Raw genomic sequence first — 55,639 nt, 5'->3', positions numbered from 1 at the left:
CCGGCCATCCGACGAACCGGTTCACCACCGAGCCGCCGGCGGAGGGCGACTGGACGGTGCCGCCGGTCGTCGCCCGCCACGACTTGCCACCGGAGTGGCGGTTCCTCGTCGTCGTCGTTCCCGACGCCGAACCCGGCCGCAACGGCGACGACGAGGACGCGAGCATGCGCTCGGTCGTCGAACGCGCCGACCCTGCCGTCGCCGACGAACTCGCCGGCGTCGTCACCCGGAAACTGCTGCCGGCCGCCGCCGCGGGCCGCCTCGAGCCCTTCGGCGAGGCGATCGCCGAGATCGGCCGCAAGAACGGGGCGTGGTACGCCGACGCGCAGGGCGGGGTCTTCCGGCCGCCTGCGGGCGAACTCGTCGAAGCGCTCGAGGGCTGTCCGGTCCTCTCCGGTGTCGGCCAGTCGTCGTGGGGCCCGGTCGTCTACGGCGTGACCGATACCGCCCACGCCGCCGAGGCTGAGGCCGCGGCCGACGCCGCGCTCGCGGACCGCGGCCTCGGCGGGCGGGTTATCCTCGCGGAGCCCGCCGAGGCCGGGGCTCGAGTCCGAACGACGGACTGACGCGGCTCAAGTCGACCGAAGTGGTGTGTTTTTGCGTCCCGAGCCCGTAGCGGACCGATATGCAATTCTGCGACGACTGCGGCTCGATGATGAAAGCCGAGGGCGACCGCATGGTCTGTACGAACGACGATTGCGGGGCCTCGAGCGAGCGAGACCGCGAGCAGGAAGACGCCTTCGTCACGACGGAGTCACAGACCGATGACGACGTGATCGAGTCCAGCGAGGAGGCCAACTTCGAGGGCAAACCGAAGGCCACAGACATCATCTGCGACGAGTGCGGTGCCGAGGAGGCGTGGTACACGCTCAAGCAGACCGCCTCGGCCGACGAGCCGCCGACGCGATTTTTCAAGTGTACCGACTGTGGGAACCGCTGGCGGGAGTACAACTGAGCCCGCGACTCGGTTCCGGTTCGTACCAGCCACTGGCCGTCTTCTTTGTGGGATGTCGGCGCGAGCCGGAGAGCGAACGAGTACCGCTCGAGTTCCTGATTCGTCGCGGAGTAGCCGAAGCCGGTGCCAATCGTGACTTCTCAGCTATATTTGTCTGGTGCTATCAATGACCAAGGACTAAGCGGCCGGCCCACGTATCGGGGGTATGGACGCGATTGAACGGCCGACGTTTGCGTCCGACGCCAGCAGACGCATCTACGAATACGTCGAACGACACGGCACCGTCGAGCGCCACAAGGTATTGGACATCCTCTCCCTGCCCGCCGAGGAGTTCCGAACCTGCCTCGAGGGGCTGAAATCGGACGGCTACCTCGAAGAGGACGGCGGGACCCTTCGGATCGCACTCGAGTTCGGGGCGGTCGAGAAACACGAGTTAGACGAGTTTACCGTCACCGTTCGCCCCGCTCGACAGGCGGATTTCGACGGCCTCGTCGACACCATCCGCGACGTCACGGCTGAGGAGACCTACGTCGTCGCCGAGACGATCGCCGAACAACTGCTGTACGAAGACGCCGTCACCAGACACAACGCGGTCCAATCTCGGACGTTCTTCGTCGCGACCGTCGACGGCGAGGTCGTCGGCTGGACCCACCTCGAGTGCGAACAGACCGATCCGGTCCGGGAAGTCGCCCAGCAGACCGTCGGCGTTCGCGAGGCCTATCGTGGGTTCGGAATCGGGAGTACGCTCTTACAGCGCGGCCTCGAGTGGGCCGAAGCGAACGGCTACCGGAAACTCTACAACAGCGTGCCGGTCGTCAACGACACCGCACTCGAATTCCTGACCGTACATGGCTGGGATACCGAGGCGATCCGGCGGGACCACTACACGATCGACGGCGAGTACGTCGACGAAGTGATGATGGCACGCGAACTGTAGCACCGTTGCTGGACGGCGGCGGTTCGCCTATCGGACCGCCGACCGTGACCACACCGCGGGCGCAACGTTCACGTCGGTCCGGCCGAATCGACCGGTAGACGAATGTCCGACGGGCCGCGGCTGCCGGGCGTCGAGCGCGAGGCCGACGAGGACCGGATCGTCTGCCACGTCGACGCCGACTGCTTCTATGCCTCCTGCGAGCGGCTGCGCGAGCCCGAACTCCGCGAGGAGCCCCTCGTCGTCGGCATGGGCTACGAGGAAGGGGAGACGATCGGTGCCGTCGCCACCGCCAGCTACGAGGCCCGCGAGTTCGGCGTCGAGAGCGCCCAGGCCATCTCGACAGCCCTCGAGCGACTCCCCAGACGCGCGGCGTTCGAAGACGGGACGCTCGACGATCCGGATCTCGAGCGCGAGGACACCGGTTACTACCGGCCCGTCGACATGGACTACTACGAGTCCGTCGCGGCCGACGTCCGGGAGATACTCCACGACTGCGCCGGCGTCGTCCGCGAGGTGAGCATCGATGAGGCCTACCTCGACGTGACCGAGCGGACCGCGTGGGAGGTCGCGGACGGCTTCGCCCGCCATATCAGGGACCGCATCCGGCGGGAAGTCGGCGTCACCGTCAGCGTCGGCGTCGCCCCCACGATGAGCGCGGCCAAGATCGCCAGCGACTTCGACAAACCCGACGGGCTCACCGTCGTCGAGCCCGGCAACGTCCGGGAGTTCCTCGCGCCGCTCGAGGTCGACCTGCTCCACGGCGTCGGCCCCGTAACGGCCCGCGAGCTTCGAGAGATGGGCCTCGAGACGGCGGGCGACGTGGCCGCGGCCGACCCGGAGCCGCTGGTCGAGCGGTTCGGCGAGCGCGGCCGTGAACTGTACGACCGCGCACGCGGCGAGGACGACCGCCGGATCGAGCCGAAGGGCGATCCCAAGAGCTTCTCGCGGGAATCCGCCTTTGCCGAACCCGTCGAAGAACCCGACCCGAAGTACGACCTGATCGAGACGCTCGCGGACGCCGTTGCGGACCGCGCCCGCCGCGAGGGCGCGCTGTACCGGACCATCGGCGTCAAAGCCGTCACGCCGCCGTACGACGTGAACACGCGCGAGCGGTCCCTGCCCGGCCCGATCGACGACCGCGACCTCGTCGACCGCATCGCTCGCGACCTGTTCGCCGAGTTCGAGCGCGAACCCGTCCGCAAGCTCGGCGTTCGGGTCGCCAACCTCGAGTTCGCGACGGCGGACCAGACCAGCCTCGCGGGGTGGGAGTCCGCGGTCGAGTCCGACCCAGAACCCGATTCCGAATCTGAACCCGAGACTGGGAGCGAGCGGGAGTCCGGGGCCGAACCCGGGCTCGAGTCAGACCCCGACCCCGATCCGGACTCGGAGCCGGACCCGGCCAGCGGCGACCGCTTGGTCGGGCAAACCTCCCTCGCGGACTTTTCGTAAGTCACGTCCGCGGACCGCGACCGGCCGAACCAGCCACCCTCCTCGAGCCAACAGTATACCGAACTGGAAAGAACACCGAAATTATAACCCCACCCCGATAATCATCGTCACAGACCACATCGGCCTCATGCTCATATGACAGAAGACTTCTACGACCTTCTCGAGATCCCGCCCGACGCCTCCCAAGACGAGATCAAGGACGCCTATCGCGACCAGGTCCGCGTCTACCACCCCGATCTGAACGACGACGACCGCGCACAGGCCCAGTTCACTGCGGTCAAAACGGCCTACGACATCCTCGGCGATCCGGTCGAACGGCAGGCCTACGATCGACTCGGCCACGAGGATTACGTCGCGAAGCGTACCAGCGGCCTCCCCTCCCCAGATGTCTGGAAGAGCGACGACGAAGCCGAGGACGACTCGAGCGGCACGGAACTGAGCTATTCGGAATCGGAAACGGCGTCCGCCGAAGCGTCGACTGCGTCGTCGTCGTCGGCCGGCTCCGCGGCGTCCAGTTCGGCGAGCGCCGGTCGGTCGTCGTCGACCGCCGACTCGAGCGGGACGACATCGACGGCCGGAACGACGTCGGCCTCGGCCGGCACCACAAGCGGTGCCTCGAGTACGGCCAGTACTGGTACCGGGACCGGAACTGGATCCGGAACGGGGTCTGCCGGCAGTAACGGGTCGGGAACCAGGAGCCGAACCGGTGGAACGAGCGGTGGGTCCGCTCGCGGAACCGCCCGATCCGGCCGGACCGCGACCGGTTCCGGGTCCGAAACCGCCGATACTGCCGGCAACCCACTCACCCGCTGGTGGCGGCGACAGAACTTCTCCTTGCCGCTGATCTGGCTTTCCGTCCTCGTCTACGCCGCCGGGATCGGCCACTTCGGTCTCGAGAATCAGGACGCGCTCTCCTCGCTGTGGGCCGAAATCCAGTCAATCGGTGCCAACCCGTCCGGGCTCTCGACGCTGCTCTTGGAGAGCCGCCACGGGCTCGAGACGACGCTGGCGTTCGTTCAGGGCGTCGAATTCGTCGCGCCGCCGCTCGAGACGACGCTGTGGTACGGCGCGCTGGCTGGCGTCGTCGCGCTCGCGCTGGTCGGCCTGCTCGTCGTTCGTGCGGTCACCAGAGCGAACACGTGGGGGCGGCTGACGATCAACGAGACGATCGTCGTCGCGCTCGCGGTGGGGGCGACGACGACGCTGGTCGGCGGCCCCCTGCTCGCTGGCGCGGTGCTCATGCCGCTGCTGTTCGGCGTGATCGTCCGCTGGACAAGACGCGGGCCCGGCTGGAAGCCGTCGTACGGCTACGTCCTCCCGGTCCTCGCGCCGCTGGTTGGGTTCGGCATCGCCGCGGCCGGCGTCGCCTCGCTCCCGACCGATCTCGCCGCGTTCGTGATCCTCCCGCTTGCGGGCGCGCTGGGACTGCCGCTGCGGGCGACCATCAGAAAGCATTTCGATCGCTGATTTTCGGCCGGTCGGCTCGAGGCGAGGGCTCGAGTGGCCGACCGTGCCGTGGTGTGACGGCTCGAGACGCCCGCACTACCGAACAGTTGAAATGCGACAGATGCCAAAGCCTCGCATGGCCAAATACTCGACCGGTTCGTCCGGTGGTGGTGGCGGGACGAACTGTGAACTCTGCGGTGCCGAGAGCGACTCGCTCACGCTCGCATCGGTCGCCGGAGCCGAACTCGAGGTCTGTCCGGACTGTGCGCCCCACGACGATTCCGAGACGCACGGACGGGACAAAAACCGGAATCGGAGCGATCAGGACGCCGGCTCGGACGACGAGACCAGTCGCAAGCGGAAGGCGGCCCAGAACGTCGCGAAGGCGAACCCGGTCTGGGACGGCGACTCCGAACACTGGGAGAGCGAGGGGACGAACTACGACGACGACCCGCTGCCGTATCTCGTCTCGGACTACGGCGACGCGCTCGTCGAGGCCCGGCAAGACGCCGGCCTCCAGCGTGAGGAACTCGCCGAGGAACTCGGCGCACCGGCCAAAGACATCCTCGCGGTCGAACAGGGACGCGCGACCCAAGCCGGCGTCGGCGGCGGGTTGATCGAGGCCCTCGAGGAGCGCCTCGACGTGACTCTCGCGGAGTAAGCGAGGCGATATTCTCGGTTTCACGACTATCTCGGCGAGCAGACTTTTAAGCGCAGACGACAGACTGTGACCGATGACCGGGCAACGGGCGGCAGCGGAGCCGTACGCCACGCGGTTCGAGACCGAGGTGACGTCGATCGACGGCCGACGGGTCTGGCTCGAGCGCAGTCACTTCTACGGTGCCGGCGGCGGCCAGCCGGCCGACCGCGGCACGATCGGCGATATCGCGGTCGCGGACGTGCAGTTCGTCGACGGCGAACAGGTCCACGTGTTAGCCGAGGAACCGTCGTTCAAACCGGGCCACCGCGTCCTCTGTTCGGTCGACTGGTCGTTTCGGATGTACTGCATGCGGGCTCACACCGCCAGTCACGTCCTCGTCGGGGCCGCCCGGCGACTGCTCGAGGGGGCGGCTTACGCCGGCCTCGAAATCGGCCCGGAGACGGTCCGCGTCGACCTCGAGACGGGGACGGCCCTCGACGACGAGACGCTGATCGAACTGGACGAGGCCGTCAACCGCGTCGTCTGGGAGTCGCGGCCGGTGTCGTGGGACGATGTGCCGATTTCGGAAGCCCGCGAGCGCGAGGCGGTCGCGTTCGACGCCGAGAGAGCAGCCGACGCGGGTGCAGTCCGGAAGGGGCGAGTCCGCCTCGTCACGATCGAAGACGAGAACGACAACCGGAGCGGAAACCGTCTCTCCGGGACGGCCGGTCCGACGAACCCGTGGGACATCTCGGCGTGTGGCGGCACCCACGTCCGGAACACCCGCGAGGTCGGGCCCGTCACGGTGCTCGGCGGCTCGAGTCCCGACGCGGGCGTGACCCGAATCGAATTCGCCGTCGGCCCGCAGGCGATCGAGCGCCGAACCGCGGAGAAGCGGGCGGCCTTCGCCGCGACGTCGGCGCTGGATGCCGATCTCGAGGAGGTCGGCGACAAACTCGAGCGCGTGAGATCCGCCAGCGGTCGGCAGTGACCGCGGCTGACGACGAGAAACGACACCCCCGAGCTGGTGACAATACCTTTTGCAAGCAGTGGAGCCATAGGTACGCGTTTCCAGCCCTCGATCGAAGACGGTGTCGAGACCGCTACCGGCAGGTAGAAACTATTACTAACTTACGAGTGAATTAGCACCCATGGGAATCGATTACTCGCAGTTGCACGATCCGAACGCCGAGTACACGATGCGGGACCTCTCGGCAGAAACGATGGGTGTCACGGGCGAGCGCGGCGGTGGCCGAGACGTCGAGATCACCGACATCCAGACGACGATGATCGACGGGAACTTCCCGTGGACGCTGGTCCGGATCTACACCGACGCCGGCATCGTCGGCACCGGCGAGGCCTACTGGGGCGCGGGCGTCCCGGAACTGATCCAGCGGATGACGCCCTTCCTCGTGGGCGAGAACCCGCTCGACATCGACCGACTGACCGAACACCTCGTCCAGAAGATGTCCGGCGAGGGCTCGATCGGCGGCGTCACCGTCACCGCGATCTCGGGCATCGAGGTCGCCCTGCACGATCTCGCCGGGAAGATCCTCGAGGTACCAGCCTATCAGCTGCTGGGCGGCAAGTACCGCGACGAGGTCCGCGTCTACTGTGACTGTCACACCGAGGACGAGGCCGACCCCGACGCCTGCGCCGACGAGGCCGAACGCGTCGTCGAGGAGCTCGGCTACGACGCCCTGAAGTTCGATCTCGACGTGCCCAGCGGGCACGAGAAAGACCGCGCGAACCGCCACCTCCGCGAGCCCGAAATCGAGCACAAGGCCGAAATCGTCGAGAAGGTCACCGAGCGCGTCGGCGACCGCGCCGACGTCGCCTTCGACTGCCACTGGACCTTCTCCGGCGGCAGCGCGAAACGGCTCGCAAAGCGACTCGAGGAGTACGATATCTGGTGGCTCGAGGACCCCGTCCCGCCGGAGAACCACGATGTCCAGCGGGAGGTCACGCAGAACACGTCGACGCCGATCACGGTCGGCGAGAACGTCTACCGCAAGCACGGCCAGCGCCGCCTGATCGAGGAGCAGGCGCTGGACATCGTCGCGCCGGACATGCCCAAGGTCGGCGGCATGCGCGAAACCCGGAAGATCGCCGATCTCGCGGACATGTACTACGTCCCGGTCGCGATGCACAACGTCGCCTCGCCCGTGGCGACGATGGCCGGGTCCCACGTCGGTGCGGCCATTTCGAACTCGCTTGCCGTCGAGTACCACTCCTACGAACTCGACTGGTGGGAGGACCTCGTCGAGGAAGAGGTCATCGAGGACGGCTACATCGAGATCCCCGAGGAGCCGGGGCTGGGCGTCACGCTCGATATGGACGTCGTCGAGGAACACATGGTCGAGGGCGAGGAACTCTTTGACGAGGCGTAAGCCGACGTCAAGCCAGCAAATCTCTGATTTGCGTTGTTCGACGCGGCATAAGCCGCGTCGAGCTCGGAAGGCGAGCATCGCGAGTCTTCCGTTGTTCGACGAAGCGTAAGAGCTTCGTCGGGCTCGCCGAGCTCTGCTCGGCGGTGTTTGACGAGGCGTAAGCCGATAGCCCCGGCCGACTTCGCGCGGATCCGATCGCCGTTCGAGGAGTGAACGGCACCGACCCTGGCCGCTTTTTCGACCGTGAGTAAATTTATTGAAGGCGCGGCACGGACTTCGCCGTGATGGAACGTTACGGTACACGGAGCGAACGGCTCGAGAACGAGCGTCGAACGGCGGTCGCGGGAGGGCGAGCGGAATGACCGAGAAAGCGGCGGTTCGGGAGCGAATCACCGAGGGCGGCGTCGTCGCGGTCCTCCGTGGTATCGACGAGGACCGAATCGTCCCGGTCGCTCGCGCGATTTACGACGCCGGGGTCGACGCGCTCGAGATCACGGCGGATGGAACGCGCGCGGCCGAGCAGATCGCGGCTGTCGACCGCGAACTCGCGGACACCGACGCGGTGGTCGGGGCGGGGACCGTCCTCGACGCGCCGACCGCACAGGCCGCGATCGACGCGGGCGCATCGTTCGTCGTTTCGCCGCATACGAACGCGGACGTGGTGCGGACCTGCAACCGTCACGGCGTCCTCGTCGCGCCCGGCGTCATGACGCCGACGGAGGCCGTGACGGCGATGGAAGCCGGCGCGGACCTCCTCAAGATGTTCCCCGCGTCGACGGTCGGCCCGGGCCACATTGGCGCGCTCGCGGGGCCGCTGGGCGATGTCGACATCATCCCGACGGGCGGTGTCTCCCGGGACAACGTCGCCGACTTCTTCGACGCCGGTGCGGTGGCGGTCGGTGCCGGCGGTGCCATCGTGGACGATTCGGCCGTCGCCGACGGCGACATGGATCGAGTCCGAGAGACGGCGGCGTCGTTCGTCGAGGCCGTCGAGGCAGCCCGAAGCGAGTAGTCGAACGGGACGCGCTGGGCGACCGCGTTGTGAGCGGTCCCGAACCGATCGGCTGTTGCTGGGCTCCGTTTTATATCGCTCGTCGGGGTGGCAATGGGCGTGACTTCAGACCCAGACCACTGCACGCGCAGACGGCTACTGCGTTCGACAGGCGTACTCGGTGCAGCCGGGGCGGCCACGGCGTTCGGGCTCGGCGGCTCCGGGGCCGGTGTGGCCCAAAACGAGTCCGCGGACTCGAACGCCTCGGACGGGGCGGACCAGCCAGCGGAGGCCGAAGCGGGCAGCGAGTACACGGCGGTGTATCGCGACACGATCGACTCCGTCGTTCTCGTTACCGTCACCGGGACGGGCGGGCCCGGTACCGGCGGGGGCGGGCTCGGAACCGGGTTCGTCATCGACGACGAACACGTCCTGACCAACAATCACGTCGTCGAGACCGCAAGCGAGGGCGGCATCGAACTCCAGTTCAGTACCGAAGAGTGGCGAGCCGCCTCGATCGTCGGGACTGACGTCTACAGCGACCTCGCCGTTCTCCGCGTCGAGGACATGCCCGACGTCGCGGCCGGTCTGTCGCTCGCCGAGTCCGATCCGGTCATCGGACAGGAAGTGCTCGCGATCGGCAACCCGTTCGGGTTCGACGCGTCGGTCTCCCAGGGAATCGTCAGCGGGACCGGCCGCTCGCTTCCCAGCCCCACCGGCTTCTCGATCCCGGCCGCGATCCAGACCGATGCGCCGATCAACCCCGGGAACAGCGGCGGGCCGCTCGTGAGCCTCGAGCGAGAGGTACTCGGCGTCGTCTTCGCCGGTGCGGGCCAGACCATCGGCTTCGCCATCTCCGCGGCGCTGGCAAACCGCGTCGTGCCCGCGCTCATCGAGGACGGCTCCTACGACCACGCCTACTTGGGCGTCGGCGTCCAGCCCGTCGGTCCGGAAATCGCCGCCGAAATCGGCCTCGAGGAGGCGACCGGCGTGCTCGTCATGGAGGTCGTCCCTGGTGGCCCCGCCGACGGGGTCCTCCAGCCGGCCAGTACGGCTCGGCCGGGCAGCGGTGACGTGATCGTCGCCATTAACGGCCAGGAAATCCCGAATCAGTCGGCGCTCTCGTCGTATCTCGCGCTCGAGACGTCGCCCGGCGATACGATCGAACTCGAGATCATCCGCGACGGCGAGCGCCAGACCGTCGAGGTAACCCTCGCGGAGCGGCCGGCCGCCGAGCAATCGCGGACCCCGATCGGCGGCGGCCCGCGCGAGCAGCCGCCGACCACGGGCCCCTAATCGACATCGGCTCCCCGCTCGAGCGGGTCGACTCGCCGCGGATCGGTGGCTTCAGTCCGCTTCCTCGTCCGCGTCGGACTCCGCAGCTTCTTCGGCTTCCTCGAGATCGTCCGCGTCCTCGCGGGGCGCGTTCTGCGTGCCGAGGTTGCCGTCGCCCTCGTCGACTTCGTCCGGATCGCGGTCGATCCGCTCGAGTTCGTCTTCGATCTCGGCCTCGCGTTCCGCCTCGTACTCGTTTGCTCTGTCGGAGTCGTCTTCGGCCATGAACCGACGTTCGTCGCCGAGCCGTTTGGACGCGGGGCCGTCGAGTGCAACGTCCGTCGACAGCGCCGGCGAGTGTCCGGGAACGTTCACGGGACACGAAAGACAGATAAAAGACCCTACGCTGTGAATAGACAGATATGGACGTTCCGTACGATCTCACCTCGTACATTCGGGTGTTGAAAATGGCGACGACACCCACGACTAACGAGTTCTTCCAGGTGTCGAAAATCGCCGGTGCAGGGATCCTCCTGGTCGGTCTCGTCGGATTCCTCATCGGTGCGATCATGCTGTTACTGCCGGGTGGCGTCTAATGGGGATCTTTGCTGTCAAAACGACGGCGAGTCAAGAACGCACCGTCGCGGACATGATTATCAACCGCGAGGAGTCGGAGATCCACGCCGCGCTCGCCCCAGACTCGCTGACCTCCTACGTGATGGTCGAAGCCGAAGGCAACGCGGTTCTCAACCGCGTCCTCGAGGACATCCCCCACGCGCGCAGTATCGTCCCCGGCGAGTCGGACATCTCGGAAGTCGAGCACTTCCTCTCGCCGAAGCCGGACGTCGAGGGGATTGCCGAGGGCGACATCGTCGAACTCATCGCCGGCCCGTTCAAGGGCGAGAAGGCGCAGGTCCAGCGGATCGACGAGGGCAAGGATCAGGTCACCGTCGAACTGTACGAGGCGACGGTTCCGATTCCCGTGACGGTTCGGGGCGACCAGATTCGCGTACTCGATTCCGACGAGCGATAGCGAGTCGGTTCACTCGGTGCGAACCCTATGTGAGCACCGAGATCGTTTTCTACGACATTATGGGACGAATGGTAGCCGAGCACGTCGAGAATAGCGGTCGTAGCCCCAACACGGCCAACTCCGAGCCCGCTCGTTACCGCTGTAGTTCCGTGGCGATCGCTTGCATGTCCGCTTCCGATTCGATCTCCTCGAGGAGCTCTTCGCGCTCCCGGACTTCCTCGGAGCTAGCGCCGTAGGCGCGGACGTATTCGGCGCGGCTGTGGTCGGTAAAGGCGTGTCGGATCGCGAGATAGCCGTCGGGGACGACGGTGCCACAGACCTTACACTCGCGGCGCTGGTGTTCCGTCGCCTGATGGACGACGGCCGACTCGACGTCCTCGAAAACTGCGCCACAGCCGTCGATCCCGCATTCCCAGGCCATTCGATACTGCCACTCGAACGGCCGCCCTAATGATCCTTTCGCAGCGATTCCTCTCGACCGGAAGAGGTGTGCCCGACAACCCTTCCACTCTGCGGTACATCTCCTCGGTCATGCCGGCGACTAACAGGTCGACACTGGCCGCGTTCGACGCCGACCGCGTGCGCCATGTCGTCCAGGAAACGGTGTCCGGGCCGTTGTATGCCTTCTGTGAGTACGATACGGAATCGTTTCGGCCGCTCTATATCGACGACCGGACGATCTCGATGTACGACGGCCGCGAGGCGATGCTCGAGCACTTCGATCGAATCCACACCAACGTCCACATGGATTTCATGCAGAGCGAACTCTTCCGGAACACGCTGTTTCCCGAGGCCGAGCGGGTCGAGTACATCACCACGTCGATGGACTTTTTGAAGATCCTCCGGGTCTACGTCGGCGACGACGGACTGTTCATCTCGGTCGACCCGGACGAGCCAGTCGTCCCTATCGTCGACGCGATCAAGGAGGCCCTCGAGTGGCCGCCGAATCAGAATTCATAACTCGGCTGTCCCGGAAGTAGTGGTCGTGACCGATGGAGTGACGTTCCGAATCGACTGTCACGTGAAGGTGCTCTCCGATCGCGTCGTCGAGCGTGCCAAGCAGGCCGGCCTCGATGCGATCGTCTACGCCCCTCACTTTACCCGCCTTCCCGAGATCCGCGAGCGGGCGGCCGCGTACTCGAGCGAGGACCTTCTGGTGATCCCCGCCCGCGAAGTGTTTACCGGGACGTGGCGGAATCGGAGACACGTCCTCGCGCTGGGCCTCGAAGAGCCCGTGCCGGACTTCATCCCGTTCGAGTCGGCGATGGCCGAGTTCGACCGCCAGGATGCCACGGTGCTCGTCCCCCACCCGGACTTTGCGAACGTGAGCCTCGACGAGGACGACCTCCGAACGTACGCGGAGACGATCGACGCGATCGAGATCTTCAATCCGCGTCACTTCCCGCCGGACAATCGCCGGGCGCGGGAACTCGCCGACGACCTGTCGATGCCGCCGTTTACCTCCTCGTACGCCCATCTTCCCCGATCCGTCGGCGTGGCCCATACCGCCTTCGACGCGCCCATCGAGAGCGAAGCCGATCTCCTGACCGCGCTCGAGGACGGCATCGCTCGCCGCGTCGTCTACGACAACGGCTTCGATCGGTGGGCGACGACGGCGGCGGAACTCGGCCACCTCGTCTACGAGAACACGTGGAAGAAGGTCGACCGGCTGTTCCTCTCGGGGACGGAGCCGACACATCCACAGCACATCGCCTACGACGGCCGGTTCGACGACGTCGCCGTCTATTAGAAATCCCTGTCATCCGCGCTCTCCCGTTCGATAGCGGCGACTTCGCGTCTCAGATTTCCGAAAGCGTCGCGACAACTCGATCCCAGTGACTGCCGCGCCAGAAATACTGCCCGCAGTCGCGACAGACCCACGTCTCGACCCCCGAGGGGTCCGGAGCGTACGCCGGCGTAGAAGTCGCCGGATCGACATCCACAAGCGGGCCGTTACAGCGGCCACAGAACGCGGGTTCGGCCGCCGGCGAGAGATCGAGTCCAGCGGCGTCTACCTCCGCGAGTTGGGCGTCGACCTCGCGGGATTCGAGCAGGATCGCCTCGTCGGCATGAGCCGCGAGTTCGACGTCTCGAGTGACGACTGTTCGCCCCTCGTCCCGGGCGACGGCGAGCAGGTCGTCGTCGGCCTCGAGCCCGCGGTCGCCGGCGTAGGCGGTGTCGTAGTTACACATTCGCAGGTAGGAGGTGAGCCCGCCGCACATGACATCGAGGAGGAGTCGCATCGGTTTGGTGCGTTCTCAGGGGAAGGTCCGAATCGATCAGTGGAGGAACTCGCGGAGATCCGCGAGCCCCCACGTGTTAATCACGTCGTCGGGCTCGGCCCATCCGCGGCGTGCCGTGTGGACGCCCCAGCGCATGTACTCGAGCGTCGCGGGCCGGTGGGAGTCGGTGTTGATCGAAATCGGCGCGCCCTTCTCGAGTGCGGCCTGGACGGCGCTGCCCCACAGATCGAGTCGGCGGGGGTTGCTGTTGACCTCGAGTGCGGTGTCGTGTTCGGCGGCGGCTTCCCCGAGCGCGGTCGCGTCGAACTCGAGGCCGGAGCGCTCGTTGAGCAGGCGGCCGCTGGGATGGCCCAGTACGTCGATCGCCGGGTTCTCGAGGGCGTGGACGAGCCGCTCGGTGGCGGTTTCGGCGTCCTGGTCGAGCGCGCTGTGGGTCGAGGCGACGATCACGTCCAGCGTCTCGATCACTTCCTCGGAGAGGTCGATCTCGCCGTCGGCGTCGACGTTCGCTTCGATGCCGGCGAAGACCTCGATCTCGGCCTCCTCGCCGACCGCGCGGACCTCCTCGGCGTACTCGAGGATCTCGGCGTCGGAGAGCCCCATACCGCCGACGATTCCGGGGCCTTCGGCGTGGTCGGCGATCCCGAAGTAGTCGTAGCCCCGCTCGGCGGCGGCCTCGACCATCGCGGCAACGTCGGTGTTGCCGTCGGACCACTCGGTGTGGGTATGCAGGTCGCCGCGGATATCGTCGCGAACGAGCAGCGCCGGCAACTCGCCGCGTTCCGCGGCGGCGATCTCGCCGCGATCCGTTCTGAGTTCCGGCGGGATCCACGGCAGGCCGAGCGCTTCGTACATCCCGTCCTCGGTCTCGCCGGCGACGCGCTCGCCGACGCGCTGCCCGCTCTCCGGGTCCTCGATGTCGTCGTCGGACTCCGTCCGACTGCTCGAGGCGCGTAGCGCCTCGCTGCTCACGTCGAAGGCCCCGTACTCGTTCAACTTCATCTCGCGGTCGATCGCGTAGTTTCGCAGGGCTACGTTGTGATCCTTGCTTCCCGTGAAGTACTGCAGGGCAGCGCCGAACTCTTCGGGAACGACGACCCGCAGATCGACGCGGCTCTCGCCGACGCGGACGCTCGCTTTTTCGGGACCTGATTCGATCTCGTCATCGACCGAATCCCAGCCGACAAACGCCTCGACGACATCCTCGCCGGCGTCGGTCGCCGCGAGCACGTCCACATCGCCGATCGTCTCGCGCCACCGCCGGATCGAGCCCGCCACCTCGCAGCGCTCGACCGCGTCGATCGACTCGAGGAAGGCGAGCACGTCGTCGGCGAGCGGTCGCGCCTCGCCCAGCAACTGGCGCTGGCCGACGGTCCGGGCGAACTCGAGGTTCTCGAGGATGTTCTGTTCGGTCTTCGGACCGAAGCCCTTGACCTCCTGTACCTCGCCGGCCTCGGCGGCCGCCTCGAGGTCGTCTAGCGTCTGTACGCCGAGTTCGCGGTAGAGCTTGCCCGCGGTCTTGGGGCCGACGCCCTCGATGCGGGTGATGTCGGCGATATCGATCGGCAGCTCAGAGCGGAGGTCCTCGAGTTCCTCGATCGTGCCGGTCTCGACGTACTCGATGACCTTCGAGGAAATGGCGTCGCCGACCCCATCGATGTTCTCGACGGCCTCGCGGTCGCCGGCCTCGATTCGGTCGGCGATCGGCGCGGGATGTGCACGGATGTTCTCGGCTGCACGGCGGTACGCGCGGGGTTTGTACTCGACGCCGTCGGCCTCGAGCAGGTCGGCGAACTCCTCGAAGCGGGCGGCGAGTTCGGCGTTGGTCGTCATCGTCCTCCCCGTGAACTGGCGTCGTCGTCCTGTCCCAGCGCCTTCTTGAGAAACGACATCCAGCGCTTGCGGTCCTGGGCTTTCTGGACCTGCTGCTCGCGCTCTAAGTCCGTCGGCCCTAGACTCTCGAGGGCGTTTAACGCCCGATCGATGCCGATGATGCTCTGGGCGAGGTCGTCGCCCACCTCGCGGCTGATATCGCCCTCCTCGATCCGCTCGAGTCGCTCGAGCCGCTCGCGTCGCAGGTTCCGCTTCGCCTGTTCGACGCGGTCGCGTTCGCCGGCCGGGACCGTCTCGCGGCGCTTGATCTCGAAGACGAACGTCCGGAGGTCGATCTCCTCCCCCTGGATCGTGATCGTCTCCGGAATGTCCGCGCCGACGGTCGCGCCCTCGCGCTCGACGCGCTCGAGCAGTTGCTTGCGCTCGTACTCTTGCACGTCCGGAGATGGGGGACGGGGAGGCAAAAATGTACAGTCTACACGGCACTGTCGCCAACGCCAGGGCCCAGAGCCGATCTTCTGGCCGTTTGCGCGCCGATCTTTATCACGTCAAACCCCAAATCCCTTAGCGGCTCCCCACATACCCCCGGTCAATGGCCAAGTGCGACGTGTGTGGGAAAGATGAAAACATGCCGTACAACTGTCGGCACTGCGGTGGCACGTACTGCGGCGATCATCGGCTCCCCGAAAATCACAGTTGCTCGGGGCTCGAGAACTGGAACGACCCGAAGGGCGTCTTCGACAGCGGCTTCGACGATAACGTCAATTCGGGCGGGAGCACGTCTCGGGCCTCGGGCCTCATGGATAAGCTCCCGATCGATACCGGGCCGGGCGGCCCGCTCGCGTACTTCCGCGGGAACGCGACCTACACGTTCCTCGCGTTGATGTGGCTCACATTCTTCTGTCAAATTGTCGTCGGGAGGGTCTTCGGACCCGAACTGATGCAGACCCTCTTCGTCCTCCGTCCCTACTATCCGCAGTACGTCTGGACGTGGGTCACGTCGATCTTCGCACACGGCGGCTTCATGCATATCGTCGGGAACAGCATCGTGATATTCTTCTTCGGACCGCTCGTCGAGCGGTACGTGGGATCGCGAAAGTTCGCGATCCTCTTTCTCGCCAGCGGCGTGCTCGCCGGGCTCGGACAGATCGGCATTCAGATCATCCAGACCCCCACGGTGATGCCGTTCACTCCGGGTGTCGTCGGTGCGAGCGGGGCCGCACTCGCGATTCTGGGCGTCCTAACGGTCCTGAACCCCGGACTCAAGGTGTACCTCTACTTCATCCTCCCGGTGCCGATCTGGCTGTTGACCGCCGGCTACGCGTTCATTAGCGTCGCCTTCCTCTCGACCGGCGGCGGCGGTGGCATCGCCCACATGGCCCACCTCGTCGGGCTCCTGATCGGCCTCGGCTACGGCGAATACGTCAAGCGAAACCGGAACGTCAGCGCGCCGAATCAACTGCAGTTCGGCGGTGGCGGCCCCGGCGGGCCGGGTGGTCCCGGTGGACCGGGCGGTCGCCGTCGGTTCTGATAGCTCGACCCCTCCGCGGGACCGTCATCCCGCTATAACCCCGCAACTGATTTTCACCCGGCGTCTATCCCCTCCCAGATGAGCCAGCCTCGCCCCGATCTCGCCCCCGACGCCGACCTCTCGCGCGAGGAGATGGAAACTCTCCAGCGCGAAATCGCCGATGTCGCCGTCTTCGACGACGCGTTCGCGTTCGACACCGACGCGCTCTCGAACCCCCTCGCGGCGACCTCGAGCGGCGGACAACCCCCGGTCGTCGTCGGCATCGACCAGTCGTTTCTCACGAACGCGGACGGCGATCAGGACCGCGCGCTTTCCGCCGTCGTCGCGATGCGCGGCGGCGAAGTCATCGAACGCGTCTTCGCGGTCACGCCCCTCGAGATCCCCTACATCCCCGGCCTCCTCTCCTTCCGCGAAGGCGCACCGATCCTCGCGGCGCTCGAGGAGTTGTCCGTCACGCCGGATCTGTTCCTGTTCGACGGCAGCGGCCGCATCCATTTCCGGCAGGCCGGCATCGCGACCCACATGGGCGTGGTCAGGGACGTACCGAGTATCGGCGTCGCCAAGAGCCTGCTCTGTGGGTCTCCGCGCGGCAATCTCGAGGACCTTTCCGAAGGGACCACGGTCGGTATCGAATCCAACGCCAGAGTCGACGCGCCCGACGGGACCCTGCTCGGCTACGCCGTCCAGACCCGACAGTACGAGTCGCCAAACCGGTATATCAACCCGCTCTACGTCAGTCCCGGCCACCGCGTCGGCCCCGAGACCGCCGCCGACATCGCGCTCGCGCTTTCGGCGTCGTACAAGCTCCCGGAGCCGGTCCGACTGGCGGACAAGTACGCCGACGACGCGAAGACGAGCCTCGACGACTAGGCCCGCTACTCAGCCACTGGCCACAGCTGCCTGACCAACCGCTCGTTGTGGGTGGGACTTTCGAGGTGTTTGCTGACCGGTATCGATCGTCCGGGTCGTTGTCATCTCAACTATGTCTTGAAATTACGGATAGCGCGACAAACCGTCGATACTTAGGTATCGTCTCTCGAACCCGTCACACATGGCCACCGCTGAGGACGTCGAGAGGACAGCCGATGACGGGCCGGACGGGACCGTCGTCGAGGACGACCGCGGCCGCGAGACCACCGGGACCGACGACGACCGCTACACGCGCAAGAAATCGGTCCTCATCACCGGCTGCTCGTCGGGCATCGGTCGTGCGACCGCACAGGCTTTCCTCGCCCAGAACTGGCAGGTCTTCGCGACGGCGCGCAACGTCGACGATATCGCATCTCTCGAGGAGGCGGGCTGTGAGACCCTCGAGTTAGACGTGACCGATCCGGAGCAGGTCGCGTCGGTTGTCGAGCGGGTCGTCGACATCGCCGGCGCGATCGACTGCGTCGTCAACAACGCCGGCTACGCCCAGATGGGGCCGCTCGAGGACGTCCCGACGGTCGATCTCCACCGACAGTTCGACGTCAACGTCTACGGCCCCCACCGGCTCGCCCGCGCCGCGCTGCCGCACATGCGAGCACAGGGCGAGGGTCGGATCGTCAACGTCTCGAGTGTCATCGGGCGGATCTCGTTCCCCGGCGCGGGTTCCTACGCCGGCTCGAAACACGCGCTCGAGGCGATGAGCGACTCCCTGCGCGCCGAGGTCGACGAGTTCGGAATCGATGTCGTCGTGATCGAACCCGGGCCGGTCGACACGAACTTCACCGACCGCGTCGACGACGAACTGCCCGACGACGAGCGGACGGCGGCATACGAGTCGCTGTACGACCTTTACGACGACGCGCAACTGATCGGCGGCGGTGGCGGTCCGTTCGCGTCCGACCCCGACGACGTCGCGGAAGCGATCGTCGAATCCGCGACCAGCCCCGATCCCCCGGCGCGGTACCCGGTCGGCCCGCTCGCCCAGTACGGACTCTACGCGCGCTACCTGCCGGATCGACTGCGCGATGCGGTCTACGGCATTCTCCGAAAACTCGTCTGAATCGCCGCTCCCCGAACGGACGGTCGCCTATCCGTCGTCACCATCGTATCGCTCGGCCGCCGACTCGAATCCCAGTTCCGACTGTTCGCGGCCGCGACGCTCCTCGAGCGCGGCGATCGCATTTGGTTCGGGCGCGGCGTCGTCGGTGATCCGCGCCCACGAGTTGTGGACTTTTGCGTGACACCACCGACAGAGATAGATCGTGATCTCGTGAGAGAGGGTCTCACCATCGCGCGCATACGAGAGGTGGTGTTCCTCGAGCAACGGACGCTCGTCGTCGTGGGCCATCCGCTTTTCCTCGAGCCCGCAGCGGACGCACTCGCGGTCGCGGTTGCGCGAGCGGAAGTGCGGGCAGTCGGCCCACGACCAGTCGGACTCGGGGTCGACCACGGGGCACGCGTAGTCGTCGGCCGCGCGCTCGCGACCGAATTCCGGGTCGTGGCCGTGGTGCTCGAGGGCGTACCGACACTGCCCTTCGCCGGTGAGGTAGTCACAGAGCCCGGCGAACTCGTAGGGGTCGTCGACGCCGACCGATGTTCCCTGCGGCGTTTTCTCCATCGTGCTCGACCGTCTTTGGGCCACCGACCAGTTGAAGCTGGCGTCCGCCGTTCCGACCGACCCGACGGATCGCCGTCGGCGAGAAGGTTTTTGCTATCGCCGGTCCGACTCGAGGGCGTGCGACTCGTCCACGATCCGGTCTCTGATGACGACCTAGGCGACGATCCCAGCGACGATACTGATCGCGACGCCCGGGTGCTGGCGACGCGGGTCGACCTCGCGGACTCGATCGTGAGCCAGACGCTGGGGCTCATGTTCCGGCGATCGATTCCGGACGACTACGCGCTGGCGTTCGAGTTCGGGTCGGCGAAGACCCGAGACCTCCACATGCTGTTCGTCTTCTTCCCCATCGACGCGGTCTGGATCACTGACGGCGTCGTCCGGCGCGTCGAGACCCTTCGCCCGTGGCGGAGTTTCGCTCGCGCCGAAGCCGACCTGATCGTCGAACTCCCCGCCGGCACCGCGGCCAATGTCGAGCCCGGTGATCGGCTGCGTCTCGAGGACGGGTGAATTGCCGAGGACGACCGAGCCAATCGAAGTCGGCCGAACCCGATCTCACCGAGCCGTGACCGGCGGATTTAAGTCAGCATGATACGTTAGCCCACAGTACAATGGCACGAGATTCCGTCTCACCGCCGCACGACGAGGATAGAGGAAGTCGGGGCGACCCGGCTGGATGCGAAATTCTCCGACGAAACTAAGCCTACTTCATCACCCGTGCCCGTACCTCACTCCGCCGAACAGACGATCGAATCGGACCGTACAGTGCGCCTTCTCGACACGACGCTTCGCGACGGCGAACAAGCGCCGGGCGTCTCGCTTTCTCCCGACGAGAAAGTCGAGATCGCCCGCTCGTTGGAACGCGCCGGCGTCTCCGTCATCGAGGCCGGCAGCGCCTGTACCGGCGCGGGTGAGCGACAGGCGATTTCGCGGGTGACCGACCTCGATCTCGACGCCCGCGTCACCAGTTTCTGCCGCGGGATGAAAGGCGACATCGACCTCGCGCTCGAGTGTGACGTCGACGGCGTCCACATCGTCGTCCCCGCCAGCGACCGCCACGTCGAGGGCAAGGTCGGCACCTCCCGCGAGGACAACCTCGAGAAGACCGCCGAACTCGTCGCCTACGCGAAAGACCACGACCTCTGGGTCGAGGTCATCGGCGAGGACGGCTCCCGCGCGGATCTGGACTACCTCGAGGCGTTAGCCGAAACCTCCCTCGACGCGGGTGCAGAGCGCTTCTGTTTCGCCGACACCGTCGGCCACACGGGGCCCGAACACACCTACGAGGCCGTCTCCCGGCTCGCCGAACTCGGCCCGGTCAGCGCACACACCCACGACGACCTCGGGCTGGGCGTGACCAACGCGCTCGCGGCGATTTCGGCCGGTGCGGACCTCGTTCACTGCACCGTCAACGGGCTGGGCGAGCGCGCGGGCAACGTCGCCCTCGAGGAGGTCGCGATCGCCCTTTCGCACGTCTACGACCTCGAGACGCTCGAACTCGAGGAGCTGTACGATCTCGCACAGATCGTCTCTCGAGCGACGGGCATTCAACTCGCGCCGAACAAGGCCGTCATCGGCGAGAATGCCTTCACCCACGAGAGCGGCATCCACACCGACGGCACGCTCAAAGACGACAAGATGTACGAGCCCTACGCGCCCGAGACCGTCGGCCGCGAACGCCGGCTCGCGCTCGGCAAACACACCGGCCGCGCGGGCGTCAAGGCCACCCTCGAGGAACACGGCGTCGAGGCCGACGACGACGAAATCGCCGAGATCGCGAACCGCGTGACCGAACTCGGCGACCGCGGCCGCCGGGTCACCGACGCCGACCTGCTGGCAATCGCCGAAGACGTCACCGGCGACGACCGCGAGCGCGTCGTCGACCTGCTCGATCTCTCGGCCACCAGCGGCGGTGCCGTCCCCACGGCCAGCGTCCGGCTCTCCGTCGACGGCGAGGAACGCGTCGCCAGCGGCACCGGCTCCGGTCCCGTCGACGCCGCCGTCTCCGCCGTCCGCGAGGCGCTCGGCTCGATGGCCGATGCCGAACTCGAGTCCTATCACGTCGACGCCGTCACCGGGGGCACCGACGCCGTCGTCACCGTCGAGGTGACGATGGTTCGCAACGATCGCTCGGTGACGGTCGCCCGCAGCGAGGCCGACATCACCCGCGCGAGCGTCACGGCGATGGTCGACGCACTCGATCGACTGCTCGCGTCCGATCAGCAGCCGCTCGCGCCGGCCGACGACTGAGCGACTGCCCACCACACGGTTTTCAGTTCCGCCTCGACGGCACCGACCAGCGACTGCTACCGATCAGCCGTTTTCGAGATTCGTTGCCCGCCGTTCGACTCGAGCCGGCCGCTGCCGCCGGTCAGGAGTAATCGAGGCCGATCGTCTGATCGTCGAGGACGTCCTGTCGAACGTCGACCATACCGACGTCCTCGTAGCTGGTCGGCCCTTCGACCTGTTCGGCGTTCGGCCCTGGCTGGTTCCCGAGATAGGTGACGTTCGGGTTCGTCCCGATGTCCGCGAGGAGTTCGAACTGCGATTCGGGACCGTCGGCGAACGCCTCGAAGCGCTCCTGTGCGAGTTCCTCGCTCGGTCCCTGGAACTCCTCGTCGTCGCCGGGTTCTTCCCCGAGTTCGAGCCGAACGAGGATGTCCTGTGTCTCGAGGTCGAGCCCGCTGTCCTCGATCGCGCTGACGACGGAAAGTACTGTTTCCTCCTTCTCCGGCAGGGTATCGCCCGCAGGCGCGTCCTGTTCGTACTCCTCGACCGTCAACTCGACCCCTTTCGCGAGGGCGACCTGCTCCTCGGTGAGGTCGTCGACGGCGTCGAGAACGGCGTCCAGATTGTTGTCGACCCCCTCGAGCGACGATTCGACCGAGTTCGGCGACGGGAGCTCGGAGTTCAGCCGGATGACCGTTCGCGCCCGGCTCGGGTTCTCCTCGTAGCGCTGCGGGTCGCTCGCGGGGTTGTTCTTGTCCCCGAACTGAATCACGTTCGGCGGACAGGCCTGCTCGCAGGCGGTCGTCCCGACGAGTTCCTCGCCGGCGTTGCCGTCTTGGCGAGCCGGATCGAAGACGCACTTCGACATGACACCCCGCGGCGCGCGTCGACTGACCGGCCGTCCGCGCTCGTCGTAGATCCCCTCGGGCTCGAGGTCCTCCCGCTCGACGTCGGGCTCGTCCCACTGGAAGTAGTTGACGCCGTAGGGGCAGGCGACCTGACAGTACCGACAGCCGATACAGACCTCGTAGTCGGTCAGGACGAGTCCGCCCTCGTCGCGCGTGTGGCGGGCGGTCGTCGGACAGACCTTCTCGCAGGGGGCGTCCGTACAGTGCTGGCACGGCCGCACCAGATAGTTGAAATCCCGAACGCTGTCGAAATCGTCGGGCTCCGGCGACTCGACGCTGCCGTCCTCGTAAGCGAGGACGTACATCCAGTTGGCTCCGTCGTCCCACTGGTGTTCCTGATTGCAGGCGGTCACACAGGAGAGACAGCCGTCGCAGTGCTCGAGGTCGATCGTCATCCCCCACTGGGTTCCTCCGGTGTCTTCGGATTCGGTCGTTTCTTCGGCGGCGGCGATATCGGCGGGCTCGCGGTCCTCAATCGTGGCCCACGCGCCGAGTCCGAGGAAGCCGGCTCCCGCGCTCGCTTTCTTGAGCATCTCGCGCCGGGACTCCTCGCTGGCACCCAACTGGGAAAGCATCGATCCCATCCCACCCTCGTCGGCGTCGTCCGGGCTGGCGATCGGCCGTTCGTCCTCGCCGAACTCTTCCATCACGTCGTCGTGATACCGCTCGTGGAACTCCTCCTCGGCCAGTTCTCCCTCCGTCACTCGCATGGCGTCTTTCGCCATCTCCATCCCGAGTTCCGTGTCGTACTCCGTCTCCTCGAGTACGTCCTCGAGTTCGTCTTGCCACGCCTCTCCGAGCGGATGAAACGCCTCGTCGTCCGCCGGTTCGTCGTCGAAACTCATCGGTCCCACCGCCTCGTGGCTGTTGGCTCTCGAGTGGCGATCATTGTGGCTTGAATCACTACACATATCACTAGTATGGCCGTAGTGACCCTGCCTGCGAATGACGGGCGAGGAGTCGCTCGTAGACTCGGGACTCGGTTCAGTAGGTTTCGGAACGGAAGGGACGTAATACGGACCTTAAGCGGTCGCTCGTGGGACTCGAGAATCGTACAAATGCGGAGCGGATCACGTTGTTCGCCGCCCGCCGCTACTGGAAAAGCGCCGGGAGAGATTTGAACCACGCAAAGACCGGCTCGCTCGCGGCTTCACCGCTCACGATCGCATAGCGACCGCGCTCTCGCTGCGCTCGTCGGTTTTGTTCGTCTGAAAAGCGCCGAGAGGGAGATTTGAACCACGCCGAGACGGGCCGGGTCGCTCGCTGTGCTCGCTTCCTGGGCCGCGACCCGTCTCGTTCAAACTCCCTGCCGTTTTCCAGCAACGAGGATTGATTCGCGCCGCTGTGCGGCGCTCATCGGTTTGTTGCTGGAAAAACGCCGAGAGGGAGATTTGAACTCCCGAGTCCGTGAGGACAGTAGATTTCGAATCTACCGCCTTGGCCGGGCTAGGCTATCTCGGCTCACTCCTACCTACCCGAGTGACGTTTTTACCCGTTTCGATTTCCCCGCTCCCTGTGACTGGTTCGCTCACACCGATCGGAGCGGCGGCCCGCTCGCGGCTCGAGCGAACCCGCGCTCGATCACCCCGTGTTCTTCATGCCGGCCGCGATTCCCTTGACGGTCAGTCGGAGCGTCCGTTCTTCGATGTCCGTTCGGTGGTTCCGGTTGAGCAGGTGGACCTGGAGGACGTTCAGCGGGTCGACGTAGGGATTCCGGCGCTCCAAGTTCTCGCCGAGCCAGTCACGAGTGTGCAGGCGGTCGCGCTGGCCGATCTCGGTGATCAAGTCGGCGGCCCGCTCGTACTCCTCGGAGACACGCGGGAAGAACCGCTCGCGAAGTTCCGGCTCAGCCATCTCCGCGTACCGCTCGGCGATCTCGAGTTCGGTCCGTGACAGCGAGAGCGCGGCGTTGTCGAGGGTCGTGCGGAAGAACGGCCACTCGTCGTACATCTCTTGGAGCGTCTCCATCGACCCGCCATCTTCAAGATACGCCTCCATACCGGTCGCGATGGCGTACCAACCCGGAAGGATACACCGCGACTGGGTCCACGAGAATACCCATGGGATCGCCCGCAGGTCCTCGACCGTGCGCTCACCCGAGCGAGAGGCCGGCCGCGATCCGAGATCGAGGTCTTCGATGACCGTAATCGGCGTCGCCTGCTCGAAGTACTGGACGAATCCCTCGCTCTCGAGGAGATCCCGATACTCTTGCCGGGCGGTATCGGCCATGATCTCCATGGCGTCGACCCACTCCTCGCGGACCTCCTCTTCGGGCTGGTCGATCGCTTGTTTGCGCGCCCGCAGTTGGGCGTTGAGCATCTGCTCGATGTTGCGCTCGGCGATGCGGGGGTTGGCGTACTTTTCGGCGATCGCTTCGCCCTGTTCGGTGAACTTGACTTGGCCAGTCACCGTCGAATTCGGCAGCGCGAGCAGCGCCTCGTTCATCGGCCCGCCACCGCGCGAAATCGAGCCGCCGCGGCCGTGAAACAGCCGCATCGTCACGTCGTGATCGTCACAGATCTCGCCGAGGCGGCGCTGGTTCTTGTACAACGACCAGTTCGCCGCCAGGAAGCCGTTCTCCTTGTTCGAGTCCGAGTACCCAAGCATGATCTCCTGGGTCTGTCCCCGGGCCTCGAGGACCTGGGCGTAGGCCTCGTTCTCAAATAGGGTGCCCATGATCCGCCGGGCACCCGAAAGGGCGTATTCGGTCTCGAGCAGCGGCACGATGTCGATGCCCGCATGCTCGGGCAGGGACACTACTCCGGCCTGATCGGCCAAGAACAGCACCTCGAGGACGTGGCTGGGCTCTTCGGTCATCGAGATACAGTAGGTGTCGATGGCGTGACTGCCGTACTCGGCCTGCCAGTCGGCCAGGCTGTCGAACAGCCGGAGGACCCGTTCGGAATCGTCCGAGAGGTCCGCGGTATCCCCGAGATCGATCACCGATTCCTCCTGCAAGACGGCGTCAGTTAGGAACTCGACGCGCTCGTCCTCCGAGAGCCCGTGATAGTCGATCCCTTCGGCCTCGAGAGCCTCTGCGATGGCGTCGGTGTGCTTTGCCTGATGCTCGCGCAGGTCGAGACTCGCCAGCGAGAAGCCGAAGGTGGCGACCTGTCGGCGGATCGGGTCGACGTGGGCGTCGACGACGCTCTCGGCACCGTTGTTCCGCAGGCTCATCGCGATTACCTCGAGGTCCTCGAGGAGGTCGTCGACGTCGTCGTAGCCACCCGGGCGAACATCGCCGACGCGGCGCAGCCGCTCGCGCATGAGTTTGAGTTTCTGTCGGTAGGGCTCGCCCGGATAGCGCTCTTGGGCCGTGCGGGCGCTGCCGGGCAGGCGCTCGCGATCCGCCTCGAGGGAGGCCTGGAAAGAAGAACCGGCGTCGATGCGGCTGCCGTCTTGACTCAGCACTCCGGAGAGGCGCTTGAGCTGGGTTCGGTACTGCTCGACGATGACCGACCGCTGGCGCTCGAGGGTGTTGGCGGTCACGTCGGGAGTCACGTAGGGATTCCCGTCGCGGTCGCTGCCCGCCCACGACCGGAACTCGAAGAGTTTCGGGATCTCGAGGTCGCCCGGCACTTCCGCGTCGATGGCGTCGTCGAGTTCGTCGTAGACCTCCCCGACCACGTCGAACAGCGTGTTCTCGAGGTACCACTGGACGTTGCGCGCTTCGTCCTCGGGTTCGGGCTGGCGATTGCGGACCTGCGGCGTCTGCCAGAGGCTCGTCACCTCCGCGTCGATGTCCCGCCAGACCTGACTCTCTTCCTTGTCGGTCAGCAGCCGTTCGTCCAGCGTTTCGATATACGTCGAAATCTCTCGGAGCTTGGATTTGACCGTCTTCCGGCGAGCCTCGGTCGGATGCGCGGTAAACGTCGGCTCGATCAGCACGTCGTCGAGCACTTGCTGGACGGTCTCAAGGTCGGCCTCGCCGAGTTCCTCGGCCGCCGTCTCGAGGCTGTCTTCGAGGGTGCCCTCGTGGGACTCGGTCCGAATCGTCCGGACCCGCTCGCGCTCTTCGGCGAGGTTGATCAACTCGAAGTAGGTCGTAAACGCACGGGCGACGATCCGCTGTTGGTGTGGCGAGAGGTTCTCGAGTTCGGTGACGAGGGGGTCTCGGGACTCGAGTTCGCCCGAGCGGTACTCGATTGCGGCCTGCCGACACGATTCGACGGTCTCGAACGCTCGGCGAGACGTTTGCTCCTCGAGGACATCCCCGAGTAATGCACCGAGTTCGCGAACATCCTGTCGGACATCCCTGTTGTGAAGTCGCATATCATGGGGATGCACATGCCATGGTAAAAATCCCTCGCAGGAGCACTGATTCGCCCGTTCATCGCCTCCCGTGATGACTATTAGCAGAGTTCGACAATCGACGAATACGCAATGTCGACTCGGCAATCAGCGTGGCGAATCAGTGTGGGAACCACCGCCTCAGAACGAGATATTTACTACGAATGTAAATTATATCTCTCGGCGGACAAGCGACGGCTCCGGAGAACTCACGGCTAGGGAATCGAATTAGCTACGATTGATCGTTATAGATGTGTCGATAAACGAGTGGATTTCTGTTTATATCATGTAAAAGCTCGTCGCACGGAAGTCGAGATACTCGAGTTCGAACTGAACGGTCTCGAGACGGACACCGAACTGCAGCTATCGACGGTCGTCAGGAGTTGAACGCCTTACTCGTCGGTGTACTGCGCACAGACGCGGCGGATCCCTTCCTCGAAATCGATTCGGGGCTCCCAGCCGACTTCCTCGCGGATCTTCGAGGCGTCGGCACAGGTGTCGTGGACGTAGACCGAATCCGGGATCGGGTTCTCGACGTACTCCGGCTCCACGTCGGTACCGAGTTCGTCGTTGAGCATCTCGACGACCGTGTTGAAATCGTAGGCGTCGCCGGTCCCCAGATTGTAGATTCCGTCGAGTTCCGCCGCGCCGGCGGACTCGAGGCCGCGGACGATATCGGAGACGTGGGTAAAATCTCGCGTCTGAGTGCCGTCGCCGTACAGCACGGGCGACTCGCCGTTGGCGATGTCGTCGGCGAACTGCGCGATCACGTTGGCGTACTCGCCCTTGTGTTCCTCGGCCCCGCCGTAGCCCTGATAGACCGAGAAAAATCGCATGCCAGCCATCGACATGTCGTAGTGATTCGAGAAGTACTCCCCGTAGCGCTCGCGGGCCAGTTTCGAGGCTTCGTAGCCGGTGTTGACGCTGACGTCCATTGCTTCGGGCGAAGGCTCGGTGCGACTGCCGTAGATCGACGACGTCGAGGCGTAGACTACCGTCTCGCAGCCCTCCTGTCGAGCCTGCTCGACTACGTTGACGAATCCCTCGACGTTCACTCTGGCACCCGTCGTCGGATCGTCCTCGTGCATCGCGTACGAGGACAGCGCCGCTAAGTGAAACACCACGTCGACATCTGTGGGCAGATCGTCGTCCAGAACGCTCGCATCGACGAACTCGACGTCGTCGGACAGGTTCTCCGGCGTCCCCAGATAACAGTCGTCGACGACGGTCACGTCGTTCGTCTCGGCGAGATGGTTCGCCAGATTCGAGCCGATAAAGCCTGCGCCGCCGGTGACGAGAACGGCCTGCTCCTCGAGAGTCATATCGAAACTCCCGACCCGGCGACGAATAGATGTTGTGAAAGCTCGACTAGAGATGGCAGTCCGAAACCGGCGTCGTCCTGCGGTCGCGGTGGGCGTTGCTGCAGTCGGACGACTGAACCGTCGGATGTCGACAGCGAGAAATCGATCCCACGAGGCGAGTACCGCGCTGGCCGTGCCCCGTTCTGCCTCTGCCCACAGGTTCTTGACGATACGTACCACACCACACGGATATGCGTTACTACGAGGATATCGAGGTCGGCGAAACCCGCGAATTCGGCGAGTATCACGTCACGAAAGAGGAAATCCTCGAGTTTGCAGAACAGTACGATCCCCAGCCGTTTCACACCGACGAGACGGCGGCCGAAGAGTCGGCGTTCGGCGAACTGGTCGCCTCGGGCTGGCACACCGCCGCGATCTGTATGCGGATGCTCGTCGACGGCCCGATGCAGGATCGGGCCAGCATGGGTGCCCGCGGCGTCGACGAACTCCGGTGGAAACAGCCCGTCAGACCCGGCGATACGCTGTCGATCCGCACCGAGGTCATCGACAAACGCGTCTCCGAGAGCGATCCCGAACGCGGCTACGTCGATAGCCGCCTCGAGGGCATCACGCAGGACGGCGATGTCGTCATCTCGTGGATCGGGCTCGGCATGATCGCACGCCGAAATCCGGGGGACGACTGATAGGGGCTGTCGTACCGATTGACCGAAGCAACTGCGGGATGGTTCGCGGTTGCTCCGGAAATGACTCAGCGCAGTCCGTGTGGGCCCCGATCGATCGCCGCTCAGGAGCGGTGTATCTCGAGGTACGTCGTGTACTCTTTTCGGATCAGCTTACGCCGGTTCGTTTCGATCGCCAGCAGTTCGTGCTCGGTCTGTGCCGCCAGCTGTGAGTACTCCCGTTTCGCCCGTCGGTCCGTGCTCCGAACGCGAAGTATCGACCCGCACTCGAGGTCCTCGAGCGCTCGTTGGACGCGAGCGATACCGCTCGCACAGCCCCGGCCTCGGTTGTCGACGGTTAGATCGGGATCGACGTCGGGGGCCGTCTCGGGGATCTCGACCTCAGTCATCGTCGTCTCCCCCGCCTGCGGCTCCCGATCCGGCACCGCTCTCCTCGAGGTCGCAGACGCCCTCGATGGGCGAGCAGGCCCGCCACATCGGACAGAGTTTGAAGATGACGGCCAACAGCCCGATGATGCCGATCTTGGCGATTACGGCCCACCCGACCGTCGTGGCGGCATAGCCCTCGAGACTGACGCCGAGGACCATGACGGCCTGATACGATCCGGTCAGGAATACGAGCGGGATGATGAACCGAACCGTCCACCGGAACCGCTCGAGTTGGTCGCCCGCCGCTCGAACCACGGCGGTCGTCGGCCGCTTCTGTCCCGTCGGGACGGCGATGAAGATGTTCCAGACGGCACCCCCGATCCACGCGGCGAACGCGAACAGGTGTGTCGTTCGGACGCCCGCGGCGATCGGGTCGAACCCGCGCAAACTCACCTCGGCGATGCCCGTTCCCGCGACGACCGCTAGCGCGAGTGTCAGGGCGAGGATCCCGGCCGGACTCCGAAACTGGGCCTCGGCGGCCGCCGAGCGCTGTGCGGTCACGGCGACCGTCCCGAGCCAGGCTACGAGCATGGCACCCAACCCGACCGTGAGCGGCTTGGTTCCGAGCGCCGAGACGTACGCCGCGAGGACGATCGGGCCGGTCACCGCGAGGAGAGCGACGGCCCCGATCGCGATTCGATCGAATCGTGCGTACATCTCCCCGCAGTAGTCGCCGGCGTTCGCCCCGAGATCCCGCGGCCGCACGAAGCCGTGTTTCCAGACGAGTCCGCCGGTAAGTACGCCTATCGCGACGAGGTACGACCACTTGGCGAGCGTGACGGCGATCGACTGGCCGCCGAACCGTCCGGACACCCACGTCCCGAGCAGCGACCCGAGCAGAATAACGCCCAGGGCGACTTTTGGCAGGAGGTATCTATCGAAGAGATCGGTCGAGACGGTCGTCCGAACGCCCGTCTGTGAATCAGGCATAGCTGGTCACTCGCCCGAGGGTTATCGCTCATCGACGCTAAGTTCGATCACGGACATATTCGCCTCGCGGTCCAGCGTGTCCCGAACATCTCCGGAAACAGCGTTTCGGTCGGCCGACTCCGAGTTGTGGTGAGTACTCGATGGACGAACCAGCAGCCGCTACCGACCGACCGACGGAAATCCGCTGGGAACGGGCGTCCGACGCGGACCGCGCGGAGCCGATCGTCGAGCGCCAGCCGTACGTCGAACTCGCACTCGAGCACCCGGACCTCGAGCCGACCGCGTACGGCGACTCGTTCTTTCCGGACGCGGTCCCGTACGCGGTCGAGGGCACCCATCGGGTCTGTTACTGGCGGCCGGCCCTCGAGCCCGGCTCGAGCGAGCCCAGCGAGTGGAGCGGGGTCTGTGCGACGACGGACTCGCTTTCCCCAGTCACGGCCCGAGCCTCGACCGACTTCGACCTCGTGTCGCGACGTGACGAGACGACGGCGGTGACTGTCGAGGGGACGGTCGCCGGCGATTCGACGCAAGCACTGGTCGAGTCCTACGCCGTTCCCGACGTTCGAATACGGGCGCTGTCCGAGTCCCGACTCGAGGTGTTGGTCGACGGCTCCGAAATCGTCGTTCCGGCGGGGACGCGACGGCACGTCTCGCTCCCCGAGCGGACAGTGAACCGAGTCGATGGCGAGGGAGGCCCGACGAAGACGACGCCCGAACTCCGCGTTCGATTCCCCGGCGAGCGGGAGCTACACCATCCGGCGCTCGGGGCGAACTACCGACTGTTCCCGTCGTTCGGGCTCGACCTCGAGAGCGTTCCGTCCCCGCTCACGGTTCCGACGGCGAACGGCGAACTCGATCACGAGGCCCTTGCCGAGTCGCTGGGCGTCGACCTCTCCGCTCGGCCCTATCCCGAGCGCGTGCTGTGGCAAGCGTTTGCCTACACCGCATTCGATCCACACGCGGATTCGGTCCCGGTTCTCCAGCAGTTTCCGACGGGACACCTCACACTCTCGGGAGACCCGAACCGACGGTGCTGATGCTTACAGCAGCCACAGCGGTCAACAAAAGAACCCGTCTCGTCAGGACTGGACCGCGAGCAGCCGCTCCCGAACCGTCTCGGCGACATCGGTCAGATGGACCTGTCCGAACAGCCCCACGAGGAGCGCGCCCAGCGAGTTGAACATCAGATCGCGGACCGTGTCGTCGAGTCCGTGCTGGGCCAGCGGCATGGTCAGGCCCGTCTCCGCGGCGAGGATGTCGAGACCGAACTCGAACAACTCCCAGATGACGCCGAAGGCCATCACGACCGCGAAGATGTAGACGAACGCGATCCGGCTCGGGATGTGGATGTCGTCGGCGTGGAGATCGACCGCTCGAGCGGCCGTGTAGCCGACGCCGGCGATGAGCGACGCCGACAGCGCGTGCGTGAGGTGATCCCACCAGCCGATCTGTCCGTACAGGCCCGCAGACCCGAGCGTGTGGAGGAACACGGCGGAGGTGATCCAGAGGGCAAGCCACGGATCTAACGGCAGGTCGTAGTTGCGTTCCAACAGGGCCGGTAGGAACGTGATCAGAAGCGCGACGCCGCCGTTGACGATCGCTTTCGGTTGCCCGTCGAGGAGGCCGTACCCGACGAGTGCGACCAAGACGACTTGCATCGCTCGCGTGAGCCGTCGCTGGTTCCGTATCGAGGGCCGCGGCAGTCGCGTCATCGGCGCACCACCCGTCTGAGCGCCCGCCGAAGCTGTCGGTCGCGGCGTCTGAAGTACGCGTCGAACAACACGCCGGCCGCCAGTCCCGCGACGGTCACGGAGAGCCACTCGGCCATCAACACCTCGTTCGTCGAGAGATACGAGGTGCCGAAAGTTCGATCGAGGTTCCAGCGGAGCACGGTCCACGCCGCGACCGACGCCAGCGTCAGTAACACGACGAAGGCGACGGCGAACCACTGGGTGACTTGCAGCGACGTGAACATATGTAGTTCGACCGTCACGAGCAACGCCAACCCGGCGACCGCGAGATAGGCGGCGAACGTCCCGACGCTCCCGCCGAACAGCCCCCGAACGAGGATGGGCAACGTCGCGAGGACGAGCAACTCCCACGGCAGCATGATCCGCCAGTCGCGGTAGGCCGCCGGCGGGATCAGCACGACCACGCCGACGCCGGTCACGAAGACGAGCCACTGGTAGTCGAGATCGAGCGCGCTCTCGAGGAAGACCGTCGCGAGGACGCCGATCACCAGCCACGCGAAGAGGCCGTTGAGTCGCCCGCTCCGGAACAGCCGTTCGAACACCGCTTTCGCGTCGTCCGAACGGTCCTCCCGGGACGAATTCCCGCTATTGCCCGGCATGTCCGGTTTCCAGACACCATCGAATCATAAATCCGCCGGTGGGCTTATCTCTCCGACTCCCCTTCCGGTTGCTATGATGCTCCCGACGCACGCGCTCGTTGGACTCGCCATCGCAGCGCCGCTCGTCGCGTTCGCCCCGGACCTCGCACCGGCGGCACTGGTCGGCGCGTTTGTCGGCAGCTTGATGCCGGATTTCGACCTCTACGCGGGCCACCGGCGAACGCTTCACTATCCAACGATCTACGCTATCGCCGCCGTTCCGATCGCGATCGCCGCGGTACTGATCGCGACGCCGTGGCTCGTCGCCGCCGCGTTCCTGCTCGCCGGAGCCGCCCTGCACTGTCGGATGGACCGCTACGGCGGCGGCCTCGAGCTCCGGCCGTGGGAGGGGACCTCCGACCGAGCAGTCTACGACCACGTGCAACGCCGCTGGCGAGCGCCGAAGCGGTGGATTCGGTACGACGGCGCGCCGGAGGACCTGCTGCTCGCGTCACTCGCTGGAGTCCCGCTGTGGATGGTTCTCGACGACCCGTTTCGGTGGTTCGTTGGTGCCGCGCTCCTTATCGGCGGGCTGTACGTCCTCCTTCGCCGACGGCTCGCGAACGCCGCGCCGGTCGTCTTCGACGCCGTTCCCGAGTCCGTCGACGACTACGTCCCGAGCCGGTACAAGCAATAGAATCGCAGAACGACGGGTCTAACCGGCGGATCCCACCGCGACGCTATCGCAAGGCGGGGGGCCGATGGTCACATGTGTCGGTCGTGGTCGCTCCGCTGGCAAAAACAAGCGGGCCACGGATCTGCGTCGGAACAGCAAACTGATTACAGCCGAGACTCTCGAGTCGAGATCAATTATCCGAGTGAAAACGGGGAATGCTCCGACTGGGATTCGAACCCAGGTCATTGCCGTGAGAGGGCAATATGATTGGCCGGACTACACCATCGGAGCTCGGTTCGTCGCCTCTCTCCGGGCCCTGCGTCACGTCGTTCCGCAGGCCATCGGATCGGGCTTCGTCTCCATCCAATCGTAGCGCAGTACGATGTTTAAGCATTCCGTTTCGTTTCGAGAGTGTCGGACAGTCCCACGCGAGAACCTGTCAGCGACGCGGTGTCGGCAACGGTTACTCCTCGAAGGGCGACTTCGTCGCTTCGGGTTCGAAGCCTTCGAGGCTGATGATGTTCTCGCGGCCGACGCGGAGTTTGCTGATGGTGCCGTCGTCTTCCATGTCCGAAAGCAGCATGCTGACCTTGGACTTCGACCAACCGGTCTCGTCGACGATGTTGACCTGTTTCATCCGGCCGCCGTTCTCGCGGATGAGCTTGACGACGCGGTCCTCGTCGGTCATGAGCGCGTCGTCGGTGAGCGGGGCGGCGTCCCCGGAGTCGGGCGTCGCGTCGGCGTTCGGTGGCGGTGTGCCGGTGTCTGCCGCAGGCGATCGATCCGATTCGGCCGGGTGCGTTGCCGCGCCGCCGGTATCGGCGGTATCGTCCGATCCGGGGCCGTACCGCCGATACCAGACGACGGCTGCGACTCCGATGCCGGCCACGAGGAGTCCGCCAGTGAGATACCAGACGATGTCGGACCCGGTCATGGCCGCAGTCGGGTCGTCACTACCGCTGTTGGTGGCCGCGACACCGCCGGGTCGATCGAAAACTGCGCGGGGCCGGCCGTCGACGAACTGGTTTTGGCCGTTCCACTGGACCGAATTCGCCGACTCGAGGGAGTCCCCCGCGTACTCCCCGTTCGGTTCGATAGCGCGGAAGGTGAGATCGCCGCCGGCTTCGTACACGATCGCCTGCCCGGATGGGAGATAGAGATCTTGGAACACGTCACCCGCCACGACGGTTTCCTCGTTGACGGCCGCGAACCCGGTCCACGTAAACGACATTTCGACGACGCCGCGCTTGCTCGGCCACTCCTCGATGCGGGCCGATCGTCGGAAATCGGTGGCCGTCATCTCCCGGTCGGTCTCCGCCGCACCGGCTTCGGTCAGTAACTGCGACCGGTTGATGAACTGCTCGTAGAGGCCGGTTTCGTTCGCTTCGAATCGCTCGATGAAGGTCTCGAAGTTCGCTTCGGCCGCCGTCTCGTTGTCCGCGTTCGCGAAGTGGCGTTCGTACCGGAACGTCCACGTTGCACTTCCGTTTTCGTAAATCGTGATGTCGAACGTTCGATTGTCGAAGTTCTGCGCTTCCTGTGAGACGAACGGGCTCGTCTCCGCACCGTCGGCCGTCGTCTCGAGTTGTCTCTCGACTGAAGCCGGCTCCGTCGCCGAGGGGGCGGCCGATCCGGCGGTTGCCGCGACGACCGATCCGCTGACGCCGGCAACGGACGCGAGGATCACGAGAACGACGAGTCCAACGGAGGCCGGCCGATTCATTCGTCTACCACTACGTGCCGGAGCTAAAAATGCTTGTGAATACTGCAGTCGATCGAATGAGTCGCGGTTATTCTCGGTTTCGAGCGGTCTGGGCGACCAATAGCCTGCGTTTTGGTTCTCGCCGTCAACCGTTGCCATCCGTGTCGATACCCACAAATCGGTCGACCGCGTACCAAGTCCCGTGATCACGAATCTCGCGCGGAACGTCCAAGCGTTTACGAGCAACGTCTTTCTGGTGACCGGCGACCGACCCGTGCTCGTCGATACGGGGGCGAACTTCGATGTCGTCGACGCCGTCCGCTCCGAGGTCGACGACCTCGAGGCAGTGATCCTCACGCATACGCATCGCGACCACGTCGGCAATCTCGCCGCAGTGAAAGACGCCTTCGGCGTCGACGCGTGGGGGTACGACACCTCGATCGAGGGCGTTGATCACGCGATCGCCGACGAGGAGCAGGTCCGGTTGGGCGACCACGAGTACGTCGCGCTCCACACGCCCGGCCACAAGGACGACCACCTCTGTTTCTACTCCGAGGGGGCGGGAATCCTCTTCGCGGGCGATCTGATCTTCCAGAACGGGAGCTTCGGTCGCACCGATCTCGAGGAGGGCGATCGGACAACCCTAATCGAGAGCATCGACCGCGTGCTCGAGCGGATCGACCCGTCCCTCGCGGCGATGCACACCGGCCACGGGCCGAGCGTGACGAGCGATCCCTACGATCACGTCGAACTCTCGGCGCGGATGGCGCGCCAGTCCTGAGTCGGACCGAGCGCGAGCGAGTCGGTCGCTGTCCGGCGTTCGCTTTTCCCCGCCGCTCGCGGGTAGCGCCCCCACTCGAGTGAGGTTAGCGCTGCGCGGCGGCGTCGAGGACCGCGTCGTAGGCGTCGGCATACGCGTCCGCGATCCGTTCGGGGTCGGTTCTGGCATCCGTGCCGAGCGCTGGCAGCGACACGCGCTCGAGCGGGTCTAGGTACTCGAGGGCGTCGCCGACGCGCTTCTCGACAGCCCCGTCTCTGGGGCTCGAACTCGCGATCTCGCAGGCGCGACAGTAGCGGTCGCCGGCGTAGGTCCGCACGCGGCCGGGTTCGACGGCCGCGACCGCGGCGACCGAGGACGGATCGAGCGCCTCGAGCGGCCGTGCGATGTCGCTGTAGGACTCGACGACGGCGATGTCGGCGGCCTCGATATCGGCGGCGAGTCGCTCGAATGCGGGGACGTAGCGCTGCCGGGCGAGGTCGTTGAACTCGTCGACGGTCTCGACGGGGATCGCCTCCTCGAGCGGGAGCGCCTTAGCGACCGCGTCCGGGATCTCGGCGGTCGTGTTGCGGACGAACAGCGGGTCGTCGCCATCGCGACCGACCCGATCCACGAGGAATTCCCTGTCGGCGCGTCCGAGCAGTCCGGTCCCGCCGCCGGGGGCGGGCCGCCACAGCCGGTGGACGGGATTGAGTCGCTCGGGCGGGCGGTCGCGGCCGTCCGCCGCCGAGAGCCGGGCCGCGTCCTTGCCGTACAGTCGGCCGTCGGCGAGCGCTCGCCGGCAGTCGTCGTGGTCGAACCAGAAGTCGTTGCCGGCGCGGGGTTTGTAGCCGACGGCTCCGGTTCGCTCGAGCAGGCCGGCCGAAAACGTGGTCTTGCCGGCGTCGACGCGGTCGGCACCGACCACGAGGAGGATCATTCTTTCAGGCCGTAGTAGCCGGGTTCGTCCTCGTCTCGCGGCTCGGCCACCACGAGGTCGTCAGCGTTGGTCATGACCCACGGGATCGCCCAGTCGAGCAGGATATCCTCGGTCTCGGGGTCGAGTTCGGCGTCGGGCTCGACTCCCTGCAGCATGCGGGCGATCTCGTAGACGGTGTACATCTGGTCGTCCTCGAACAGTTCCGCCGGCGTATAGAAGTCACACGGCGGCAGCTCCTCGAACTCCGATTTCGGGACGGGCATACCCCTCCGTACCGCGGGCCGACGCCTAAATGATTCGTTCGCGCTCGAGACACGAATCGTGCGTACCGCTTTCGTCGCTGCCGGCAATGGTGAGCCCAGCGGAGTCCGATCGAGTCGCCGGTCAGTCCGACGGCTCGAGTCCCCGTGCAAGCAGTTCGACGGGATGGGCAGGGCGGTCGTAGCCCTCGAAGTCGCCCACCTGCGTTCGACAGGAGGTGCCCGGCGCGACGACGATCGACTCGCCGTCACCGTCCGCCCGCCCGGCCGCACTGGCCTCGAGGTCCTCCCGAAGCAGGGAGCCGATCGCTTTCGAGAGGTCGTAGTGTTCGGCCTCGTAGCCGAAGCTGCCGGCCATGCCACAACAGCTCGAATCGACGGGGTCGACGGCGTAGCCGGCCCGCCGGAGCACGCCGACGGCGTGGTGGTCCGCGCCGCGCGCCTTCTGATGGCAGTGGCCGTGGAAGCTCAGTCGCGTGTCTGCGTTCTCGGACTGGACGAACGTCAGCTCCTCGTCCAGACGCCGCTCGTCGACGTACTCGCAGACGCCGAAGGCGTTCGCCGCGAGCCGTTCGACCCGCTCGTCCGCGAGCAGGCTCCGGTACTCGTCGACGACCATCGCCGCGTCGGAGGGCTCGACGAACAGAACCGACCAACCGCGCTCGAGATAGGGCTCGAGGTCTGCAAGCAGGTCCCGGCCCTGCTCGGCCGCGACGTCGAGCATGCCGGTCGAGTAGGCTGCCCGTCCGGTCGGGCCGAGATCCGGAACCACGACGCGGACGTTCGCGGCCTCGAGGACCGCGACGGCCGCCTTCCCGAGTTCGGGATTCGAGTAGTTCGTGTCCGTATCGGGAAAGAGGACGACGCCGGCCGTCGCGGTTTCGGCGGCGACCCGTGGCCCCCCTCGCTGCCGGAACCAATCGACGAGCGACTCCCGCCGGAAGGTCGGCAGCGTGCGATCGGCAGCGATTCCGACGGTCTTCTCGAGGACAGTTCTGGCACCCGGTAGTTCCGCGGCACGGTTCGCGAGCGGCGCAAACGCACTCCCGACCGCGGCGAGCCGGTCGACGTTTGCGAAGAGCCGTTCCCGCAGGCTCGTCCCCTCGCGGTCGTGGTACTGGTGTTTCACTTCGGCTTTGAGCTTCGCGAGGTCGACCCCGGTCGGACAGTCGCTCTGACAGCCCTTGCAGCCGATACAGAGGTCGAGTACCTCGTCCTGAAACCGCTCGCCATAGAGTTCCTCGGGGTCGATCTCGCCGCTGATCGCCGCCCGGAGCAAGTTGGCTCGCCCTCGCGTAGTCGCGATTTCCTCCTCGGTCGCCCGATAGGTGGGACACATCACGTCGCCGTCGGTCTGCCGGCAGGTGCCACAGCCGTTACAGAGTTCCACGAGGTCGGCGAACCCGCCTTCGTCGTCGAAATCCAGCGTCGTCCGGGGCTCGAGCGCGGCGTAGTCCGGGCCGTACCGGAGGTGGTCGCGGATGTCCGTGGGGTCGTCCTCCCGATACACGACCTTCCCCGGGTTCAGCCGCCAGTCGGGGTCGAACGCCGATTTGAGGTCCTGAAAGGCGTCCCAGAGCTCCGGCCCGTACAGCTTGGGGTTGAACTCCGTCCGCGCGAGGCCGTCGCCGTGCTCGCCCGAGAAGGAGCCGTTGTGTTCGCGGACGAGGTCCGTGACGTCGTCGGCGATCGCGCGCATTTTCTCGACGTCGTCCGCCGCCTTGAGGTTGAGGACCGGTCGAATGTGGAGCGTGCCGACCCCCGCGTGGGCGAAGTAGGCCGCCGTGGTGTCGTGGGCCTCGAGAATCTCCTGAAAGCCGGCCACGTACTCGGCGAGTTCCACCGGCGGCACGGAAGCGTCCTCGACGAACGGGTACGGCTTCGGGTCGCCGTCCATGCTCATCAACAGCGGGATCGCGGCCTTCCGGAGCTTCCAGAGCCGGTCCTGTTTCGCCGGCGAGAACGCCTCAATCGAGCCAAAGGCCGTCCCGCTGTCGACGAGACCGGCCGTCGCAGTCGCGATCGCGTCCGGCAGGTCGTCGACGACCTCGGAGTCGAACTCGAGCATCAGTGCCGCCTCAGTTCCCTCGGGAATCGGCTCCGCGTACTCGGCGTACTCCGCCGACTCCGCGGCCAGCCGGAACACCTCGTCGTCCATGAGTTCGACCGCGCTGGCCTTGAGGTCGAGCGCTTCGGGGACCGCGGCCAGCGCCTCGAGCAAGTCGTCGTAACAGTAGACCGCGAGTGCGGTCTCGTCGGGTCGGGTCACGAGCGAGAGCGTCGCCTCGACGACGACGCCGAGCGTTCCTTCCGCGCCGACGAGCAGTTTGGAGAGGTTGATGACTCGATCCCCGTCCGCGGTCTCTCTGATCACCTTCTGGAGGTTGTAGCCGCTGACGCTCCGTTTCAGATCCGGATACCGCTCCTCGATCTCCGCGGCGTGGTCCTCGACAAGCGCCCGCACCGTCCGGTAGAGGGCTGCCTCGCGGTCGTCCTTCGAGACGATTCGATCCCATTCGGGGCTATCGAGGGCGACATCTCGAGTGCGAATCTGCGAGCCGTCGGCGAGGACGACCTCACACTCGTCGACGTAGGCGTCCGTGATTCCGTACCGCACCGAGTGTGCGCCCGTCGAGTTGTTTCCGATCCCGCCGCCGATCGTTGCCCGGTTCGAAGAAGCCGGGTCGGGAGCGAATCGGAGGCCGTGGGGCTCGAGTGCCGCGTCGAGGTCGTCCTGGACGACACCCGGCTGCACGACGGCGGTCCGCGCCGCGGGATGGATCTCACGGATCTCGTCCATGTGTCGCGACAGATCGAGGACGACACAGCCCGGCCCCACGGTTTGTCCGGCCAGCGACGACCCCGAACCTCGGGGCAGGACCGGTGCGTCGTGGTCAGCCGCGACTGCCATTGCGGCGCGGACGTCGGCGGTGTCCCGCGGGAAGACGACGCCGGCCGGCTGTGCGCCGTAGATGCTCCCGTCAGTCGCGTAGAGGACCCGCGTGTACTCGTCGAACCGGACGTCGCCGTCGACGGCGTCACGCAGATCGGCCGCAAGCGCCTCGCCGTCACCGTCTGATCCCGACTCGAGCGGTCTGTCCCGTCGCCCGTGGTCCCGATCCTCGACCGTCGCATCGACGCTGCTGTCCTCGGCGGCCATATGTAACCATTCATCGTGATACATGTAGTTAAACCGTGGTCCTCGCTCACAACCCATGCGATGTCGGACAGACAGTCGAGTTCTCGAGGACACGGGAACGACGGTGGCAGTCTCGAGCGAGAGGAGGCGAGTGAGAACGGGAGTAACGTCTATCGGCGCTATCCATCACTGAACTCCAAAAAAGTCGAGATAGACAACTCGTCGCGTTGACTGCCGGCTAGATCACTCGAAGTGATCGAGGCACGTCTGGAATTCCTCTTCGGCCTTCTCCCAGTTGACGACGTCGAAGAAGGCGTCGATGAAGTCCCCGCGGTCCGGACCGTAGTCGTAGTAGTAGGAGTGCTCCCAGACGTCCAGCGCGAGCACGGGATGTGCGCCCCAGAGCGCACCCTGATCGTGCTTGTCGACCGCGATGTTGCGCAGTTGCTTTGCAACCGGGTCGTAGACCAGCAGCGCCCAGCCACCGGCGGCACCGGCTGCGGCCTCGAACTCGCCCTTCCAGCCCTCGTAGGACCCGAAGTCCTCCTCGATGCGGTCGGCGAGATCGCCGTCGGGTTCGCCGCCGCCGTTCGGCGACATGTTCTCCCAGAACAGCGTGTGGAGATAGTGACCACAGCCGTTGTGGGTGACGTTTTTGAGCGCCCCCGGCGTCGAGCCGAAGTCGCCGTCCTCGCGGTTCTCGGCGAGGGTCTCCTCGGCCGAGTTGAGGCCATTGACGTAGCCCTGATGGTGCGTATCGTGATGCCAGGTCAGTACCTGTTCGGACAGAGCCGGTTCGAGCGCGTCGTAATCGTACGGTAGTGGTGGAAGTTCGTGATCAGCCATAGTATGCACCTCACGTTCTGTATCGGTATCTCGCTTGTTAAGTTTTGAGGAGTGAGACGATATCACACCTCACAAAGTCACGGCCGCTCCGTCGTGCGATTTACCGACACTCCACTGGTTCAACCACGGACGCGGTCTTAAAGCTTTCAGCAACTCCCGCTCGCCATCCCCCGTCTTCGATCGCCGCCGGCTCCGCGCGATTACTCAAGTTCCTTGTGGCGGGCGTGTTCGAGCCACTCCTCGAGCGACGGTTGGCCCCAGTACCGAACCGTCTCGCTTCGCCGATCGTGTTCGAGGACCCCCGCGTCCTCGAGTTTCGGAAGGTGGCTGTGCTGGAGTTCGGCTAGGACCGTCGTTTGTCGGTCGGCCGATATGGAGTCTGCGACCGTCGCCGTTTCTGCCGCATCCGTCTCGTCGCCGTCTATCGTCCGCTCGAGGGCGATAACGTTCTCAGTGAGGGTGTCAACCGTTGCGACACCATCCGGCCGGTCATTGAGAAAGTAGAGTGCGTACCGTCGCCGACTGTTCGAGAGCAGATCGAAAACGAGATCCAACGACGGCGTTGCCTCCCCCGTTAACGCCGCCGGCTCGCCCTCCGTTTCACGCATCCACGAACCACCTACCGTATGTTACCATTCGAAACCACCACGGGAACCTACTACAGCCCCCACATTAGACCTTACGTCCCTCTAGAAATATACGTGTGTTAAATCCGATAGTATGTGTGAAGACGGAATCGTGCCGGACTGACGGCTCGACGAACGGCGGGTACTGAGCCGCTATCAGCGGCTCCGCTCGCAGCAGAACTGGTGGAACTCACACCGATCGTAGCCGCTACCGACTGCTCTCCAAAATGAAACGGCGCTCACGCCGTCGAGACGCTTACTCGTAGAGCCACTCGGCGTCGTGCTGATCGTAGTCGATCAGTTCGTCGTCGTCGAAGTGGATCCCGATTTCGCGCTCGTTTGCGCCCTCGTCCTCGTGGTCGGCCGCGTGGACGACGTTCCGACCGAGATCGAGCGCGTAGTCGCCCCGGATCGTGCCGGGTTCGGCCTCGAGCGGGTCGGTCTCGCCGATCATCTGGCGGACCTGACGGGTCGCGTCCTGGCCCTCCCAGACCATCGGGACGACCGGTCCCGAGGTGATGAAGTCGACGAGGTCGTCGTAGAACGGCTTGTCCTCGTGTTCACCGTAGTGTTCTTCCGCTCGCTCGCGAGGCATGGTCTCGACCTTAATACCGACGAGCTTGAGCCCGCGGTCCTCGAGTCGAGAGACGACTTCGCCCACGAGTCCGCGCGCGAAGGCGTCGGGCTTGACCATCACGAAGGTTCGCTCGTGATCGCTCATGCTTCTTCGGCCTCGGTTTCCTCGGTCTCGTCGGCGGTTTCGTCCTCGGCGGGCACGTCTTCGTCGTCCGCGTCGGACTCCGTTTCGAGGTCCTCGTCGTCGCCGGCCTCGACCTCCTCGGTCTGGTCGGCGTCCTCGTCAGCAGGCGTGTCGGCCTGCGTGGAACCCTTGCCGCGACGACCGTCCTCGGTCCACTCGAGGTCGCGCGGTTCGCGCCCGAGCTTGTAGTTTTTCTCCGCCTTGGAGTCGACGAAGTGGAGCACGCTGCCGTCGTTCTTGACGTACATGATGCCCGTACCGGGTTCGATCTCTTCGCCCGTGTAGTCGCAGGTGCGTTTCTCGACCATTATTGTCCTCCGATGGAGTCGGCCTCGCGGGCGGTCTCGCGAAGTTGGAGTACGTCCCCTTCGCGGACCGGGCCGAGGCAGTTACGGGTGATGATTCGTCCCTGGTTCTCGCCCTCCTTGATTCGGCATTTGACCTGCATGGCTTCGCCGTGCATGCCGGTCTTGCCGACGACCTCGATGACCTCGGCGGGCGTAGAGCCGCTTTCTTCCTCTTCAGCACTCATCTCTGATCACCTCAGTCGAGGTCCTCGAGCTTACTGGCGATGTCCTCGACGTCGTCGTCTGCCTCGCCGGCGTCGACGACCGCCGCGGCGGCCGAGCCGACCTCGAGGCCGGCTGCGTGGCCGACGTCGTCTTGGGTCTCGATAAAGACGACGGGAATACCCTTCTCATCGGCGAGTTCGGGCAGGTGCATGACGATCTCCTCGGGGGAGACGTCTTCGGCGACGTAGACGAGCTCGGCGTTGCCGCGCTCGATCGCCTTCGTGGTTTCGTTCGTTCCTTTCTTTACGCGTCCGGTGTCTCGTGCGACCTCGAGCGCCTCAAGGGCGTCGTCGGCGAGGTCGGCTGGGATGTCGGTATTGACGTAGACTGACATTGGTTGTTCACCTCTCCTACACGTGGGCTCGCGCTCCCCTGCCGTCCGGGCACTGGGTACCCGTGCCGGATCGATTCCGGCGGAAGTCCTGTGAAGCTAGGAGCATCATCAACCCCGCGTAGGGTGTACACTCGAATAGCGCTGCCCCCCTTAAAAGCGTGTTCAAACGCACGAGGCCGTGGGATACCACCGCACGGCCCGACAGCCCTACTCTGTGCCGACCAATCAGTTCTGTTTCATATGGGATTCGATGTCTGCTTCCAGTTCTCCGCGCAGCGTCTCGGCCTCGTCGTCGTCGTAGTCCGTGTGATACTCCTTCGACACACCCTCCGCTGCGAGATTGTAGTGCAGGTCGGGCGAGACATCGTGGTGGTCGAGACACTCCTTTGCGCACTCGAGCGGACAGCCGTCGATGACGACGATCTCCCGGCCGGAGGTCGCGGTCTCGACCAGCGGGGCCACGTCGCCGCCGACGCCGGCGATACACGACATCTCGGCGACGCCGTCCCTGTCCAGCGAGACGGCCAGATCGTTCGCCATCTGCGCTGCGCTCGAACAGCCCGAACACGAGTACACCAGCGGGTGGTCGTCGGATGCGTCTGACATACCGAAACCCCTGCTCGAAATCCCGATAACGGTACTCCCGTACATGTGCGCTCGACACGGACCGGCCGTGATCCCGTCGCCGTCGGCACGTTCCGGTGCCTATTACTCTCGAGGAACCCCAGCGAAGGCATGGACGTCGACGCGGCCGCCCTCGCCGAATCGCTCCGCGAGGAAGCCAAACGAGCGAACGAGCGACGGCTAGTAGTGCTCGCGGGCGACCGCGAGCGAGGGTACGACGCCCTCGAGTCGATCCTCGAGACGCTGTCGATCCCGATCACTGGGACGACGCTCGTCGGCCCCGACGACCGACTCCGCTGTGAACAGCGCCGGCAGGTCAACGCGGACGACCTCCTCGGAACGACGCGGGACGCCATCGCGGTCGACGCCCACGCGGAACTCCAGCCGAACGCGCTCGGGAAAGTCGCCGGAGCGGTCGACGGCGGCGGCCTCCTCATCCTGCTGACCCCGCCGCTCGAGGCGTGGCCGGAGCGCCGCGGCGAGTTCGACGCGTCGCTTGCCGTGCCGCCGTTCGAACTGGACGCGGTTACCGGCCGGTTCAGACGCCGCCTCGTCGAGACGCTGCGAGCCCACCGCGGGATCGCGATCGTCGACCTCGATGCCGATCGACTCGAGGCCGACGGGCTGACCGATCCGGCTCCCCGGCTGGCGACGGCAGCGCCGGCCCCTCCGCCGGAGCACCGGTTTCCGGCCGCCGCCTACGAGGCCTGCCTGACGAGCGATCAGGCCGACGCCGTCGCCGCCTTCGAGTCGCTGCTCGAGGACGGACAGGCCGTCGTCCTCGAGGCCGACCGCGGCCGGGGCAAGTCGAGCGCTGCGGGGCTGGCCGCGGGGGCCTTCGCCGCCGACGGCGAGGACGTGCTCGTGACCGCCCCCGCCGCGCGGAACGCTTCGGAACTGTTCGACCGGGCGGAAGAACTCTGTGCGACGCTCGCGGACGGCTCCGAGCGCGGCCCCACCGTCGAATCGCATCTGATCGAGACGGCCACTGGCGGCTCCGTTCGATTCCGCGAGCCGAGCGCGGCCGTCGACGCCCTCGGGTCGGCTGATATCGTCATCGTCGACGAGGCCGCCGCACTCCCGGTCGCGACGCTCGATTCCCTGCTCGCCGCCGACCGAGTCGCGTTCGCGACGACGGTCCACGGCTACGAGGGCGCGGGACGGGGCTTTTCGGTCCGATTCCGTGACCATCTCGCCGAAAGCGACCGGAAAGTGACCGACTGCACGCTCGTCGAGCCGATCCGGTACGCGGCGGGCGACCCCGTCGAGGTGTGGGCCTTCCGCGCGCTGTTGCTCGACGCGCGGCCGCCGGTCGAGCCGCTCGTAGCCGACGCGACACCCGAATCGGTCGAGTACCGGCGACTCGAGCCCAACGACCTCCTCGCCGACGACCGCCTACTGCGGGAGGCCTTCGGGCTGCTCGTCCTCGCCCACTACCGGACCGAACCCAACGACCTCGCGCGACTGCTCGACGCGCCCAACCTCGAGGCGCGGGCGCTCGTCCACGACGGCCACGTCGTTAGCGTCGCGCTGCTCGCACGCGAGGGGAATCTGCCGGCCGACACCCGCTCGATGATGTACGAGGGCGACCGGGTGCGGGGCAACATGCTGCCGGACGTGCTGACGAGCCAACTCCGAGACGAGGCGGCGGGCGAGCCGGCCGGCCTCCGGGTCGTCCGCATCGCGACCCACCATGCGGCCCGCTCGCGGGGGCTGGGCTCGCACCTGCTCGAGTGCGTCCACGAAGAATTCGGCGGCCGGAGCGACGCCGGCGACGAGCCCGGCAGCATCGACTGGCTCGGTACCGGCTTCGGCGCGACGCCCGGCCTGCTCGCGTTCTGGCGCGAGAACGGCTATCGGACGGTCTTCGTCTCGACCACCCGTAACGACGCCAGCGGCGAGTACTCCGTGCTCATGCTCGCGCCGACGAGCGACGACGGACGGGCGTTACACGACCGCCACGCCGACCGGTTCGTCCGCCGGTTCGCCGCGCTCTGTTCGGACTCGCTGGACGACCTCGAGCCCGACGTGGCCCGCGCGGCGCTCCGGAGCGTCGATGCAGACGCCGGGCCACCGCTCGCGTTGACCGATTTCGAGTGGGACCTCGTCGCGAGCGCCGCCTACGGCCCGGGGCTGTTCGCCGTCGATCCCGGCCCGTTCAGGGACCTCGCCGTGCGGTACTTCGTCGACGACCCCGAGTCCGTGGCCCTGACCGATCGCGAGGAGCGCTTGCTCGTCCGCCGCGTGCTGCAGGGCCAGGGCTGGGAGACCGTCGCCGATCGCCTCGGCTATCACTCGACGAGCCAGTGCATGCGAGCGCTCGGCGACGCGTTCCGCCCGCTCGTCGATCTCTACGGGACGGAGACGGCATTCGAGGTTCGAGACCGGTTCGTCGACGAGTGATCCAGTGGACCTGGGTCAGTACTGACGGATGAGTCGGACTCCCGTTCGCTACTCAGCGAGCGGCGGAGGGCTCTCCCGGCAGCGAAATACCCGCTTACCCCGTCTTCACGAACTTCGCCGTCCCGTTTTGCTCGACGGTGATTCGATACCGGTGATAACTGAACTCGACCTCCATCTGTGCCTCCGGTGACGGCGGGTTCGAAAACAGTTCGGTGAGCATCCCGTCTATGCAGTCGTATATCGTTGGTAGCTCGGTCGAATCGACGCCTTCGAGGTCCATGACCGCTTCGATGACCTGTACTGCCGGGTTGTCGCCGTCCGGATCGAGCGTGCGATGGACGATCTCACTCTCGGTTTGATCTGTCACTGTGGAACGGCCTATCGGTAACTGCTGGTATAGTCGTTCATATAGTATCCCGTGTACGTGAGTGTGGAATAAATGTGGCTCCGCAGGCTGAACTCAGAACAGTCGCCGACACAGCCGCTCCGGCAGGAGATCCAGTACCCATGCGACGGCTCGCCACCGCCGCGTCACGTACACGTGCGTCCGCTCGTTCCGGATCGCTCGAGCGATCTGTGCGGCCGCCGTCTCGGGTGAACACTCCCAAAACCCGCCCAGCGAGAGTTTGGTGTCGACGAAGCCGGGCTCGACGGTCGTGATCGTCACGTCGGCGTCTCGATCGGTCTGCCGATACCGAAGCCCCTCGAGGTACGTCGAGACGTAGGCCTTGGAGGCGTTGTACGCCGGTGCGTCGCCGCTGCCGATGTGGGCCGCGACCGACGAAATCCCGACGAGATGTCCATCGGCCTCGCTCGCGGGGTCCCGGTCGCGCTCGAAGTACTCCATCGCCGCCGTCGCGATGGCGGTAAAGCCGCCCACGTTGACGTCGACCGTCTGTCGTTCCGGCTCCCACTCGAGGTCCCGGTTGACGCTCGCGACCCCGGCGCTGACGACGACGAGGTCGACCGCGGGCATTGCCTCGGCCAATTCGAAAAACGCGTCTCGAGCGGCGTCGGGTTCTGTAACGTCCATCGTCGCGACGTACGATTTGGTCGGCAGTTCCTCGCCGATCTCCCGTAGTCGCTCCGTTCGCCGTGCCGTCAGACCGATCCGATAGCCGTCCGCTGCGAGCCGTCGGGCCAGCGCTTCGCCGATCCCCGACGACGCGCCGACGATGATCGCTCCGCGCGGGTTCGTCATGTCCACGGTTCGGTACTGTCCACGTATAGTAGCCACTGAAACGGGTGTCCCACTGGTAATAGTAGGCAGCGACCACCCAATCAGGTCTGCAGCGACGGGCAGTCGTCGCTGCTGCTCCTCCTGAAGGCGGTAGGCCTTTGCCGCGGTCCGTCGTCGCCCCGATATGGTTGATGTCGCTCTCGTCGTCGCCATCGTGTTGCTCGCGGGCGCAATCGTCGGCGCGGCCGTCCCGATGGTGCCGAGCGGTCTCCTCTCGCTGGCCGGCCTCGGCGTCTACTGGTGGGGTTCCGGGCTCGCCGAACTGAGCGCCCTCACCTTCGCCGTCCTCGCCGTTATCGCCGTCGTCACCGCGCTCGTCGAGTTCTTCGGCGGGTCGATCGCCGCACGCGCCGGCGGCGCATCGTGGGTGACGACGGCGGTCGCCGCCGTGGTCGGGATCGCCCTCATGCTCGTCACCGGCCCGCTGGGGCTGCTTGCCGGCCTCTTCGGCACCGTCTTCGTCCTCGAGTTCGTCCGCGGCGAGGAACTCGAGGGCAGCGCCAGGTCGGCGGTCTACACGACCGTCGGGACGCTCGCGTCGACCGCGGTTCAGGTCCTGTTGACGGCAACGATCCTCCTCGGCTTTCTCGTGGCCGTCTTCCTGCTCTGATCACGGCGAGAGTGTATCCGTGGGTATCGTTCACACGAGCGAGTGGAGTGTTCCGACTACGAGACCGAGCCGTCTCCGCGATCGGTCGAGTGTATTGGAAAGACAGTATTCCGTGTCTGTCGGCGCTTCTGACGGTTTTCTCGGACGGAACTGTTATGCACAGACCTCCCGCCAGTACGGTCGAAACCCATGTCGAACTATCGCCGGCAGGTTCTTCGGCGGACGGCGCTGCTCGGTTCGGGACTGTTCGCAACCGCGTCCGGAACCACCGCAGCGGCTGCCAGTGACACCGATGCGGGACGGCTCGAGGGAACGGTAACCCATTTCGGGACACCGGTCACTGAAGCGACGGTGGCTGCCGACGACGGGACCGAGGCCGCGACCGACGAAACAGGTGCGTACACGCTGGCCCTCGCGCCCGGCGAGTATACCCTCACGGTCACCGCCCCCGGATATGCACCGGTATCGACCGACATCGCCGTCGCGGGGAACGAGAGACGCACACGGGACTTCGATCTCGAGCGCGAGTGGGGGCCGGGAACCGGCGAACTCGAGGTGTTCGCGACGCCGGTCGGTGGCGGCAGCACGATCCCGTGTGAGATCGCGGTTTTCGGTGCCGACCGGTACGATGTCACCGCATCGCGGGGCTCGGTCCCCGACGGCGACCGCTGGGGGAGCGGCTTCGACGTGAGCGAGGGCTGGTGGGAGATCTTAGTCACGGACGCCGAGGGATACAGCGACGGCTATCAGGAAGTGCTCGTCGAGGACGGCGAGACGGCCTTCGGCTGGGTCCAACTCGAGGCGGGCGACGACGAGATTTCAGAAACGGGGCAGATCGAGGGGCGCGTCGTCGACCCGAACGGAACCGCTATCACCGACGCGACGGTCCGGGCCGGCGGCGCGCGGGTATCGGTCGACGGCGAGGGCGAATTCGATCTCGAACTCGAGCACGGCCGCCACCGCGTCGTGGTCGATGCGGCCGGGTATCGGCGCGTCGTGGGCGACATGCAGGTCAAATTCGGCCGGATGACGGAACTGAACGTCACGCTACGGACGAGCGCGTCACGAGGCGTCCCAGAACGAGAGTAGAGAGTAAGCGATCGGCGGCAGTAGTCAGGGGTGGGCGTAGTACGCGACCGTCTCCTCGTCGCCGTCGCCATCGTCGCTTTCGGTTTCGTGTCGGTCGATTCGGGCGAATCCGACGCGCTCGAACTGTACCATCTCGTCGGGCTCGAGGTCGCCGACACCGGGTTCGGCATGGCCTCGCACGTCGCCCTCGATCGTCCGCATGCGGACCGGCACGCTCTCGTCCGCGGGGACCCAGTGGACGACGTCGACGCCGCCCTCGCGGACCGCGTCGATATCGTCGTCCGTGTACCGGAGGACGCCGTCGTCGAAGCGGAAACAGCCGAAGCCTTTCAGCCAGATGCGCCGGTCTCCGTCTTCCTCAGCGTCGGGAATATCAGCGACCTCGAGCATGACGGAGTCGCCGACGGGGATCTCCCGAACGCCACGGTCCTCGTGGTTGGGGTGCAGCGGCGGGGCCGCTTCGGCCGGCGGCTCCCCGGCGAGGGGGATCTGATTGCCGTCGCGAACGAAGAAGCGGCGGTCGGTCTCGTCGTCGATCAGGTCGCGGTTGTTCGCGTAAACCGAACTCATCGCGAGGTCGACGTCGGTAGTCGAGGTGCCGAGGCCGGTCATCGCCTCGACGATGGCCTCGCCGCGGATGCCCCGCCGGCGCAGGCTCTTCAGCGTCGGGGCTCGCGGGTCGTCCCAGCCGTCGAGTTCCCCGTTCTCGATCAGTTCCGAGATGGTCGACGTGCTCATTTTCACGTCGTAGTCGTCGAGCTGGACGTGGCCCCAGTGGATGACCTCGGGGTAGTCCCAGCCGAAGTAGTCGTAGACGAACTGCTGGCGCTTCGCCGAATCCTGCAGGTCGATCCCGCGGATGATGTGGGTGACCTCGATCAGGTGGTCGTCGACGCCGGACTGGAAGTCGAGCATCGGCCAGCAGCGGTACTCGCTGGCCTCCTCGCGGGGATGTGGCGTATCGATCATCCGGAAGGCGACCCAGTCACGCAGGGCGGGATTCTTGTGTTCGATGTCCGTTTTCACGCGGAGGACCATCTCGCCGCTGCTGTACTCGCCGTCGATCATGGCCTCGAACTCCTCGAGTACCGTCTCCGACTCCTTGTCGCGGTGGGGACAGGCCTCGCCGGAGTTCTTCAGTTCCGAGAACGCCTCGCCGGAACACGAGCAGGTGTAGGCCCCGCCCATCTCGATGAGGTCGCGGGCGTGGTCGTAGTAGGTCTCGAGCCGGTCGCTCGCCTTGTACGTCGCGTCGGGCTCGAAGCCGAGGTAGTCCAGGTCGTCGAGAATCGCGTCGTAGGCCTCGAGATCGGGGCGCTTGGTTTCGGGGTCGGTGTCGTCGAACCGCACGCAGAACCAGCCGTCGTAGCGCTCGCGATAGGTGCCGATGACCGCGGGCATCCGAGCGTGGCCGACGTGCCACGGCCCGTTCGGGTTCGGCGCACACCGCATCCGGATCTCGTCGTACGCCTCGGCGTTCGGCAGGTCCGGCAGGTCGTGTTCGTCTTCCTCGTCCTCGGCCTCGATCTCCGCGAGTTCCTCGGGGGCGAGTTCCTCGAGGCGCTCGCGTTTGGCCTCGTACTCGAGGTCGTTGACCCGACCGATGACGCCGCCGGCGATGCCCGGAATCTCGTCGCCGTGCTCGCGAAAGTCGGGGTTGTCGCCCATCAGCGGCCCCATGATCGCGCCGACATCGGCGTCGCTCTCGTGTTTGACGGCGTTTAACAGCGCGTGCTTCTCGGCCTCGCGCTCGATGCGCTCGCGTAACTCGTCGTTCATTACCTCGGGATAGTCGCGCCCGGCCCAAAACCCTCGCGATTCACCGTGTCGTCCGGTCCGAAGACCACGGGTCTCAGTTTCGGTCTCAGTCCTCGAGGTCCTCGGCGTACACTCTCGAGTTGAAGACGTTGCTCATGAGGACCATGGCGGCCGTGCTCGCGGCGGCCGCCCCACCGTCGGTCTCGTTTGCGCTCGCGTTGCCGGTCGCGCCGTCGTCAGCGCTTGTGTTACCGCTCTCGGGTTCGGTATTGCCGGGCCCGTCGTCGTCCTCGGTTCCGTCACTCGACCCGCCGTCGTCGCTACTGCTCTCGTTGCCGCCGTCCTCGGCGCTACCCTCGACGGCCGCGTTGTACCGCTCACACCACTCGGTCTTGACGCCCCAGCCGTGTGCCTGCCCGTCGAACGGGTTCGCTACCTCCGCGTAGAGCATGTCCACCTCCGCGTCGTTTTTCACGAGGTTCTCGTTGTAAACGGTCGTGATGACCTCGAGTTCGGTCGTCGACTCCGATTCGGTCGCGGCGTTGGACTCGTAGACCAGTACCAGATCGGAGCCGTCCTTTCGGAGCGACTGGACCGAGAGATCGTTTCGTTCGACGAGCGTGTAGAACTCCCCGGGCGTTCCCTTCCGCGGCTCGCTCGGCTCGACGGGTTCGATTTCGTTGTCGTCCGATCCGGTCGTCCCGAGCAGCGAGCCGACGCAGCCGGCAGTCGCGGCCATGCCGACGGCCGCGGCCGTGCCGAGAAATCGCCGCCGGGAGGAGCCGGATGGTCCGTGCGGGGAGTCGTCAGTCATACTCACCGCTCGGGGTGGTACCTGCAAAAAGACCCGGACGATATCGAACGGTGAGTTCGGCCGGGAACAGGGACCGTGCCTCGATCCAGCGGCACACGACTGTCAGAAGCTCGTGACCCGAGGCGAGAATAGCCGCCTCGAGCGCGCTGACGTTCAGTAACCGCGCTGGATCAGGTAGTCCGCGATCTCACAGAGCAGGTCACGGGCCTCGTTGTCCGGCAGCACCTCGAGTCGGTTCTGCCCCTGTTCGACGAGGTCCTGGGCCGTTTCGTTGGCGTAGGAGATCGACCCGGCGGCCTCGAGTTCGGTGACGGCGTCGTCGATCTCGGCCTCGGTGACCGCATCGACGTCGTCGGTGTCGACCAGATTGTCGACGTCGACGCCCTGTTCGCGGGCGTGGACGGTGATCAGCGTCTGTTTGTTCTCGACGAGGTCGCTACCGCGCTGTTTGCCGAGTTGCTCGCTCGGCACCGTCAGATCGAGCACGTCGTCCTGGATCTGGAACGCGCGGCCGATGTCGAGTCCGTAGCCATAGAGCGCGTCGATCGTCTCCTCGTCGGCCCCCAGCAATATCGCTGGGAGCGACGCCGAGGCAGCATACAGCACGGCCGTCTTCTGCTCGACCATCTCGAGGTATTCGTCCGGCGAAACGTCGATCCGTTCCTCGAACGTGACATCGAGCGACTGACCCTCGCAGATCTTCGTGCAGGTGGTCGCGAGTACGTCTAAGGCCTCGACGATGCGGTCCGACTCCGCGCCGGTCTCGAGCATGATCTCGAAGGCCTTCGAGTAGAGCGTATCGCCCGCGAGAATGGCCGTCTCGAGGTCGTATTCCTTGTGAACGGCGGGGACGCCGCGCCGGAGGTCGTCGTCGTCCATGATGTCGTCGTGGATCAGGGTAAACGACTGGATGACCTCGACGCTGACCGCGGCGGCCATCACGTCCACCGCGTGGCCCTGCTGGAGCGAGGTAAACGACCGGTACTCGCCCGACAGCGGCTCGGTATCGGTCAGTGCCTCCGCGGTCGTCAGGAGCACTGCTGGCCGCAGTCGCTTGCCGCCCGCGTCCAGGAGGTATCGGGAGGCCTCGTAGAGCCGTTCGGGCCGCTGGATCGGTAACTCCTCTGGAATCGCTTCGTTAACCCGCTCGCGGCGCTGCCGAATCGCCTCGAGCACCGCCTCTTCGCGTGCCTCGGGACTCGTCATATCAGTCGACTAGTTGGATGAGGTTGCCGTTGCGTGTGACGTGAAGGTCTCGACCCATCTTGTAGCCCTCGCTCTCACAGAGGTTGACGTAGCTCGAGTAGCCGCTCATGTCCTGGTGGGCCGGGATGATGTTCTCGGGCTGGAGCGCATCGAGCATCTCGTAGTGGCCCTCCTGGTTGAGGTGGCCGGAGACGTGGATGTCGTCGTAGACCCGTGCGCCCTGCATGCCGAGCAGTTTCTCGGCCTGATAGCGCTGGCCCTCGTTGGTCGGTTCCGGAATGACGCGAGCGGAGAAGACGACCTTGTCCCCCTCCTCGAGTTCGTAGGGCGTCTCGCCGCGAGCCATCCGGGTAAGCATCGCGCGGGGCTCGCCCTGGTGGCCGGTGACGATCGGCAGGTAGTTCTCCTTGCCCTCGTTCATGATCCGCTTGAACGTGCGGTCGACGGACTTGCGGTGGCCGAACATCCCCAGGTCCGAGGGGAAGTCGACGAAGTCGAGCCGTTCGGCGGTCCCGGAGTACTTCTCCATCGAGCGGCCGAGCAAGACCGGCTGGCGGCCGATATCGTCGGCGAACTCGACGAGGCTCTTCACGCGGGCGATGTGACTCGAGAAGGTGGTCGCGACGATGCCGCCGTCGTAGTCCTCGATGCTGTAGAGGACATCGCGGAGGTGTTCGCGGGCGACGCTCTCGGATGGCGTACGACCCTTCTTGTTCGCGTTGGTACAGTCCTCGATGTAACAGAGGACGCCCTCGCCTTCACGGCCGATCTCGCGGAACCGCTCCATGTCGATCGGGTCGCCGATGACGGGCGTGTGGTCCATCCGCTTGTCGAGGCCGTAGACGATAGCCCCTTCGGGCGTGTGGAGGACCGGGTTGATCGCGTCGATGATCGAGTGGGTGACGTTGACGAACTCGAGTTCGTTGCGGTCGCCGATCGACATCGTCTCGCCGGCCTCCATCTTGACGAGGTCGTTCTCGACGCCGAACTTCTGTTCGCTCTCGATCTGCTGTTTGACCAGCTCGATCGTAAACGGCGACGCGACGATCGGCGCGTCGTATCGGTGTGCCAGCTTCGAGATAGCACCGATGTGGTCGAGGTGGCCGTGGGTCGGCACGATGGCTTTGACGTCGCCCTCGAGGTCGCTCATGACCCGGTCGTCGGGGATAGCGCCCATATCGATCAGGTCGAGGCTGTGCATCCGCTCGGTTTCGACGTTGTCGTGGATCAGGACCTGCGAGAGGTTCAGACCCATGTCGAAGATGACGACGTCGTCGCCGGCGCGGACGGCGGTCATCTGCCGTCCGACTTCTTCGTAGCCGCCAATGGTTGCGATTTCGATTTCCATGGTTCGTAGCACTGAAAGCCGCTCTATGGACTCTCATCGAAACGGTCCGCGGACGCCTAGTCGTGTCCGGCCCCGGCGTCTTGCAGCGCGTCGGCCATCCCGCTATGCGCTCGGTGCGACGGCGGTTCCGTCTTCGATAGCTCGCGACATCGCAAGCCCCGAACGCACTTGCCCGCGGGTTTCGCTACTGGCCCATACACGCCCGGGTGTTAAAAACGCAGTGGGTTAGCTCGTCCGCCGTTAGGTCGGTCGTATTGCCGTCTCAGGGCACCTCGGCGGGATCGCTCCGGATCCTTCTGACACCGCAATTCATTTGCCGGTCGCTCCGAAACCGATTGCCACTAACATGCTCTCGGAGGGATCGTCGTGTACGTAATCATCGTCGGAGCCGGCGAAGTCGGCCGGTCGATCGCCGCCAATCTGGAGGACGGCCACGACGTGGCCGTCGTCGATCAGGACGCCGATCTCGTCGAAGAGCTCACCTACTCGCTCGACGTGCTTACGATCCGTGGCGACGGGACCGACCTCGAGACGCTGCGCGAGGGCGGCCTCGAACAGGCGAGTCTCGTCATCGCCTGTACGGACAACGACGAGACGAACGCGGTCGTCTGTGGCGCGGCGAAGGCGACGAGCGAGGTGTTTACCATCGCGCGGGTCCGCCGCCGGACGCTGCTCGAGACGTGGCAGGGCTCACAGGGAGCCTTCGGCGTCGACTTCATGGTCTGTACGGACCTGCTGACCGCGCAGGCGATATTCCGTATTTCCGGCCTGCCAAGCGCTCACGACGTCGATACGTTCGCCGGCGGGCTCGTCCGTATGGCCGAGTTCGATATCGCGACCGACAGCCCGATCGCGGATCGGACCGTCAGCGAGGCCGACTGTTACGATTCGCTCACGTTCGCCGCGATCTTCCGGGACGACGAAATGGTCGTCACCAGAGGCGACACGGTGATTCGGGGCGGGGACCGGATCGTCGTGATCGGCAGTCCGGAGTCGATCAACGAGTTCGCCGACGAGGTCGCCTGCACGCCGGACGAGGCAGAAGAGGTCGTCATCGTCGGCGCGAGCGAGATCGGCTTCCAGACCGCTCGCGAGTTCGAAGACCACGGGTTCCGGCCGCGACTGATCGAACGCGACCCCGAACGGGCCCGCGAGGTCGCCGAAGCGCTCCCGAACACGATGGTCATGGAAAGCGACGCGACCAACTCCGAGTTCCTCGCCCGCGAACACGTCGGCGAGGCCGACGTCGTGATCGCCGCCCTCGACAGCGACGAGAAAAACCTGCTTGTCTCCCTGCTCGCCGACCGGCTCGGCGTCGATCGGACCGTCGCCATCATCGAGAACCCCGAGTACGCCGACCTCTTCGAGACGGTCGGCATCGATGTCGCGATCAACCCCCGCGAGGAGACGGCCGAGGAAATCGTCCGCTTTACCCGAACCGATAACACGGAGAAAGTGGCGATGCTCGAGCACGACCGCGCGGAGGTCATCGAGATCGAGGTCGGGGAAGAGAGCGTCCTCGTCGGCCGGAACATCGCCGCCGCGACGAA

General features: G+C 65.8%; 57 protein-coding genes and 2 tRNA genes (2 of these 59 cut by a window edge). 27 read left to right on the top strand and 32 right to left on the bottom strand.

The window, feature by feature from the left end; genetic code table 11:
* The 10 genes from C489_RS16940 to C489_RS16895 form a co-directional block, all read left to right on the top strand.
* Positions 1–566, top strand: partial view of a beta-ribofuranosylaminobenzene 5'-phosphate synthase family protein gene (locus C489_RS16940; RefSeq protein WP_006432559.1) — the 3' portion only. The gene continues 415 nt to the left of window position 1, outside the view; 566 of the gene's 981 nt are visible here — the last part of the coding sequence; its start codon lies off the left edge, out of view; the stop codon is at positions 564–566.
* Positions 567–625: 59 nt separating this feature from the next.
* Complete coding sequence (locus C489_RS16935; protein ID WP_006432558.1) at positions 626–955, top strand: transcription factor S; 330 nt, start codon at positions 626–628, stop codon at positions 953–955.
* A 205-nt stretch (positions 956–1,160) separates the two neighbouring features.
* Positions 1,161–1,892 (top strand): GNAT family N-acetyltransferase, encoded by a 732-nt coding sequence (locus C489_RS16930; protein ID WP_006432557.1) that lies wholly within the window; start codon positions 1,161–1,163, stop codon positions 1,890–1,892.
* A gap of 102 nt (positions 1,893–1,994) precedes the next feature.
* On the top strand, positions 1,995–3,341 hold the full coding sequence (locus tag C489_RS16925) for a DNA polymerase Y family protein (protein ID WP_006432556.1): 1,347 nt from the start codon (positions 1,995–1,997) through the stop codon (positions 3,339–3,341).
* A 135-nt stretch (positions 3,342–3,476) separates the two neighbouring features.
* Positions 3,477–4,808, top strand: coding sequence for a DnaJ domain-containing protein (locus C489_RS16920; protein ID WP_006432555.1), 1,332 nt, complete (start codon positions 3,477–3,479; stop codon positions 4,806–4,808).
* A 115-nt stretch (positions 4,809–4,923) separates the two neighbouring features.
* On the top strand, positions 4,924–5,448 hold the full coding sequence (locus C489_RS16915) for a helix-turn-helix domain-containing protein (RefSeq protein WP_006432554.1): 525 nt from the start codon (positions 4,924–4,926) through the stop codon (positions 5,446–5,448).
* 73 nt (positions 5,449–5,521) lie between these two features.
* Positions 5,522–6,418: an alanyl-tRNA editing protein gene (locus C489_RS16910; RefSeq protein WP_006432553.1), complete on the top strand. Its 897-nt coding sequence runs from the start codon at positions 5,522–5,524 to the stop codon at positions 6,416–6,418.
* A gap of 160 nt (positions 6,419–6,578) precedes the next feature.
* Positions 6,579–7,817, top strand: a complete 1,239-nt coding sequence (locus C489_RS16905) for a mandelate racemase/muconate lactonizing enzyme family protein (RefSeq protein WP_006432552.1) — start codon at positions 6,579–6,581, stop codon at positions 7,815–7,817.
* A 358-nt stretch (positions 7,818–8,175) separates the two neighbouring features.
* Positions 8,176–8,829, top strand: coding sequence for a bifunctional 4-hydroxy-2-oxoglutarate aldolase/2-dehydro-3-deoxy-phosphogluconate aldolase (locus C489_RS16900; protein WP_006432551.1), 654 nt, complete (start codon positions 8,176–8,178; stop codon positions 8,827–8,829).
* A 93-nt stretch (positions 8,830–8,922) separates the two neighbouring features.
* A complete protein-coding gene (locus C489_RS16895; RefSeq protein WP_083902827.1) occupies positions 8,923–10,104 on the top strand; it encodes a S1C family serine protease in 1,182 nt (393 codons plus the stop codon).
* Positions 10,105–10,155: 51 nt separating this feature from the next.
* Here C489_RS16895 and C489_RS16890 read toward each other — a convergent pair whose 3' ends face one another.
* Positions 10,156–10,368 (bottom strand): hypothetical protein, encoded by a 213-nt coding sequence (locus tag C489_RS16890; protein WP_049890990.1) that lies wholly within the window; start codon positions 10,366–10,368, stop codon positions 10,156–10,158.
* A 137-nt stretch (positions 10,369–10,505) separates the two neighbouring features.
* On the opposite strand from C489_RS16890, the gene C489_RS16885 reads away from it, so the two are divergent.
* Both C489_RS16885 and C489_RS16880 read left to right on the top strand, forming a co-directional pair.
* Positions 10,506–10,679, top strand: coding sequence for a protein translocase SEC61 complex subunit gamma (locus C489_RS16885; protein ID WP_006432548.1), 174 nt, complete (start codon positions 10,506–10,508; stop codon positions 10,677–10,679).
* Positions 10,679–11,116 carry a transcription elongation factor Spt5 gene (locus tag C489_RS16880; protein WP_006432547.1) on the top strand — a complete coding sequence of 146 codons (438 nt, stop codon included), beginning with the start codon at positions 10,679–10,681 and terminating at the stop codon, positions 11,114–11,116. Before C489_RS16885 ends, C489_RS16880 begins: the two co-directional genes overlap by 1 nt.
* A gap of 133 nt (positions 11,117–11,249) precedes the next feature.
* On the opposite strand, the gene C489_RS16875 is transcribed toward C489_RS16880, so the two are convergent.
* Positions 11,250–11,537, bottom strand: a complete 288-nt coding sequence (locus C489_RS16875; protein ID WP_006432546.1) for a DUF7565 family protein — start codon at positions 11,535–11,537, stop codon at positions 11,250–11,252.
* 110 nt (positions 11,538–11,647) lie between these two features.
* Between C489_RS16875 and C489_RS16870 the strand changes: the two genes are divergently transcribed.
* On the top strand, positions 11,648–12,076 hold the full coding sequence (locus C489_RS16870; protein ID WP_006432545.1) for a hypothetical protein: 429 nt from the start codon (positions 11,648–11,650) through the stop codon (positions 12,074–12,076).
* A gap of 37 nt (positions 12,077–12,113) precedes the next feature.
* A complete protein-coding gene (locus tag C489_RS16865; protein ID WP_006432544.1) occupies positions 12,114–12,866 on the top strand; it encodes a PHP domain-containing protein in 753 nt (250 codons plus the stop codon).
* A 49-nt stretch (positions 12,867–12,915) separates the two neighbouring features.
* Here the strand turns inward: C489_RS16865 and C489_RS16860 are convergent, their stop codons facing one another.
* From C489_RS16860 to C489_RS16850, 3 genes are read right to left on the bottom strand one after another with little or no spacing between them, the layout of a single operon-like run.
* On the bottom strand, positions 12,916–13,359 hold the full coding sequence (locus C489_RS16860) for a Mut7-C RNAse domain-containing protein (RefSeq protein WP_006432543.1): 444 nt from the start codon (positions 13,357–13,359) through the stop codon (positions 12,916–12,918).
* 36 nt (positions 13,360–13,395) lie between these two features.
* Positions 13,396–15,192, bottom strand: a complete 1,797-nt coding sequence (gene polX, locus C489_RS16855; RefSeq protein WP_006432542.1) for a DNA polymerase/3'-5' exonuclease PolX — start codon at positions 15,190–15,192, stop codon at positions 13,396–13,398.
* The gene (locus C489_RS16850) at positions 15,189–15,629 is read right to left on the bottom strand and encodes a DUF5788 family protein (protein ID WP_006432541.1); all 441 of its coding nucleotides are present in this window, start codon (positions 15,627–15,629) and stop codon (positions 15,189–15,191) included. Before C489_RS16850 ends, polX begins: the two co-directional genes overlap by 4 nt.
* A gap of 155 nt (positions 15,630–15,784) precedes the next feature.
* On the opposite strand from C489_RS16850, the gene C489_RS16845 reads away from it, so the two are divergent.
* The 3 genes from C489_RS16845 (at position 15,785) to C489_RS16835 (ending at position 18,710) form a co-directional block, all read left to right on the top strand.
* A complete protein-coding gene (locus C489_RS16845) occupies positions 15,785–16,723 on the top strand; it encodes a rhomboid family intramembrane serine protease (protein WP_049890974.1) in 939 nt (312 codons plus the stop codon).
* A 78-nt stretch (positions 16,724–16,801) separates the two neighbouring features.
* Entirely contained in the window at positions 16,802–17,593 is a 792-nt protein-coding gene (locus tag C489_RS16840) for an endonuclease V (RefSeq protein ID WP_006432539.1), read from the top strand.
* 181 nt (positions 17,594–17,774) lie between these two features.
* On the top strand, positions 17,775–18,710 hold the full coding sequence (locus C489_RS16835) for an SDR family oxidoreductase (protein ID WP_006432538.1): 936 nt from the start codon (positions 17,775–17,777) through the stop codon (positions 18,708–18,710).
* A gap of 27 nt (positions 18,711–18,737) precedes the next feature.
* Here C489_RS16835 and C489_RS16830 read toward each other — a convergent pair whose 3' ends face one another.
* Positions 18,738–19,268, bottom strand: coding sequence for a DUF7097 family protein (locus C489_RS16830; protein WP_006432537.1), 531 nt, complete (start codon positions 19,266–19,268; stop codon positions 18,738–18,740).
* A 117-nt stretch (positions 19,269–19,385) separates the two neighbouring features.
* Here C489_RS16830 and C489_RS16825 point away from each other — a divergent pair, with 117 nt between their 5' ends.
* Positions 19,386–19,778 carry a DUF192 domain-containing protein gene (locus C489_RS16825; RefSeq protein WP_006432536.1) on the top strand — a complete coding sequence of 131 codons (393 nt, stop codon included), beginning with the start codon at positions 19,386–19,388 and terminating at the stop codon, positions 19,776–19,778.
* Positions 19,779–19,985: 207 nt separating this feature from the next.
* Positions 19,986–21,518 carry a (R)-citramalate synthase gene (locus C489_RS16820; protein ID WP_049890971.1) on the top strand — a complete coding sequence of 511 codons (1,533 nt, stop codon included), beginning with the start codon at positions 19,986–19,988 and terminating at the stop codon, positions 21,516–21,518.
* 121 nt (positions 21,519–21,639) lie between these two features.
* Here C489_RS16820 and C489_RS16815 read toward each other — a convergent pair whose 3' ends face one another.
* From C489_RS16815 to C489_RS16800, 4 genes are all read right to left on the bottom strand, one after another.
* Positions 21,640–23,250, bottom strand: coding sequence for a 4Fe-4S ferredoxin N-terminal domain-containing protein (locus C489_RS16815; protein WP_006432534.1), 1,611 nt, complete (start codon positions 23,248–23,250; stop codon positions 21,640–21,642).
* A 531-nt stretch (positions 23,251–23,781) separates the two neighbouring features.
* Positions 23,782–23,866, bottom strand: a tRNA-Ser gene (locus C489_RS16810).
* 120 nt (positions 23,867–23,986) lie between these two features.
* Entirely contained in the window at positions 23,987–26,677 is a 2,691-nt protein-coding gene (gene ppc / locus C489_RS16805; RefSeq protein WP_006432533.1) for a phosphoenolpyruvate carboxylase, read from the bottom strand.
* Between the two features lie 410 nt (positions 26,678–27,087).
* Positions 27,088–28,017, bottom strand: a complete 930-nt coding sequence (locus tag C489_RS16800) for an NAD-dependent epimerase/dehydratase family protein (RefSeq protein WP_006432532.1) — start codon at positions 28,015–28,017, stop codon at positions 27,088–27,090.
* A gap of 230 nt (positions 28,018–28,247) precedes the next feature.
* Between C489_RS16800 and C489_RS16795 the strand changes: the two genes are divergently transcribed.
* On the top strand, positions 28,248–28,700 hold the full coding sequence (locus tag C489_RS16795) for a MaoC family dehydratase (protein ID WP_006432531.1): 453 nt from the start codon (positions 28,248–28,250) through the stop codon (positions 28,698–28,700).
* A gap of 101 nt (positions 28,701–28,801) precedes the next feature.
* On the opposite strand, the gene C489_RS16790 is transcribed toward C489_RS16795, so the two are convergent.
* Together C489_RS16790 and C489_RS16785 are read right to left on the bottom strand one after the other, a co-directional pair.
* Entirely contained in the window at positions 28,802–29,086 is a 285-nt protein-coding gene (locus C489_RS16790; RefSeq protein ID WP_006432530.1) for a sulfurtransferase TusA family protein, read from the bottom strand.
* On the bottom strand, positions 29,079–30,056 hold the full coding sequence (locus C489_RS16785; protein WP_006432529.1) for a hypothetical protein: 978 nt from the start codon (positions 30,054–30,056) through the stop codon (positions 29,079–29,081). The genes C489_RS16790 and C489_RS16785 overlap by 8 nt, the downstream gene beginning before the upstream one ends.
* A 140-nt stretch (positions 30,057–30,196) precedes the next feature.
* Between C489_RS16785 and C489_RS16780 the strand changes: the two genes are divergently transcribed.
* Positions 30,197–31,093 (top strand): hypothetical protein, encoded by an 897-nt coding sequence (locus C489_RS16780; protein WP_006432528.1) that lies wholly within the window; start codon positions 30,197–30,199, stop codon positions 31,091–31,093.
* 42 nt (positions 31,094–31,135) lie between these two features.
* On the opposite strand, the gene C489_RS16775 is transcribed toward C489_RS16780, so the two are convergent.
* Both C489_RS16775 and C489_RS16770 read right to left on the bottom strand, forming a co-directional pair.
* A complete protein-coding gene (locus C489_RS16775) occupies positions 31,136–31,744 on the bottom strand; it encodes a hypothetical protein (RefSeq protein ID WP_049890988.1) in 609 nt (202 codons plus the stop codon).
* A gap of 20 nt (positions 31,745–31,764) precedes the next feature.
* Positions 31,765–32,406 carry a hypothetical protein gene (locus C489_RS16770; RefSeq protein WP_006432526.1) on the bottom strand — a complete coding sequence of 214 codons (642 nt, stop codon included), beginning with the start codon at positions 32,404–32,406 and terminating at the stop codon, positions 31,765–31,767.
* A 73-nt stretch (positions 32,407–32,479) separates the two neighbouring features.
* On the opposite strand from C489_RS16770, the gene C489_RS16765 reads away from it, so the two are divergent.
* Complete coding sequence (locus tag C489_RS16765) at positions 32,480–33,082, top strand: metal-dependent hydrolase (protein ID WP_006432525.1); 603 nt, start codon at positions 32,480–32,482, stop codon at positions 33,080–33,082.
* 195 nt (positions 33,083–33,277) lie between these two features.
* Here C489_RS16765 and C489_RS16760 read toward each other — a convergent pair.
* A tRNA-Glu gene (locus tag C489_RS16760) sits at positions 33,278–33,352 on the bottom strand.
* A 172-nt stretch (positions 33,353–33,524) separates the two neighbouring features.
* Positions 33,525–34,784, bottom strand: a complete 1,260-nt coding sequence (locus C489_RS16755) for a helix-turn-helix transcriptional regulator (protein WP_006432524.1) — start codon at positions 34,782–34,784, stop codon at positions 33,525–33,527.
* A 181-nt stretch (positions 34,785–34,965) separates the two neighbouring features.
* Between C489_RS16755 and C489_RS16750 the strand changes: the two genes are divergently transcribed.
* Positions 34,966–35,544: an MBL fold metallo-hydrolase gene (locus tag C489_RS16750; protein WP_006432523.1), complete on the top strand. Its 579-nt coding sequence runs from the start codon at positions 34,966–34,968 to the stop codon at positions 35,542–35,544.
* An 85-nt stretch (positions 35,545–35,629) separates the two neighbouring features.
* Here the strand turns inward: C489_RS16750 and C489_RS16745 are convergent, their stop codons facing one another.
* From C489_RS16745 to C489_RS16700, 10 genes are all read right to left on the bottom strand, one after another.
* On the bottom strand, positions 35,630–36,460 hold the full coding sequence (locus tag C489_RS16745; RefSeq protein WP_006432522.1) for a hypothetical protein: 831 nt from the start codon (positions 36,458–36,460) through the stop codon (positions 35,630–35,632).
* A complete protein-coding gene (locus tag C489_RS16740; RefSeq protein WP_006432521.1) occupies positions 36,457–36,723 on the bottom strand; it encodes a DUF5827 family protein in 267 nt (88 codons plus the stop codon). Before C489_RS16740 ends, C489_RS16745 begins: the two co-directional genes overlap by 4 nt.
* 121 nt (positions 36,724–36,844) lie before the next feature.
* Positions 36,845–39,880, bottom strand: coding sequence for an FAD-binding and (Fe-S)-binding domain-containing protein (locus C489_RS16735; protein ID WP_006432520.1), 3,036 nt, complete (start codon positions 39,878–39,880; stop codon positions 36,845–36,847).
* Positions 39,881–40,102: 222 nt separating this feature from the next.
* The gene (sod, locus tag C489_RS16730) at positions 40,103–40,705 is read right to left on the bottom strand and encodes a superoxide dismutase (protein WP_006432519.1); all 603 of its coding nucleotides are present in this window, start codon (positions 40,703–40,705) and stop codon (positions 40,103–40,105) included.
* 200 nt (positions 40,706–40,905) lie between these two features.
* Complete coding sequence (locus tag C489_RS16725) at positions 40,906–41,313, bottom strand: DUF7344 domain-containing protein (protein ID WP_006432518.1); 408 nt, start codon at positions 41,311–41,313, stop codon at positions 40,906–40,908.
* Between the two features lie 274 nt (positions 41,314–41,587).
* Entirely contained in the window at positions 41,588–42,052 is a 465-nt protein-coding gene (gene ndk, locus C489_RS16720) for a nucleoside-diphosphate kinase (protein WP_006432517.1), read from the bottom strand.
* On the bottom strand, positions 42,049–42,399 hold the full coding sequence (locus C489_RS16715; protein ID WP_006432516.1) for a 50S ribosomal protein L24e: 351 nt from the start codon (positions 42,397–42,399) through the stop codon (positions 42,049–42,051). Before C489_RS16715 ends, ndk begins: the two co-directional genes overlap by 4 nt.
* Entirely contained in the window at positions 42,399–42,623 is a 225-nt protein-coding gene (locus C489_RS16710; RefSeq protein WP_006184658.1) for a 30S ribosomal protein S28e, read from the bottom strand. Before C489_RS16710 ends, C489_RS16715 begins: the two co-directional genes overlap by 1 nt.
* An 11-nt stretch (positions 42,624–42,634) precedes the next feature.
* Entirely contained in the window at positions 42,635–42,997 is a 363-nt protein-coding gene (rpl7ae, locus tag C489_RS16705; protein ID WP_006432515.1) for a 50S ribosomal protein L7Ae, read from the bottom strand.
* Between the two features lie 225 nt (positions 42,998–43,222).
* Positions 43,223–43,603 (bottom strand): putative zinc-binding protein, encoded by a 381-nt coding sequence (locus C489_RS16700; protein ID WP_006432514.1) that lies wholly within the window; start codon positions 43,601–43,603, stop codon positions 43,223–43,225.
* Between the two features lie 129 nt (positions 43,604–43,732).
* Here C489_RS16700 and tmcA point away from each other — a divergent pair, with 129 nt between their 5' ends.
* Complete coding sequence (gene tmcA / locus C489_RS16695; RefSeq protein ID WP_006432513.1) at positions 43,733–46,024, top strand: tRNA(Met) cytidine acetyltransferase TmcA; 2,292 nt, start codon at positions 43,733–43,735, stop codon at positions 46,022–46,024.
* A gap of 94 nt (positions 46,025–46,118) precedes the next feature.
* Here tmcA and C489_RS16690 read toward each other — a convergent pair whose 3' ends face one another.
* Both C489_RS16690 and C489_RS16685 read right to left on the bottom strand, forming a co-directional pair.
* On the bottom strand, positions 46,119–46,391 hold the full coding sequence (locus C489_RS16690; protein ID WP_006432512.1) for a HalOD1 output domain-containing protein: 273 nt from the start codon (positions 46,389–46,391) through the stop codon (positions 46,119–46,121).
* A gap of 93 nt (positions 46,392–46,484) precedes the next feature.
* Positions 46,485–47,225: an SDR family NAD(P)-dependent oxidoreductase gene (locus C489_RS16685; protein WP_006432511.1), complete on the bottom strand. Its 741-nt coding sequence runs from the start codon at positions 47,223–47,225 to the stop codon at positions 46,485–46,487.
* A gap of 163 nt (positions 47,226–47,388) precedes the next feature.
* On the opposite strand from C489_RS16685, the gene C489_RS16680 reads away from it, so the two are divergent.
* Positions 47,389–47,874: a DUF456 domain-containing protein gene (locus C489_RS16680; protein ID WP_006432510.1), complete on the top strand. Its 486-nt coding sequence runs from the start codon at positions 47,389–47,391 to the stop codon at positions 47,872–47,874.
* A gap of 189 nt (positions 47,875–48,063) precedes the next feature.
* Positions 48,064–48,963, top strand: coding sequence for a carboxypeptidase-like regulatory domain-containing protein (locus tag C489_RS16675; RefSeq protein WP_006432509.1), 900 nt, complete (start codon positions 48,064–48,066; stop codon positions 48,961–48,963).
* A gap of 24 nt (positions 48,964–48,987) precedes the next feature.
* On the opposite strand, the gene C489_RS16670 is transcribed toward C489_RS16675, so the two are convergent.
* The 4 genes from C489_RS16670 to C489_RS16655 all read right to left on the bottom strand — a co-directional run bounded on the left by C489_RS16670 (position 48,988) and on the right by C489_RS16655 (position 54,089).
* Entirely contained in the window at positions 48,988–50,742 is a 1,755-nt protein-coding gene (locus tag C489_RS16670; RefSeq protein WP_006432508.1) for a glutamate--tRNA ligase, read from the bottom strand.
* Positions 50,743–50,827: 85 nt separating this feature from the next.
* The gene (locus tag C489_RS16665; RefSeq protein WP_152423176.1) at positions 50,828–51,535 is read right to left on the bottom strand and encodes a hypothetical protein; all 708 of its coding nucleotides are present in this window, start codon (positions 51,533–51,535) and stop codon (positions 50,828–50,830) included.
* A 153-nt stretch (positions 51,536–51,688) separates the two neighbouring features.
* Positions 51,689–52,741 carry a geranylfarnesyl diphosphate synthase gene (gene idsA3, locus C489_RS16660; RefSeq protein WP_006432506.1) on the bottom strand — a complete coding sequence of 351 codons (1,053 nt, stop codon included), beginning with the start codon at positions 52,739–52,741 and terminating at the stop codon, positions 51,689–51,691.
* Between the two features lies 1 nt (position 52,742).
* Positions 52,743–54,089, bottom strand: coding sequence for a ribonuclease J (locus C489_RS16655; protein WP_006432505.1), 1,347 nt, complete (start codon positions 54,087–54,089; stop codon positions 52,743–52,745).
* Between the two features lie 366 nt (positions 54,090–54,455).
* Here C489_RS16655 and trkA point away from each other — a divergent pair, with 366 nt between their 5' ends.
* Positions 54,456–55,639 carry the 5' portion of a Trk system potassium transporter TrkA gene (trkA, locus tag C489_RS16650; RefSeq protein WP_006432504.1) on the top strand. It continues 148 nt past the right edge of the window, so only the first 1,184 of its 1,332 coding nucleotides appear in the window; the start codon lies at positions 54,456–54,458; its stop codon lies beyond the right edge, outside the window.

Origin of the sequence: Natrinema versiforme JCM 10478, from assembly GCF_000337195.1 — an archaeon.
Lineage (GTDB): Archaea > Halobacteriota > Halobacteria > Halobacteriales > Natrialbaceae > Natrinema > Natrinema versiforme.
The sequence above is the reverse complement of the archived record's forward strand: the minus strand, read 5'-3'. Positions and strand labels throughout refer to the sequence as shown.

Bases quoted from the DNA above. Each gene is read 5' to 3' on its own strand.
- C489_RS16935 (WP_006432558.1), top strand. From the start codon at position 626: ATGCAATTCTGCGACGACTGCGGCTCGATGATGAAAGCCGAGGGCGAC.
- C489_RS16930 (WP_006432557.1), top strand. From the start codon at position 1,161: ATGGACGCGATTGAACGGCCGACGTTTGCGTCCGACGCCAGCAGACGC.
- C489_RS16925 (WP_006432556.1), top strand. From the start codon at position 1,995: ATGTCCGACGGGCCGCGGCTGCCGGGCGTCGAGCGCGAGGCCGACGAG.
- C489_RS16920 (WP_006432555.1), top strand. From the start codon at position 3,477: ATGACAGAAGACTTCTACGACCTTCTCGAGATCCCGCCCGACGCCTCC.
- C489_RS16915 (WP_006432554.1), top strand. From the start codon at position 4,924: ATGGCCAAATACTCGACCGGTTCGTCCGGTGGTGGTGGCGGGACGAAC.
- C489_RS16910 (WP_006432553.1), top strand. From the start codon at position 5,522: ATGACCGGGCAACGGGCGGCAGCGGAGCCGTACGCCACGCGGTTCGAG.
- C489_RS16905 (WP_006432552.1), top strand. From the start codon at position 6,579: ATGGGAATCGATTACTCGCAGTTGCACGATCCGAACGCCGAGTACACG.
- C489_RS16900 (WP_006432551.1), top strand. From the start codon at position 8,176: ATGACCGAGAAAGCGGCGGTTCGGGAGCGAATCACCGAGGGCGGCGTC.
- C489_RS16895 (WP_083902827.1), top strand. From the start codon at position 8,923: ATGGGCGTGACTTCAGACCCAGACCACTGCACGCGCAGACGGCTACTG.
- C489_RS16890 (WP_049890990.1), bottom strand. From the start codon at position 10,368: ATGGCCGAAGACGACTCCGACAGAGCAAACGAGTACGAGGCGGAACGC.
- C489_RS16885 (WP_006432548.1), top strand. From the start codon at position 10,506: ATGGACGTTCCGTACGATCTCACCTCGTACATTCGGGTGTTGAAAATG.
- C489_RS16880 (WP_006432547.1), top strand. From the start codon at position 10,679: ATGGGGATCTTTGCTGTCAAAACGACGGCGAGTCAAGAACGCACCGTC.
- C489_RS16875 (WP_006432546.1), bottom strand. From the start codon at position 11,537: ATGGCCTGGGAATGCGGGATCGACGGCTGTGGCGCAGTTTTCGAGGAC.
- C489_RS16870 (WP_006432545.1), top strand. From the start codon at position 11,648: ATGCCGGCGACTAACAGGTCGACACTGGCCGCGTTCGACGCCGACCGC.
- C489_RS16860 (WP_006432543.1), bottom strand. From the start codon at position 13,359: ATGCGACTCCTCCTCGATGTCATGTGCGGCGGGCTCACCTCCTACCTG.
- polX (WP_006432542.1), bottom strand. From the start codon at position 15,192: ATGACGACCAACGCCGAACTCGCCGCCCGCTTCGAGGAGTTCGCCGAC.
- C489_RS16845 (WP_049890974.1), top strand. From the start codon at position 15,785: ATGGCCAAGTGCGACGTGTGTGGGAAAGATGAAAACATGCCGTACAAC.
- C489_RS16840 (WP_006432539.1), top strand. From the start codon at position 16,802: ATGAGCCAGCCTCGCCCCGATCTCGCCCCCGACGCCGACCTCTCGCGC.
- C489_RS16835 (WP_006432538.1), top strand. From the start codon at position 17,775: ATGGCCACCGCTGAGGACGTCGAGAGGACAGCCGATGACGGGCCGGAC.
- C489_RS16830 (WP_006432537.1), bottom strand. From the start codon at position 19,268: ATGGAGAAAACGCCGCAGGGAACATCGGTCGGCGTCGACGACCCCTAC.
- C489_RS16815 (WP_006432534.1), bottom strand. From the start codon at position 23,250: ATGAGTTTCGACGACGAACCGGCGGACGACGAGGCGTTTCATCCGCTC.
- ppc (WP_006432533.1), bottom strand. From the start codon at position 26,677: ATGCGACTTCACAACAGGGATGTCCGACAGGATGTTCGCGAACTCGGT.
- C489_RS16800 (WP_006432532.1), bottom strand. From the start codon at position 28,017: ATGACTCTCGAGGAGCAGGCCGTTCTCGTCACCGGCGGCGCAGGCTTT.
- C489_RS16795 (WP_006432531.1), top strand. From the start codon at position 28,248: ATGCGTTACTACGAGGATATCGAGGTCGGCGAAACCCGCGAATTCGGC.
- C489_RS16790 (WP_006432530.1), bottom strand. From the start codon at position 29,086: ATGACTGAGGTCGAGATCCCCGAGACGGCCCCCGACGTCGATCCCGAT.
- C489_RS16785 (WP_006432529.1), bottom strand. From the start codon at position 30,056: ATGCCTGATTCACAGACGGGCGTTCGGACGACCGTCTCGACCGATCTC.
- C489_RS16780 (WP_006432528.1), top strand. From the start codon at position 30,197: ATGGACGAACCAGCAGCCGCTACCGACCGACCGACGGAAATCCGCTGG.
- C489_RS16770 (WP_006432526.1), bottom strand. From the start codon at position 32,406: ATGCCGGGCAATAGCGGGAATTCGTCCCGGGAGGACCGTTCGGACGAC.
- C489_RS16765 (WP_006432525.1), top strand. From the start codon at position 32,480: ATGATGCTCCCGACGCACGCGCTCGTTGGACTCGCCATCGCAGCGCCG.
- C489_RS16755 (WP_006432524.1), bottom strand. From the start codon at position 34,784: ATGAATCGGCCGGCCTCCGTTGGACTCGTCGTTCTCGTGATCCTCGCG.
- C489_RS16745 (WP_006432522.1), bottom strand. From the start codon at position 36,460: ATGATCCTCCTCGTGGTCGGTGCCGACCGCGTCGACGCCGGCAAGACC.
- C489_RS16740 (WP_006432521.1), bottom strand. From the start codon at position 36,723: ATGCCCGTCCCGAAATCGGAGTTCGAGGAGCTGCCGCCGTGTGACTTC.
- C489_RS16735 (WP_006432520.1), bottom strand. From the start codon at position 39,880: ATGGCCGCCGAGGACAGCAGCGTCGATGCGACGGTCGAGGATCGGGAC.
- sod (WP_006432519.1), bottom strand. From the start codon at position 40,705: ATGGCTGATCACGAACTTCCACCACTACCGTACGATTACGACGCGCTC.
- C489_RS16725 (WP_006432518.1), bottom strand. From the start codon at position 41,313: ATGCGTGAAACGGAGGGCGAGCCGGCGGCGTTAACGGGGGAGGCAACG.
- ndk (WP_006432517.1), bottom strand. From the start codon at position 42,052: ATGAGCGATCACGAGCGAACCTTCGTGATGGTCAAGCCCGACGCCTTC.
- C489_RS16715 (WP_006432516.1), bottom strand. From the start codon at position 42,399: ATGGTCGAGAAACGCACCTGCGACTACACGGGCGAAGAGATCGAACCC.
- C489_RS16710 (WP_006184658.1), bottom strand. From the start codon at position 42,623: ATGAGTGCTGAAGAGGAAGAAAGCGGCTCTACGCCCGCCGAGGTCATC.
- rpl7ae (WP_006432515.1), bottom strand. From the start codon at position 42,997: ATGTCAGTCTACGTCAATACCGACATCCCAGCCGACCTCGCCGACGAC.
- C489_RS16700 (WP_006432514.1), bottom strand. From the start codon at position 43,603: ATGTCAGACGCATCCGACGACCACCCGCTGGTGTACTCGTGTTCGGGC.
- tmcA (WP_006432513.1), top strand. From the start codon at position 43,733: ATGGACGTCGACGCGGCCGCCCTCGCCGAATCGCTCCGCGAGGAAGCC.
- C489_RS16685 (WP_006432511.1), bottom strand. From the start codon at position 47,225: ATGACGAACCCGCGCGGAGCGATCATCGTCGGCGCGTCGTCGGGGATC.
- C489_RS16680 (WP_006432510.1), top strand. From the start codon at position 47,389: ATGGTTGATGTCGCTCTCGTCGTCGCCATCGTGTTGCTCGCGGGCGCA.
- C489_RS16675 (WP_006432509.1), top strand. From the start codon at position 48,064: ATGTCGAACTATCGCCGGCAGGTTCTTCGGCGGACGGCGCTGCTCGGT.
- C489_RS16670 (WP_006432508.1), bottom strand. From the start codon at position 50,742: ATGAACGACGAGTTACGCGAGCGCATCGAGCGCGAGGCCGAGAAGCAC.
- C489_RS16665 (WP_152423176.1), bottom strand. From the start codon at position 51,535: ATGACTGACGACTCCCCGCACGGACCATCCGGCTCCTCCCGGCGGCGA.
- idsA3 (WP_006432506.1), bottom strand. From the start codon at position 52,741: ATGACGAGTCCCGAGGCACGCGAAGAGGCGGTGCTCGAGGCGATTCGG.
- C489_RS16655 (WP_006432505.1), bottom strand. From the start codon at position 54,089: ATGGAAATCGAAATCGCAACCATTGGCGGCTACGAAGAAGTCGGACGG.